This is a genomic window from Streptomyces sp. NPDC045778, from assembly GCF_056431945.1.
Map to the genome: position 1 here is coordinate 1 of NZ_JBWKJZ010000029.1, position 57,671 is coordinate 57,671.

Below are 57,671 nucleotides of genomic sequence, written 5' to 3' on the forward strand. Positions count from 1 at the left end.
CTGCTCTGCCGGCCCTCCGGGCCGGCGCCGGTCAACTCCGTTGCCCGGCAACCGAATCGCTCCGCGATTCGGTTAAGGAATTCGCTCCGCGAATTCCTTTGGCTGGCTAGGAGGGTAAGGGGTGGTCAGTTCCAGCTTTCCCTCGTTGACCTGACAGAGTATCAGGAGCATTCTTGACGCTCCATCAGATTCTTCCGCTCCCCCTCAGGGAATTAACGGCCACCCAAGAATTCTGCTGAGCTAAGCCGCATACCCAAATTGCAAAACCCTCTCATTCCCTGGGCAGCCACATAACAAGACAGCCCGACAGTTCAGACACAACGCCCGCGCATTCCCAGCGCCTGCCACGCCTTCCAGCGCGCCTTACACGAGACCTGGAAGGCGACCGCAGAACGGGGCGTCAACACCTTCGCCCAGACCTTCCTCGCCGTCCTCGGCGCCGGGGCACGTGATGCCGCACTGGAGCTGTCCGAGCGGCACCGGACGATGAAGGTCGGGATCTCCGAACAACGCGGCCAGCTCGCACTCCTGGCACAGCACGGCAACCAGACGGACAAAACACTCAACGACCACGCACGGCGGCTCGACATCCTGGAGCGGAGGAGGTGGGCCGCTGCCGACGGTAGCGGCTCTCGCCGGGGTGATCGGCGCTGGGTCCGGTCTGTTCGCACTCATCGCCCGCTGAAACGCTTCGCCCTTGCTCTCCTTCGGGAGGGCGGGGGCGCTTCGTCACGCCTGGGTCTGGTCCCCCACAACTTCATGAGCAGTGTCGGCCAGCCAAGTCGGTCCGTCCCGGTCGATGGCACGCAACGTGGGCCGCAGACGCCCCCGGATCCGGGAAGACGCAACGTTCCCCAGGAGCGGCTTGAGGCGCAGCAATGGCGCCTCAGCCTCGCGCCATGCGCCGAGCCGAACTAGCGCGTCCAACTCGGCGGTGGCGTAGTAGAGCGCGCCACGGCCTGTGGGGTTGGCCGTCTCCAGTAGCTCTCCGGTCCGCTCGAAACGCGGCACCGCTCGCGCAGGCTCTTCGAGCAGCAGCGCCACTTCGCCCTCGTGTCCCGTGACTTCCAGGTCATCCACCCACCATGTCCAGTGTGGGTCCCGAGAATGGACCGAGTCTTCCAGGCGGCTACGGGCCCTCCCAATCGCCTGGAGGGCGCGGGTGTGGTCACCGGCAGCGGCGAGCGCCCGGCTACGCCGCACTTCAGCGAGAAGCGCTACCCGCGGGGGCACCGAACTGCTCGTGATCTCCTCGCAGAGGGCCAGTGCCTCACCCACGCGCCCACTCTGTGCGGCTTCCATGGCGAGCAGGTTCATGGCGAACCATTGCATGGTCAGATCACCGGCCGCACGGGCAAGGTGCAGAGATTCCAGCCAGGCAGCGCGTGCTTCCTCTGGGCGGGCCGCGTCGAACAGTAACCATCCGGCGATCTCTGCGACTTCGGAGACCACGGCCAGGTGAGCCTTGTCGTCACCTGTGATCTGGGCTCGCTCGGCACGCCAAACCTGTACGCCAGCATCAGCCACATGGTCACCGCCGTGCGCGGAGTCGTGAGCAAGTAGCCACCCTGCCCGCTGCTGCACGACAGCGTGCGGGTGGTCATCTTGCGGCGGTTCCGGTAGTTCGCCCCGGGCATGCGCGGCGGCTCGCTCCAACTCCTCCAGCGGCGTGGCGAGGGCGACGGCCAATGATGGGAGCCAGGCGTCAGGCACACGCTTCCCCCGCTCCCACCGGGAGACATCGTTCCGGGTCACCGTTGCCGTGCCGCTGATCACGCATAGCCGCATGGCGAGTTGAGGCTGCGTCAGCCGTGCTCGCCTACGCAACGCGGCCAGGTGCGCACCGAAAGCGCGTCGCGCCGTCATCGCCTCGTCCATGCAGGGGCCTCCTCACCATCACGCTACCCGTGCAACTGGCCCCTGGCTGGCCCCTTGATGGCTCCTCCGCCCGTACCGGCGAAGGACTTCGATGGATCGGAAGACCACGGCGACCGTGCGACCGGCCCCGGGGCATGGCCGACTGAGAAGGAGTCGACATGGGCGAGAGTACGGCCCCCGTGCCAGCACCGAAAAGCAACCCCGAAGAGCAGGCCCCACTGACCGTGCGAGAACTCCTGGCAGCCGCCTGCTGCCTGGCCAAGGCCGACCCGCGACCGGGCGTGGTGTGGGCGGCGTGGGAGCAGCACGGTGTCGCGCTGCTCCCGCTTGGCCGCCGCTTCGACGCGATCCGCATTCCGGCCGAGCGGGTCCACTACGTGGTGGGCAGCGATGAAGAGCAGGCAGTGGCCAAGGTGCTGCGTGCCTGGCTGGAGGGTCCGGTGATCCGGGACGCCCGCAGCCGCCTCGGCCCGTACTACGTACTCATCGCGCCCAGCGCCGACTGGGACGGCCCGGCCGAGCGGCTCACGACCGGCACTTACCTCGGCGTCCCTCGCCCCGGATACGTGACGGTGCTCTCCCGCTGGGTGGTGCTGCCCCCACACCCCGGCGCCCTCTGCGACACCCGCCACGTGCGCACACTGCTCGCGACGACCGACTCCCTCAGGACGGTGGGGCGATGATGTCCGCCGGCCTGCACCCGCTGGAGGCCGTCGCCGAGCGCGCCTATCTCGCGTATCTGGATCACCTGTGGACCTGTCCCCGCTGCGGCCTGAACTGGAAAGGGAAGCCATGCGGGGCGGGCCTGTACCTGCGCGGGAACCTGCGAGCCTGGCGCACCGCAGTGCGGCGGTTCTGCCCGACAAAGCCCCGATGAGTGCTCCCAACGTCGCGCGGCTGCTGAACGCCCTCGTAGCCCAGGGCCCCGCCCTGGGTGTTGAGCAGGTCCAGGGCAATGCCTGCGTCTGGTGCCCCCGCACACTCCGGCACGGTGACCGCGTCGACCTCGGCGGCTCCCACGGCTGGTGGCCCCAGGCCTGCCGCCCCTGCTACGCCGCCCACAGCCAGGTCGTGTCCACGTACGTCGCCTGGAATGACCACGTTCTGGACTGCGCGGCCTGCGCGGGCGGGCGGTGCGACACCGACACCACGCTGCGCATCGCACACCTGACCGCCCGGGAGTGCATCGGACGGGAAGCGGTCTGGTGCCTGAACTGCGAGACGTTCGCACGCGGCAGCACCTTCCGACCGTACTTCTGGCAAAGCCGCCGGGGCCCGGAACTCGGCTACGTGCACGTCCAGTGCGAGCGCGCCAGAGACCGCCCGGTGTCCGCATAAGCCGCGGGGGCAGTGTGATGTCCGTCCACCGCCCCCGCTTCGCGCTCGGTCCTCACACCGAGCGCGGCCGCCCGGCCCTCTCCTGGGGGAGGACCGGGCGGTTTCCTGTGTGCGCAGACGCCCCCTGCCGTGTGTTGAAGACCCCCCTCGCCGCGGTGCTCGCCCTCCTGGCGCAGCGCAGCGAGTAGACGAACAGGCCCGAACGAGCACGAGCAACGCCTGGACGCGCTGGAGCACGGCCAACGGCCGCTGCCGACCATCGCCGCGCTCGTCGGGGTAGATCGGCGCCGGGTCCGGCCTCTTCGCGCTGCTGGCCCGCTGAAACGCTTAGCCCCCTCTCGCCTTCTGGCGGGAGGAGGCCTTTCACTCTGTGGCCGCTAGCCTCGGCGAGCCGCGCCCTGTGGCCACACAATGTCGACAGCAAGCCCTTCGGCCCGTGCCTGCTCGACTGTGTCCGCCGTAGCACCTCCCCTGCCCGAGGGCGGCGTACCGTCCCACACCGCAACGAGCCGGTCTCCACGGCGCAGCAACTCGCCGTTCGCGGACTCGTACGCCTGCCGGTTCGCGGTCTCGTGCGGCATGACAACGACCTCGGCGGCGGACTTGGCGCGTGCTGGTGCCGCCCGAGGTCAGCACGGTGTGCCCGCGAGGCAGTCGGGCAGCCAGAGCCGGGGGCCGCCGTCGCGCAGGCGGACCAGGAAGGCCAGCACCCCGCTGAGGCCGGTACTGAAACCCGCCGTGACGGCCATGCCCGTGTCGTCGGGCAGGACCACGCGGCCCTGGCACAGGGCGTGGCGGGGCTCGATGCTCTCCGCGAGGTCCGCCGCCCACTCGCGGTAGCGCTTGTCGCCCAGCAGGTCGGCCAGGTCCAGGAGGAAGTCGCCGTCACCGGCCAGGCCGTGGCACTGGCAGATCCCGATGTGCCAGCGGGAGCGGCGCACGGCCACGGCCGCCTGCTCGGCGAGGGCGGCGTACCGCTCCGCGCCCGCGCTGCGTGCCATGCGGACCAGGAAGGTACCGATCCCGGAGGACCCGCTGCACCAGTTGGTCTTCAGGAGCCCGCCGTTGTCGTGGCCGGGCCAGTACGCGGCGCCCCGGTCGAAGCGTACGAGCGATCCCAGGGTGTCCGCAGCGGCGACGGTGAGTTCGGTGTAGCGGGCCTCGCCGGTCGCGTGGTCCGCCGCGAGCAGGAACGTTCCCACTCCGGCCACCCCGTGGGCGAAGCCGTAGTGGGAGACGCCCGCGAGAGCCGAGGCGAAATCCGCGGCGACCGGCCACCTCACCTGGCCGTCGCGGTGCTCGACGGCCGTGCTGAGCGTGTCGGCCGCGGTCCGGGCCCGGTCCAGGAACTCCTCGTCGCCGGTCGCCTCCCAGAACCGCAGCTGGGCCAGGCCCGCTCCGGCCGTGCCGTGGCAGACGTCGGGGTTCGGCCAGCGCACGGGCACCCGTAGGGCGAGGTCCGCGGCCTGTTGGCGCAGTCGCTCGTCATCGAGGAGGCGGCCGGCCTCCAGCAGGGACCAGGCCGTGCCGGAGCGGCCGAAGTACAGGCCGGGCAGCGCGCGCGGTTCGCGGGCGACGCGGCGCGCCGTCCAGTCGGCCGCGACCCGTACGGCGTCCACTAGTCCTCGTTCGGTCCGGCAGCCGCGCACGAGCGCGCCGAGTACACCGGCGCTGCCGTGTTGGACGTTCAGCGGATCGGTGTCCGCGTCGCCGCGCTGCGTCGGCCACAGGCGGTGGTCGTCCGCCGGATCCATGGTGGCGAGCAGGTGCGCGAAGCCGTCCGAGACCAGGCGGTCCAGGTCCGGGTCATGGCCGTTGACGTGAGCGGGCGCGGCCGGTGCCTCAGGTGCGTCCGCCGCGGTGAGCAGGGCGGGTACGGCGTCGAGAGCGGGGCGCCGCTGCGGATCCGCGTCCAGCAGGGCGACGACGACCGGTGCCAGTGCCCGCGCCGCCGCGTTGCGCGGGGTGATCCGCCGCAGCCAGTGCGCGATGCGCTCGGCGGTGGGGCGCTTTTGCCCCTCGTCCGGGGCCAGCGCCGGGTCGGCCCCGCTGACCAGGAAGAACAGGGTGGCTCCGAGGCTGTACAGGCTCGCGGAAGGTGCGGGGGCGGGCCCGAACGGCGGCGCGGCGAGCTGCTCCGGTGCGGCATAGGCGGGGGTGTGGGACCGCTTCACCCGCGTCCCGGCCTCGGCGAGTTGTTCGAGGTCGATCAGGCGTAGCTCGCCGTTGGGCAGGACCATGACGTTGCCGGGGTGGAAGTCCTGGGTGACGAGTCCGTTGTCGTGCACCAGCCGCAGCAGGTCCACGAGTTCGCGGGCGATGTCACGCAGTCGGGGCACCTGCCCGCCCCACGGCCCGCCGTCGTCCGGTACGAGGTGGTCGCGCACCCACTGGCGCAGCGTGACGCCCGGCAGTGCCTCCTGCACGAGGAACAGGTCTCCCTGCTGTTCGAAGACGGCGACCGGGTGCGGTGTGCGCCCCGAAGGGGCCAGCCGGGCCAGCAGTTCGGCTTCGTACCGTCGCCGGTCGCGGGTGTCCTGCCCGTCGAGGCCCGCTCCGGTGTGCGCCCGTGCCTGCTTGATGACGACGTCGTCGCCGGTCTTGCGGTCGGTGCCCAGGAACGTCCCGCCGGTGAAGGCGTGGCGGATCACCTTTCGTACCAGGTAACGGTCGTCGAGCAGCACGGATGTGGGCGCGGCCGGAGCGGCGTCGGCCCCGGTATGGAAGGGGTCGCGCGGCGCCCATGGGGGCGGGGAGAACCATGCCTCGCGCCGGTCGGGTACGAGACGGCCGTCCGGCGTGATCAGCAGGGCCTCGTAGCTGCCGTCGTTGCCCAGCATCGGGATGCCGGTGAACACCCCGAACCGGTAGTGCACCAGGCTGCCCGGCCGGTAGGGCCGGTCCGAGAGGATTCCCGGCCCTGGTAGGCCCGCGGTGGCCTGGTGCAGTTCCTCAGCCAGCTCGCGCACCTCCTCCTGGTCGCACTCGGGGTACGCGGTGAGGAACTTGCCGCCCGCGCCGCGAGGGCACAGCCGGGAGCCGAGTTCCTCGACCCGGGTGAGGGTCCTGGCGAACTTGAACGGGCAGCTTTGGCGCAGCAGCACCTCGGCGGCGCGGGCCAGTACCAGGGGCGCGGACAGCGGGGTCGCGGAGAGGTGCAGCTTCCACCCCTGCCGCACCGTACGTCCGCGCGGGGGTTCGACGTAGCACCAGAAGTCGCTCGGCCTGGTCCGCCAGCCCGGGCCGTCGTGGCGGGCGAGTGCCGCCTCGGCGCAGTCGACGAGCAGCGGATCGCTGGAGGTCATGAGCGTCCTTGGAGCGGGAGGGCCGCGGAGAACTCCGGGCGCAGGTCGATACGGGTTCGGTCCTCGGCGGTGCCGAAGCGGCGGTCGATTCGGCGGGCGGCCTCGGCCCACTGCCGCATGGTGCGGACCGGTCGGAGGGTTTCCACCACGTACGGGTCGTGCCAGCGTGCGACCGCGCGTTTCCACAGCAGGAGCGGGTCGTCGTCGAGGATGTTGCCGACCACGCCCTCGTAGATGCACATCGCGCGGACGGCTCCGTCCGGCTCCACGGCCATGGCGGCGAAGAACGAGCCCGCCGCGATGCGGTCGGGGTGCATGCTCGTGCCCCAGTTGTCGGACACGGCCAGCTCCAGTGAGGCGGGCGCCAGGGCCTTCAGGTGCTCGGTGAGTTCGGGTGCGGCCAGCCGCGCGGCCTGCTCGTCGCTGAGCAGTTCCCGCTCCACGAAGCTTGGCCGGTTGGCGAGCCCGGAGGGCACGACCGCGCTGAGGTAGAGGAAGTCCATCTCCGGGAAGCGGGGGGCCACGTCCGTGCAGAAGAGTTCCATCTGGTCGAAGCTGCTTTGCACGACTGTGCTGTCGATGCCGAACTTCAGGGGCGGTCCGCCGTGCTGCCGTGCGGTCCTCGACGCGTCGTCCAGGAGCCGCAGCCCCTTCATGGCACGGTCGAACGAGCCGGCCCGGCCGCGGATGCGGTCGTGCACCTCCGCCGTGGCCCCGTCGACGCTCATGTGCACCTGGGGCCGCAGGCGCAGGATCTCCTCCATCGCGCGCTCGCGCAGCGGCCATCCTCCGGTGTAGAGGAACACCCCGATCCCGGCGCTCATGAGCCGTTCGACGATCTCGAAGATGCCCGGGACCACCAGTGCTTCACCGCCGCCGAGGCCGACGTTGTCCGGGGCGAGCGAGATGATCGCGTCGGCGACGCGGAGGTTGTCGTCGAGGCTCAGCTGCCGCGACGGTCGTCTGCCCGACTCGGAGTAGCAGTGCGTGCAGCGCAGCGGGCAGTGGTAGGTGATGTCCCACAGGATGTAGCCGGGGCGGTCAGGTATCTGCATCCTTCTCTCCTCTGGTGCCGGAAGGCGTGAGCGGACGGCCGCGCTCGTGGTCCCAGTGGCCGACCAGGTCGGCGTAGAGCGTGGAGGCGGCGGCGAGTTGGTCGTGCGTACCGAGGTGCGCCGTGTCCCCGTCCAGCAGGAGCACCCGGTCGGCGCGGTGGGCGGAGCTGATCCGGTGCGCGATGACGATCAGCGTTCCGGCCCGTCGGGCGAACGCGGCCTCGGCCCGTGCCTCGGCCTCCGGGTCGAGACCGGACGTGGCCTCGTCGAGGATCACGAGCCGGGCGGGCGACAGGTACACCCGGGCCAGCGAGACGAGTTGCCTCTCGCCCTGCGACAGGTCGGCGCCGCCCACGCCGACCGGGGTGTCGATGCCGCCCAGCCGGTCGGCCACCGTCCGCAGGCCGACGGCCGCGAGGGCCCGGGCGATCTCGGACTCGGTGGCCCGGGGCGCGAGGTAGACGAGGTTCTCGCGGAGCGTACCGGCGAACACGTACGCCTCCTGCGGGATCAGGGCCAGGTGACGGCGCAGTTCGCGCGGGTCGATGCCGTCGATGGCGGTGCCGCCGAGCAGCACCCGGCCGTGCCGCGCGGTCAGGAGTCCGGTGAGCAGCCCCGCCAGGGTGGACTTCCCGATGCCGCTGGGGCCGACGATCGCCAGGTGGCTCCCTTCCGGCACGGTGAAGTCGAGGTCCTGGACGACCGGCGTGGCGTGCGGTCCGTAGGCGAAGGTGAGGCCTTCGACCCGGAGGTCGTACGCGTCCGGGGCGCGGCCGGTGCCCGGTGGCTGGGCGGGCTCGGTGAACGTCTCGCCGAGTCGGGCGACGCTCACCGCCATCTCCAGGCCCCACGTGGCCATGACCTCGAGCAACCGGCGCAGCGCGGGCTCCAGGCCGACGGTCAGATAGGCGACGGCGCCCGCGACTTCGCCGAGGCTCAGGTGGCCGTGGCGCAGCAGTGCGGGTGTGGCGGCCAGCAGGACGAGCACCGGCAGCTGGCCGCCGACGAAGACCACCAGTGTCCGTGCGGCGGTCGCCCTGGCCAGTGCGCGGGCGCGGCGCCCCTGCTCGTCCACGGTCCGGTCGACGTCCGCGACGACCCGGTGCTCACCCGCGCAGGCGATCGCGTCGCGGACCCCGCTGAAGGCGGTGCCTGCCCGCTGGGCCACGTCCTCCTCGGCGAGCAGCACCGCCTTGTGGCGCGCGGCCAGGCCCGGCAGCAGCCAGGCGAAGAGCGCGAGCGCCGCCAGGAGGAGCCCGCCGCTGATCAGGGCGATCAGCGGGGCGAGCAGGCTCAGTCCCACCAGCGCGGCCACCGAGGCGAACACGATCTGGCGGACGATGCGCAGTCCGGCGTGCAGGACTTCCCTGACCGTCTGGACCTGCTGGGTGAGCCGGGCGACGGAGGCCAGGTCCGGCGGGTGGGCCGCGTGGACGGCGTCGGTGAGCACGCCCTTGACCAGCGCGGTGACGAAGGCGTCCCGCACCGGCTCGATGACGGCGGCCATCAGGGGGAAGAGGCGGCGGGTGGCCACCGTCCCGACCAGCGCGGCCGCCAGCAGCGCGGCGAGCGCCCCGGTGGCGGGCGGCACGTCGTGCGCCAGGAAGTGGTCGATCGCCGTGGCGATCAGCAGTCCCGAGACCGCTACGGGAGCGGTTTCGACGACGGACCAGAGCGCGATCCACGCCAGGGTGCCGCGCCGTCGGCGGAGCACGCCGAGCAGCAGCGCGTGCCCGCCGCCGGTCACGTCGCGCTCCCGAAGACGGCGCGGTAGCGGGGTTCGGTGGCCCACAGGGTGTGATGGGGCGCGACCGCGAGCACGCGGCCCTCGTCGAGCCAGGCCACCAGGTCGGCCCGGGCGGCCGTGACGGCACGGTGTGCGATCACCAGCCGGGTGCGGCCGGCCAGGCCCTCGGTGAAGGCGGCGGCCAGGCGGGCCTCGGTGACGGTGTCGAGGCTGGACGTGGCGTCGTCGAGCACCAGGACGCGCCGTCGGCCGGCGATGGCCCGCGCGAGGCCGACGCGCTGCCACTCCCCGCCGGAGAGCGGGGCGTGGTCGAGCCTGGTGTCGTACCCGGCGGGGAGCCTGCGGATGAAGTCGTCGGCCTGGGCGATGCGGGCCGCGTGTTCGGCGTCGCTCCTGGATCCGCCGCCGAAGCCGATGGCGTCGCCGATGGTGTCGCCGAGCAGCACCGGGCGGCCGAAGGCGTACCCCACGGCGGCGTGGACGGCGGCCGGGTCGAGGGCGCGCAGGGGGACGCCCTCCAGCAGCACGTCCCCCTCGTCGGGGTCGATGAGCCTGCCCGCGAGCAGCGCGAGCGTGGTCTTGCCGCTGCTGGAGGGGCCGACGACCGCCAGCACGGCACCGGCCGGCACGTCCAGGCTGACGGCGTCCAGTACGGTACGGCTGCCGCGCCGCACCGATACCTCGCGGAACGACAGCTCGCCCTGCCCGGCGGGAAGTTGTGCGGTGCCTTTGGTGGCCGGGGGCTGTTCGGCCAAAAGTTCCCGGACGCGGGCCGCGCCGGCCCGCGCGTCGGCGAGGAAGAGCAGGGTGTCCACCTGCTGGACGAACCCCAGGGCGATGGTGAGGTAGAGGGTCAGCGCGAAGAAGGCGCCGGGAGAGATCCGGCCGTCGGCGACGCCGAGGCCCGCGACCAGCAGGACGAGGACCCTGATGACGGTCTGGGCGAGGGCGACCTGCCAGGAGACCGCGCGCCGGACCTGCCAGGTGGCCATGCCCGCTCGGGCCAGCTCGGGCAGCGGAGCCAGCACGCGTGCGACTTCGCGGGGGCCGGTTCCGCAGGCGCGGATGGTCCTGCGTCCCAAGACCGCGTCGGTCAGCCGGGCCGCGATGTCGGAGAGCCGGGCGAGATACGTGGCGAACGCGCTCGACGAGCGCAGCGCGAGCCGCCTGACCGCGAACGCCAGGGGGGCCGCGGTGACCAGGAAGGTGAGTCCGGCCCGCCAGTCGATCCAGCACAGGGCCACCGCCCCGCAGACGGCGGCCAGGATCTCCACTCCGGCCTCGACGAGGTAGGGCACCGCCTTGGCCGCCGACACGGCGTTTCCGCTCAGGCGGGCGATGAGGTCGCCGAGCGCGTGGCGCCAGGAGCCGGGCACGCCCAGCAGGAACACCTGCCGTACGAGCTGATGGCGCAGGCGTGCGAGGACGGAGGTCTCCGCCGCGACGCCCGCGATCTCACCGCCCGCCTCGGCCGCCGTGCGCACGATCAGCAGAGCGGCGAACACCAGCAGCCACGCGTCGGTGTCGGCGCCCGCCAGCGTCCGGTCGACCACGCGGGCCAGCACCACGGGAAGCAGCAGTCCCGCGCCCACCGCGACGGCTGTCGCGACGGCCTTGGCCACGGCGGGCGCGGGCGCGAGCAGCGCGTGGCGGACGTGAACGTGAGACATCGCTTCTCCGGGGCGGTCACCGGTCGGTGGGAGTCCGGCCCGCCTCCCCCGCGCGAGCGGTGTGGGCGGCGGGCCGGACCGGTGGCACTCAGCAGGTGCCGCAGCACGGGAAGAGGCCCAGCTCGGGCTCGGGCTCCTCCAGGACCTGCAGGGCAGTCACGTCGAATTCCATGCGAATACACCCCCTTTCGGTATCGGAATGGCTGTGCTTCCTCCCGCCGAGCGACGCGTGTTCAGCCGGCGGGAAGGCCTTGGGGAATCACGGGTGGACGGGCGTCGATGCGGGCACGGTCGGCATCCGTGCCGAACCGGTAGTCGATGCGGCGAGTCGCCGCGGCCCAGTCCTCCATGGTGTACACGGAGGAAAGCGTTTCGGTCACGAACGGGTCGCTCCAGCGTGCGACCGAACGCTTCCACAATTCCATCGGCGGGTCGGTGAGAAGGCTGCCGACGGTGCCCTCGTATATCGCCATCGCCCGTACGTGACCGTCCGGTTCCACTTGCATCGCGGGGATGCGGCCTTGAGCGAGGAGGTCGGGGTGGTAGCGGAGCAGCCGATTGTCGTTGACCGTTACCTGGACCGATGGCGGTACGAGGGAACGTAACCGTTCGACGTGCTGGGGATCGACCAGGTGGTCGGCCTGCTCGTCGGTCAGGAGTTCATGCCGGGCGAAACCGGAACGGCTGGCGAGGCCGATCGGCATGGCCGCGCCGAAGGAGACCTGACGCAGTTCCGGAAACCGTGGAACAACGTCGGTGCAGAACAATTCCAGTTGGTCGAAGCCGCTGCGTACGAGGGTGGCGTCGAGGGTCAGGGCGCAGTGCTCGGCCTGCTCGGCCCGCCGCTTTGCGACCCACCGGTCGAGCAGCGCCAGCGTCGCCATGGCACGGTCGAAGGACCCGGCCCTGCCCCGGACGGCGTCGTGGACCTCGGCCGTCGCGCCGTCGACGCTCACGCTGACATCCGCGCACTTCGCCAGCACGTCGTCGATGGCTGACCTGCGCACAGACCATCCACTGGTGTAGAGGTAGAGCTGTACTCCGGCGCCGACGACGCGGTCGACGACCTCCGGCAGGCCCTTCACCACCAGCGGTTCGCCGCCCGCGAGCACGATGGCCGAGGGGCGCAGCGACAGCATCGCCTCCGTGACCCGCACCATGTCCTCGGGCGACAGCTGCCGGGAAGCGCGCCGTCCCGACTCGGAATAGCAGTGCGTACATCGCAGGGGACAGGAGTAGGTGATATCCCAGACGATTTCGTTAGGACCGCCGGACACGGTCGCCACTTGGCTCGTCATCGGTCCACTCCCCGTTGTCCGGGCGCAGCGGTGCTGCGCGCAGTGTCGAAAGGAAATCTTTGGGTCGAGTTCGGCCGGGACGATGGCGTCATGACCGAACGAGCGTGCGGGGTGCGGCGGTTCACCGCGTCGCGGCCGCGCCGCACGGCGCGCTGCTTGCCTGTTGCCTCTTGCGCATTTCGGCTTATGCCTTGTGGCTTATGCCCTACGACTTATGCCTTACGACTTCGCGAAACTCGATGACGAAGTGGCGCTCAGCCTAGCGGCGGCCTATCGGGAGGACGAATGATGTTCCACTGAGTGGACCGCTCGCACCGGGAACTCAAAGCGCGCCAAATGGGGGCGGCGCATCCGGTCCATACCTTTACGGCGGGGGCGAATCGGGGCTTTGTCGGTCGCGGCACTATCCCAGCTCCTCCGCGACCTCCACCGGAGGCGGCCCCGGCCTGTCAGTCCATGGGCAGACACTCGTGCGCGTCGACACCGTCCGGCCCGTCGGATCGAGGACCAGGGTGACGAGGCAGGGGCGGGCGGACAGGCCGGTGAGATACGGGGCCAGGCCCAGCAGACCCCGGGGGTGGCCGGGGAACAGGGTGCGGGCGGTCACGAACAGCGCCAGCTCCAGCGGGCCGTCGGCGGCCCAGGCGATGCTCAGGCCGAGACGGCGGCCCGACAGGCGGCGCACCCCGTCGGGCAGGCCCTCCTCCAGCCCGCGCGGTGCCTTGAGGTGGCCGGTCGCGCGGAGGAAGGGGAGCAGGTCGTCGAGTCCCGAGGCAGGCAGCCGGACATACAGCTCGGTCCGCTGCCGGGCCGGCTCCACGCCGAGCAACCGGGGGATCGTGCCGCACGGCAGCCGTGCCAGCCCGGACACCACGCGCTCCGGCAGGGGCAGGCCGGGCGGCAGCGCCGACGGATGAACGCCGGGGCGGTTGGCGGTCGCGTCCGGTGACCTGCCGGACGGCTCCGGGGAGGCCCGGCCGCCTTGAGGGACGGCAGCATCGGGAACCGCGCGCTCGGCGGTGAGTTCCGCGTACACCTTGAGGCGCTCGCCGCGCCCCGCGATCCAGGCTCCGAACCGCAGGTCCCGCCCGGCCTGGTGGGAGACCAGCGCCTGCCGGGTGGCGGAGGGGAGCGGGGCCCCGGCCCCGTCGAGCAGGCGCAGTGCCCGGTCGAGCCGGGCCGGTTCCGGTAGTTCCGGCCCGGCCACCTCGGCGGCCCACTGCCACGTCCGGTCGGGCAGTACGGTCACCTCGACGGGGAAGCCCGACGGGGTGAGCCGACTCCACGAACCGGCCACCTCCGGCCACGCGCTCGCCTCCAGGCGGGCCACCGCTTCGTCCAGTGCCACGGGCAGCTGGTGCTTTGCCGGCTCTGACGAGCGGGCGGATTCCGGGGAAGGGCCGGCGGCCCCGGCGCCCGCCAGTGGGGCGATCAGCGACTTTACGGCGGAACGGATGCCGGGCGCGCGGACCTGGGCAGGCGTCATGCCAAGCCGACCCCGATGATGGTCTCCTCACCGTCCACAGGCGCGTGCTGGATGAGGCGGCCGTCGGTGGTGACGACGGTGACCCGGTGCCGGAAGGTGCGGCGTGCCGGGTCGAGCAGGGCCAGGCGCAGGGTCACCGGTTCGGTGGCGGTGCCCGGAATGTCGATCCGCTCCGTCCGGGCGTAGGAGTGGGCAGGGTCGTGGTATTCGACGTCGAGGAAGGCCTCCCGGACCTCGCCCGGTCCGAACAGCGGCACGGCGCGGATGTCCAGCGCGTCGGTGAAGGGGTCGTCGACGGGCAGGAACGAGGCCTCGCCAGTGAGCGGGGCGCCGGTGCGGGAGGTGCCGTTCTTGAGGTGGTGGGTGAACGTCGCGGACCAGGCGCGTTCGGCCGGGTCGCTCAGGCGCAGCTTCCACAGCTGGGTGTCCCCGCCGGGGACCACCCGGAGGGTGTCGGTGTGGGCGAAGGACGCCCCGTCGTCGTAGTCGAGCCGGACGTCGATCGCCTCCACGATCCCGGCGTCGATCCGGCCCGGGAACACCCGCAGCGTGAGGAACCCCAGGTCGTCGCCCGGGTCCACGGTCAGTGTCCGGTCGACGCTGGGCCGCGGCGGCAGCTCGTAGGCGAGTTTCTCACCGATCCAGCCGGAACCCGCGTCGAAGTGGTACTGCACTCCGACCCGGAAGCCGAGGTCGTAGGTGGCGTTGAGGAAGGTCTCGAACCGTTTCGGGCCGCGGTCGTTCGCGGTCAGCCGGAACTCCTCGTGCCGGAGGTGAGCCGCGTCGGCGGGATCGCCGTAGTCGATGGACACCTCGGCGGACGAGAGCCCGACGCGCTCGAAGTCGGCCGGCGAGACGATGTCGACGTTCAGCTTGCGGAAGAACGGATCGTCCAGGTCCACGTCGATGAGATGGCTGCTCTTGTCGGGAAGCTGGTCGAGCAGCAGCCCGATGAATCCCTGCGGCGCGTAGGTGCGCTGCACGGCCTTCTTCCGGTCGTAGACGAGCTTGAGTGTCTTGCGCTCTTCCTGGCGGACGAATCTCAGCCGGAAGGAGACCAGGGCGGGGGTGGAACCGCTCTGCGGGTTGGTGGGGTTGGTCGGATCAGTCGGGTTGGTGGGGTTGGTGGGGTTGGTGGGGTCGGTCGGCGGCGTGGTCGGGCGGGGCTCACGCGAGAGCGTGGCCTGGAGGGAGACGGCCTGGCCCGGCGCTGCCACCAGGCCGGTGATCTCGGCGACCCGGTCCTGGACCCGCTCCTCCTCCGGCTTGACCCCGCCGGCGGCCCGTCCCCGGCTGAAGCCCGCGGCCTGCGCCGCCGTGATCGTCGCCCGGTTGGCGATGATCCCCTTGGCGACGGCCAGGCGGCGTTCGGAAAGCCGCTGGTTCAGCGCGACGATGTGCGGCGCGTCGTTCCCGTCGTAGCTGGCGTGCGCGCTGACCGTCACCGCCTTGGCCCCGGACAGCCGGTCCAGCCAGGCGTGCAGGGCGGCCGCTCCGCCCGGCGGAGCGGCCTGGCCGGGCGCGGCGCTCTGACTGAACTTGGGGTCGGGTGGGAGCGGGGAGTTGAGCAGGTAGGAGGAGTAGACGGGGTTCGAAGGGGACGGGGAGAAGCCCTGCTCGTGCGGTTGGTCGAAGGTGAAGAGCAGCTTGAACGTCTCGGTGACCGGGGCCGGGGCGGGCCAGTGGACGGTGACGGGATGCGTGGTGCCCGGCTGGACGTCCACGGTGACGCTGCCGTCGGCGTCGGCGTTGCGGGGCTGGCCGTCCACGGTCACGACCGCGCCTGGCGGGCCCTGCACGCGCAGGGTCTCGGTGGTGCCGGTGGCCGCTGGGGTGTGGCTCAGGCCGTGCCCGGCAGGCAGGGGGGTAGGGCTGGTCGTGGTGGTGACCAGTTTGGCGGCGGGCAGTGGCCCGGGGGTGGCGCCGCCTGCGGGGGTCCCGGCCCCTGTGCCGCCGCCGCTCGTCGTACCGCCTCCGGTCGTACCGCCCCCGCTCGTCCCGCCGCCTCCGGTCGTCCCGCCACCGCTCGTCCCGCCTCCTCCGGTCGTCCCACCGCCGCTCGTCGTACCGCCCCCGCTCGCCCCACCTCCCGCCGGAGCCCCGCCGCCCCGGAGCTTCTTCAGCCGCTCAAGGACCGCGTCCAGACCCTCCGGCGGATCCGCGCCCTTGAGCTTGCCCAGGTCCAGTGACGGCTCGAACCACTTCGACAGCAACTCGCTCTTGAAGAAGTCGAGGGCCCACTTCTCCTTCTCCTGGCGGTCCTGGGCGGTGTCGTAGTCGATCACATTGATCTTGATGGCGCCGTCTTGTACGAGCTTCTCGAATCCGGCGTCGATACCGGCCCGCAGCCAGTAGATCTGCGCCTCAAGACCGGCGGAGAAATGCGTGTAGACCCGCTCGAAGTCGGCGGTGATCTCCACGTGCAGGTCGGGGGTGAGCGCCGAGTACTGCAACTCGTAGATCACTCCGACCGGCGTCGCGCCCTTCTCGAACGCCTGCTTGAGGATGGTGGCGCCCTGCTCGGACAGGGCCAGCGAGAAGACGGCCGTCTCGTCTCCCACCAGGGACGGCTTCGTCGCACCGAGGATCGTCGTGACGGGGACGAAGGCGCCGGGCGGGGGCTCGGCGGTGGTTCCGCCGGGGCCCGAGAGGTTGAGCGCGACGCAGCGCACGGTACCGGTGTCCACCGGTGCCGGGGCCAGCCTCGGCTCGGCGCCACGGATCAGACCGGACGCTCGCGCGAGGATCTTGGCCCGGGTGGCGGCGGCGAGCGTCACCACCGACTGGAACATGAGGAACCCGCCGCCGCTGATCCCGGCGTCGCCCACGGCGGGCCGGTAGCGGATGAACGTGAACGCGGGCGACCCGTCCGGCAGGGTGCCCAGGGAGACCCTGGAGGGCAGGTACCAGAACTGGGTGGGATCGGCGGAGTCCCTGAGGACCTGGACGCCGTCCTCCTCGAAGGTGTCGTTGCCGAGTTGCAGCACGGGGGCCTCCCGGGTCAGGTGGTCGCGGGGACGGTCACCACGTCGTCGTCGAAGCGGGTCCAGTCCTGCTCTTCGGACAGGCCGTTACGGAAGAGCCTGCGGACCCTCAAGTCGTAGGAATCCCGCGCCGGATCGACGAAGTCGAACTCGAACACGCCGGTGGTGCCGGGACCGGTGAAGTCGAAGGCGTCGGCGAACGAGAGGCCGGAGAGCGGGTCCTGTGCCCGTGCCTCGACGTGGATGCGCTCCAGTCCCTTGGCGGCGAAGTCGGCCGGCGAGCGCAGGGTCACCGCGCGGTGGCCGCGCAGGTCCGCCCGGACGAAGACGCGTGGCCGCAGCGTGGTCGACCACGGCCCCTCGAACACGGTGGAGTCGCGCATCAGCAGCGTCATCCGGTAGCGGACCAGAGCGGCCCGCGGATCGACCCGGTCCACGACGAACGGCCGGACGACGGGCGTGTCCTCGGTGATCTCCACGGTGTCCTCGGCGTGGACACCGTGTGCCGCGTCGTCGTAGGAGAAGTCCACCCACGCCCGTTCCACCTGGGTGAAGTCGAGCGCCGACACGACCGTCACCCTCAGCCGCGCCGGGAACGGGTCGGCCACGTCCACCTGGGGCGCGGCCAAAGGAGCCGACGGAAGGACGTGGTCGCGCTGGTCCGCGCCCCGGTAGGTGATCTCGGCGAGCACCGGGCCCGCGGGCTCCCCCACGAGGAACCTGTGCCAGGTCGCGTCCGGTCGCTGCGCGCTGAGGCGGACGACGTCGTCCTGGCGGATGCGGTGGTCGGGGTCCTCGTAGCGCAGCCGTACGTCGATGTGCGGGTACCGGTCGAAGGGGAAACCGGGGCGGGTCAGCAGCGGGATGGGCTCCTGGGAGAACAGGTCGCGCGGCTCCAGGGCCACCGTGTCGCCAAGGACCTGGACGGGCGGGGACGACAGCCTTCCGGGCCGTTCCCCGCCGTCCGCGGGCACCAGGTCCACGGTGAACGTGAGGTCCACCGGCTGGACCATCGCCCCGCCGGAGAGGGTGGAGGGCCAGCTCATCTCGTCCTGGGTGTGCTGGGCGTCAAGGCGCACCGTCTTGACGGTGCCGCCGTACGTCGCGGACGCGGTGAGGGATCGTACGGGGTCGCGGACGAAGTCGGCCTGGGATACGACCTTGAGCCGGCGCCGCTTGAACCAGGGGTCGTCGGCGTCGACGCTGATGATGAGCCGGTCCGGATCGAGGCCCGCGCCGAACTCCCTGAACAGGCCGCTGAGATGGCCCTGCGGATAGATGGTGCGGCGCACGGTCGTCCGCTCCGACAGGTCCACGTCGAGCCGTTTCTTGTCCACCCGGTTGTAGTGCGTGCGCTGGTAGGTGAACGCGCCGGACGGGGTGCTCCGGCTCGGCGCGAACGCGCTGACCACCTCGCGGGCCCGGTCCCAGCCGTCGGGCTCCTCGCGCAGCGGCGCGAGGGAACTCTCGAAGAACGCGTCAGTGATCATGTCGCGGGCGCGGGCCGCGGCCGCGTCACGGCGCTGGGTGAACGTGCCGGTCTCGTCGTCCTCCGGGACGAACGTGTCGACCTCGTAGACGATCGCGCGCTCTTCCTCGAGGCGCTCCATCACGTCCTGGATCTGCACCGAGTCGAACAGGCCCTCGTGACCGAACGACGTGTCGAGGATGTCCTGCACCCGGTCCCAGTCGATGGTGAGCTTGACGTGGTAGGCCGGGCGCAGCGCCAGGTAGTCGAGGCTGTACACGACCCCGATGGGGGACAGCTCGCCGCGCATCGCCCGGTCCAGGATGGTCGTGCCGCGCTCGTCCAGCTCGACGGAGAACGCGGCCCTGTTGTCCCCGTACAGCGAGGGCTTGGCGGCGTGCAGGGCGGTCCGTACGAACACCGGATCGCCGCCCGCTCCCCCACCGCCTTCGTCTCTGTGACCGAAGAGCATCAGCGACACCGACCCGTCGATGACCGGCAGCGGCGACACCAGCGGAGTCTGTGACAGGCCGGACAGGCTCTTCAACGCGGCTGTCACGTCCGCCTGTTCGGCGGCGGTCATGCCCAGGTGCACGTCGAAGTCGGCGAAGCCGCCGCTGAGGGTCTCCGACCGGAACTTGATGAGCTGGAACGACGGCACCTCCATGGCGCCGTCCGCGCGGGTCACGAAGCGCGGTGCCAGCGGCATGCAGTAGAACTGCCGGGGGTCGGCGTGGTCACCGAGGATCAGCTTGTCGTCGATCCGGTAGTACGGGGGCTTCTCCTGGAGCATGTGCGCGGCCCTCTCAGGCGGGGTTCTCGAGGATGAGGACCTCGTCGGTGCCGGTGCCCTGGGTGTGATGCGGAGTACTGCCGTCGAGCGGGAAGTAGTCGGCCTGCCACTCGTAGCGCTTCAGCGTCCGGTCCAGTACGACTCGTTCGTACGTCTTCTCCGTGTCGCCCTTGCGGAAGACGAAGGTCTGCGTGTCGTCGATCTGGTTGCCGGGGTCGGTGTAGTGGAGCGTCACCTTCGCCAGCTTGGTGGCTGTCCAGTCGACGAGGTCGGGCACCACGGTGACCGTCAGGGTGTCCGAGGCGGGGCCCACGAGCAGCAGGGAGCCGGTGAGTGTCTGCTCGCCCGAGTCCTTGTCGCTGCCGTCGCGGAACGTGGTGACGGTGCGCCAGACGACCTTTCCGCCCCGCTCGTCGATCACCGGGAAGCGCCAGTCCAGGAACCGCTTGTCCTTCGACAGCGCGACCGATTCGGTCTGCCGGTAGCCGTTGACCTCGTCGTCGTAGGACAGGTCCAGGAAGATGGTGTCCACCGACCGTTCGAAGTCGCCCCGGGTGCGCACCTGGACCGTCCGGTTGGCGGAGAACGGGTCGTCCACGTAGAACCGCTGGCCGGTCAGGGCGCTGAGGTTCCTGACGAACTCGCGGCCGTCCTGCATGAAGTACTTGACCGATCCGCCGTAGGGCTGGACAGGCTGGAGCAGGACCTCCTTGACGGCCAGCTTCGTCGTCTGCGCGTCGATCTGGAACCGCTGGACCAGCGGCGCGCCGTTCACCGGCGGGTGCTCCAGGGTCAGCACGGCCCGCTTGACCTGGTCGAAGTTCATGTCGCCGAGTTCCACATCGACCAGCCAGAGCCCCAGCTCGTCGATGTTGATGATCAGGTCGGTGGTGGTGTCGGTGACCCACGGCGAGGTGAACGTGCGGCTCTCGCCTTCGTAGTTGACCACGTACTGGTACTTGAACTCGGTCGATCCGCCGTCGATGAACGCCGTGAACTTGCCCACGTCCTCGGGCCCGCGGAACATGAACGTCTGGATGCCGTGCCGCGCGGTGTGCGGAGGGTAGTCGATCTTCACTTCGACGCTGAAGATCGGCAGTTCCGTGAAGTCGGCGTTGACCAGGATGTTCAGGTTGAGCTGGCGGAAGAAGGGATCGTCGGTGTCCACCTCCTGCATGTAGTCGGGCCAGTTGTAGCCCTGGCTGGGCAGGGACTGCATGTTGCCCTGGGGGTACACGTCGATGCCGAACACCTGGTTCCTGCTGACCTCGATCCGCACGTCGGCGATCTTGTTGGTCGTGACCGAGCGGTGGATGTTCTCGAAGTCCTCGTCGCGGATCTTGGAGAAGTCGCGGTTCTCCGGGGGGATCGTCTCCAGCAGGTTCCGCTTGACCGCGTCGTCGAGCTGCTGGCCGACCGAGGCCTCCAGCGCGGTCAGCATCTTGGCGACCTCGGGGTCGTTGGTCTCCAGGGCGCCGGGATCGGTGCGCACGATACGGGACTCGGAGTTGACGAAGAGTTCGGAGACCGTCTCGCTGAAGTCGTCCTCGGACCAGAAGTTCTCCTCGAAGTCCACGTCTTGGACGAAGCTGTAGAACTTCTGGGCGGTCCAGGTGCCGGTCACCGTGACCGGAGGCATCCGGCCCGCGAAGCGCAGGTGGTACACGACCCGGACTCCCCCGGCGCCCTGGCCGCTCATCGCCGCCTCGAAGACGGGCACGCCCAGCTGGCTCAGCTCGGCGGAGATCGCCACGACGTTGTTGCCGTACATCGACGGTGTCCCGGCGTGGTTGACCTTCTGCACCAGCGCGCCGCTGCTCGCCAGGATGTCCACGACCACGTCGGCCTTGGTCACCGTGGGCTTGGAGAGCGTGACCTGCTCGGGTGCGACCGGTGGGGCGCCAGGGCCGCGGCGCGCGGTGACGTGCTGGGCGAACCGTACCCGCACGGCCTGATCTTGTTCCGGGGTCAGTGACAGCTCGACGTCCATGAAGACAAGGCCGGCCCCTACATCGCCGTTGGGCATCGGCCTCGTCGTGCGGTACTTGAGGAACTTGAACACGGCCTTGCCGCCGGTGTCCCTGCGCAGCACCACGTTCTTGGGCAGGACGTAGCCCAGCGTGTCATCGGTGTCGTCCAGGTAGACGGTGGCCTCGGGGAGGTCCAGGGCTCCGAGGAACTGCAGCATGTCGATCTCCTCAGTCGTGGGCGGTGGCGATGAGTGCGGCGATGTCCCGGGTCCGCCGGACGGGCCGCCCGGCGACGGTCAACTCGGCGACGAGTGCCATCCAGCCCGCCGTTCCGTCCAGCGCGGCCCGGGCCGCGGTGCGCCGGTCGCCGTCCAGCGACGCGGACAGGGCGGTGGTCCAGGGCGGGATGCCGGAGCTGGTGCCCTCGGCGACAGCCGTCCAGACGCCGTCCGGTGACTTCGTCTCGACGGCGACCCGGGTGACCCTGACCTCGGCCGGGTGGATGTCGATGCCGCCTCCCAGGCCGCGCCGGACCGCGTCCCGGCGCCCGTCCGGCAGGTCGATGCGGCTGGTGACCTGCAGAAACGCGGCCGGGCCCGCGTCGATGAGACTGATGGCGTTCGGGTGGTCGAGAAATGGCCCTGGTGGGACGTAGGTCCAGCTGCCCGGCTGGTCGGGATCGGGCCGCAGCTCGACGCCGTCCACGAGGATCGGCGGGTCGACGTCGATGACGAGGAAGTCCCGGGGAGCCACCGGGGCCGACCAGTCCGCCGAGCCGACGCGCCAGAGCACGCCCGGCTGGAACGGCGAGGTCGCGGTCCAGCGGATGTCCGCCTGTGGCCGGTCGGCGTCGAGGCGGACCGTCTGCGGCTCCGCCTCGCCGCCCTCCGGGCGCCACTGCACGGTCAGCGGGCCGCTCACCGGTGCGTGCCGCAGCCGGGCCAGGTGGGTGCCGAAGCCCGGCAGCGTGGCCGGGTCCAGGTCGATGCGCCGCCGGTCCACCGGCACCTGGACCGGCCGGCCGGGGCCGAGCGGCCGTACGGTGATCGTCGCAGGGGGGTCGTTCGCCGTGACCGGGACAGCGAGCACCGGGCCCGCGGCGTCCACCCGCCCGAGCGTCGTGCCACCGGCCGTGCGCACCTCGGCGACCGCGAGGGCGGTGAGCGCGCGGGTGGCGCGGAGCACGGTCAAGGGGACGGGGAACGCGTCGGGGGCAAGCGTCAGCAGGGTGGTGTGCGCGGGCCGCCACGGGCCCTCCAGCTCGCCGACGCCGTCCAGGACCGCCCGCAGGCGCACCTCGCCCTTGAGCCGTTCCCCGGGCGCGAGGGTGATCGTCGTGGAGGTCACGCCGCCGGGGGCGGTCAGGGGCACGCTCGCGGTGACCTCCTGGGGCCGCGCGGCGGACGGCGGGACCCGCAGATCGGCGAGGAGCAGGGCGAGGCCCGCCACCGGGGCGGGGAGGTTCACCGCGAACGTCACCGTGGTCCGGCCGGTGGGCAGTGCGGGCGCGTCGACCTCGCGGACGTGGCGCGCCGGATCGCCGGCGGCCAGCGCGCGGGCCGCCGCGTCGAGGTCGAGGGTGCAGACCTGGTCCACGTCGACGGCCGTGGCGTCGGCCAGGTCCAGGGTGAGGGCGGCCGCCGGGACCTGGTCGAGGAGCCGGTGCAGCGGCCTGGCGACCGGCTCGGGCCGTGACACGGCGGGCCGCAGCCGCAGGGCGAGCGCCGCCGCCCGGTCGGGCTGCGAGGGGGCACCGAACACGGCCTCGTCGAGGGCGGTGGCGAGCCGCTCGAAGGGGACCGTGGCACCGGGGCCGAAGCGCTGTGTCAACGTGGCGAGCAGGGCCTGGGGGTCGACGGTCGCCCGCAGCGGCAGCGTCGGCGCGACGGCCTGGAAGGTGAGCCTGAGCGCCGCGTCCACGGGCACCGTCCCGTCGCGCACCAGGCGGGCGGCCAACACCGCCGCGTCGGCGGGGAGTTCGGCGACGACTCGCGTGGTGGTCAGTGTGTCCGGGCCCAGGGTGACGGGCGGGGCCAGCGCCGCGCCGGGGGTGCCGAACCTGGCGGTCACCTCCAGGACTCCGCGGAGCGGCTCGGCCGCCGATAGGAGCAGGGGGGTTCCGCTGGTGGCGGCGGCTTCGCCGGCTTCGGTCAAGGGGGTCTCGACGGTGAACCCCGCCTCGATCCGGCCGCCGGCCTTGAGCCCTTCGCGCAGGAGGGTGACGAGGAGGGCGACGCCGCCCTCCGGCAGTGGTTCCAGGGTGAGCGCGGAGGGCAGCAGCACTCCGAGGCCGAGATGGTCACGTGCCTGGTAGGCGGCGCCCGGCAGGGCGTCGAGCGGGCGGCCGAGGTCCGGGAGGCCGGTGAGTTGCGTCATGGCGCCGGCACCGTCCGCACCGGCACGAGGATGGTCGCGGACGTCTGTCTCCACGCGCTCTCCCCGATGCCGCCGCTCTGCCACCAGGTCTCGGTCCGGTAGCGCAGCGGCGGCACCGGTACACCGGTGAGCAGCGGCTGGATCGGGGTGCGTACGGTGGTCGCCGCCGACAGCTCCGCCTCGGTCAGTCGTACGGTGCCGCCGTTCTCCACCGTCACGACGAACGCGGCCACCCGGTCCGCGGGCCGGTCCGGGGCGGTGAACATCGACGCCACCGCCTCCACCTGGATCTTCCGGGTGAGCTGCGGGTTGGCCGTGCGGTCGAAGACCCTGTCCCACACGGCTTGCCGGTCGGGCTCCGTCACCACATCGCTCTGGTCGAGGAGGAGCTGGTCGGGGCCGCCGGCGGGCAGCGTCTCGCCGGGCACCAGAACGATCTCCGCCCGCTCGCCCGCGGCCAGCCTGCGGCCTGCCGCCAGCCCGTCGACGCGCAGGGGCACCTCTCTCTCGCCGAGTACGGCGCTCACGCCGAGCCGGTCGACGCGGGCCGGGCTCTCGGTGTCGTTCGCGAGGGTGCCGGTGATCCGGTCCGGCCGCACCTCGCCCAAGGTGAGGGTGAGGACGTCGCCCACCATGTTCTCCAGGCGCAGCTCAAGCGGAATGTCCTCGGGCTGGTCGCCGCCCGCGCCGATCCGCACCTCGCCACGCAGCAGGCTGAGTGAGGAGCCGAGCAGCGCTTCGTAGACGAGCCGGAAGTCGTCGTACTTCAGCGTCTCGGCGTGCGTCACCCCCAGCTCCAGGTCGATCAGCGCGCCGGGCCGGTACGTCAGCGCCGAGGGCGCGGCGCCGCCCTCGGGCAGGGCGAGCCGGAGTACCGGCTGTGCCTCCGGCAGCACCTCCAAACGGACCGGGGCGGTCGCTCCGTCGGTCCTGGCCCGCTCCTCCAGGGCCGGACGGGCCTGTCGCAGCCGGCGCGGGTCGGTCACGGCGCGGGCGAAGAACTCGGCCGTGATCCGGATGTCCTCCTCGCTCTCGGCGTCGGCGGCACGCACCCGCAGCGCGGGCCCGGTGGGGGTCCGGGCCAGCAGGAACCGGTCGGGCACGAAGAAGAACTGCTCGGGGCGGACCGGGTCCTGCCAGTAGGAGTGTCCGCGCCCGTTGAAGGAGATCCGCAGCCGCCGCATCGGGGACACCGGGCCCGCGGCGCCGCCGAGCCGTTCCAGCTGGGCGGTGGAAAGGACCAGGGGCGTCGGCGGTGAGACGTAGTCGAACCGCAGGACCTGCTCCACGTAGCCGATCTCGCCGGTCTGTTCGAACCGGTAGTCGGTGGGGACTCCCACGGCGACCCTGCGGATCACCACCAGGTTCACGTTGTACCGCGGCGACGACATCGCGGCCAGGAGCTGCTCGCGCAGCCCCGGAGCGGTGAGGGGCATCTCGGCGACCACACGCGGGCCGTCCCAGGTGACCTTGGTGAACTCCAGCTCGTGCGTCATCTCCCCGCCGCCTCCGGTCACCGGCAGCAGGTAGGTGAGGGCGACGACGACGGAGTGCAACAGCGTGCCGATGCCCCATCCCGCCGCGGGCGGAATGGTCATCAAGGTCACCAGGAGGGTGTCCACGCCCTCGCGGTCGGTGATGGTGATCCGGGGTTCGTCGGTCTCGCCGACCCGGTCGTGGACCAGCACGTAGCCGGGCAGGGCCAGCTTGATCATGCCGTCCGGGGACTCGAAGACGTCGGTGTCGGTGGGGGCCGCGTTCGGCGCGACCGGCACCGACAGCTCGGCCCGGCGCAGGTAGGGGAACGGTTCGAACCGCAGGTCCGGGTCCCACGGCTTGATCTTCGGCCCGGCCCAGGTGGGAAGCAGGTCCCTCGGCACGACCCGTGGGCGCATGGGCACCGGTGGGGGGTCCGGTTGGGGGTCCGGCCGACGAAAGCGGGCCCGGAAGACGTCGCGGAACCGCGGCCCGTCCGGCGGGTCGACGAACTCGTCGCTCACGTCCACCACACCTTCATCCCGCCACGGGATTCGCCGCTCCGATTTCCGCGAGTCGGACTTGCAGAAATTTAAGGCCATTTCTCAACATACAGCGCACTGGCGTGGGGTGCCCGGTGACATGGCGAGGACGACCCCTTTAGGGGAACGCGGTGGTGTCTGGGGAGGCGAACGGGGCTTCAGAGCTTCGGTGTTGCTCCAGGGGCCACACGGATCGTTGCCACGCGAGTGGTTCGATTCCGCGGCCCGCCCGAAGCTCTCATCGTTGATCGCGATACCTGCCAGTAGCGGGATACCCGCCAGTACTTCGAGGGGGTTTCGCCAGGAGGCAGGCGGGACCGCGCCTACTGCCCGGCGGACGCCCGGCAGGTCAGGCCCTTGGCGGGGAGCCTGTGCGTGGTCAGGTGGAGCGTGGCGGGTGGCCTCTCCTGTCCGCACAGGAGTTGGTGCCGCGGACGAGTGGTGGCCGCGAAGTGGCCGTACAGCGGATACCGGACCTTGCCGCGGATGGCGCCGCGGCGGTACCGCTCGGGGTCGCGCGGCCACGCCGCTCGGGTGTCGGCGCACAGGACGGCCCAGGTGCTCGCGGTCCCGTTGTCCGGGGGAACGCCCCGGGCGAACGTCGGCGGGGCGGGGGCCGGGGCCGGGGCCTGGGCAGAGCCGGGGCGTGCCGGACGGGTCCGGCTTCCCGCGCCCGGCCGCCCGCTTCCGCCCGGCGACCCCTGCGGCGGCCTTCCGGACCCGGAAGAACGTGGCCCGCCCGGCGCGGATGCTGTCCCCGGTGAGGAGAGTCCCGTTGTCGTCGATGGCCTGGGGTCGGCGATGGGCCTGGGGTCGGCGATGGGCCTGCGGTCGGCCCGGGCGACCAGGTCCCAGAAGGTCGCGGGGACCTCGGTCGGGGTGCTGCGCAGGTGGTACGTCGCGTGCCGCCGGGCGGTCCACGCGCTCCACCGCGCGAGGGCGGGCTCGGTAGCCCGCGCCATGCTCAGGAATATGCCCCGCCCATAGCGCGCCGGGTCCGTCGCACTGTCCAGGACGAACCGGTCGGCGCGCCGGGGGACGGCTGCGTGTAGCCGGCGCCGAGGTAGGTCCCGTACGAGAAGCCGAGGTAGGAGATCTTCTCCTCGCCCAGCACGGCACGGACGACGTCCATGTCCCGCGCGGTGTTGCGGGTGGTGAGGTGCCGCAGCTTGTCGCCCTGCCGGGCCCGTCACCTGGCGGCCACCGCGCGTGCCCACCGTACGTCCTGCGCGAAGGTCTCGGCCCGGTACGCGGGCTCCGCGTCCTGTTCCTCGCGCGTCAGGCCGCAGCCGACGGGGGAGTTCTGGCCGACCTCCCTCGGGGCGAATCCGATGAGGTCGTACTGCCACGGCCAGGGAGAGGCTCAACTCCGGCCCGCCACCGGCAGATTCAGGCCCGGCCCGCCGGGACCGCCCGGGTTGAGCAGCAGAACACCGCGACGCTCCTGCGCGCTGCCTGCCCTTACTGATCTTTTCGTAAGTTCAGGGGCGTGTGCTGGCTTGGTGAGTGGGAGGCTTCTGGGGTGGCTTAACGGCCCTCGCCTTCGGGTGGCGACTCGTCTCTTCCTCCTTTGCCGCGGCCTCAGTTGGCGGAGGCGCGGCGTGTTCGGGCGGTGGAGTTGTTCGAGGAGGGGGCCTCGAGTGCGGCGATCGCGCGGGCGGTGGGTGTGTGTGCCGAGAGTGTGCGGCGTTGGCGCGGCGGGTGTGGGAGGAGGGCGGCGTTTCGGCCCTGCGGTGCCGTGCGGCCACCGGTCGCCCGCCCAAGCTGGACGACGCCCAGGCCGAGATGGTCCGGGCGGCGTTGACGCGAGGAGCGCAAGGTCATGGGTTCGAGGCCGACCTGTGGACTTTGGGACGGGTCGGCGCCGTAGTGGCGCAGGTAACGGGGGTGTCGTTGTCCAGGGCCTCGGTGTGGCGTCTGCTGACCGGCCGACTCGGGTGGAATCTGCAACGTCCCGAGCGCATGGGTCGCCGAACAGGACTGGCTCACCCTCGGGCGATGACCCGCCTACGCTCCCGAGCTGAACCCGGTGGAACTGCTGTGGTCCGCGCTCAAGAAGCGTGAACTCACCAACCTCGCCGGCGACCACCTCGCCGACGCCACCGACGCCGCCGAGCACAGAATCCACCGCATCAACCGCAACCCCCAACTGCCATGGCCCTTCTTCGCACACACGGCTCTGGCCATCCACCCAGCACACCCACTGAACTTGCGAAAAGATCAGTAGGGCAAAATGGGTGCGCTGCCCGAAATCGCGAGGGCCGGAAAAGTCCTCTACCGGATCTGCTTTGCGCCCGGGCGGTCGGCTCTGGTGTGGCCGACACTCGGCGAACTGGGCCCCCGAGCGCGAGTTGGGGCGGTTATGTCCGGGCTTGCACCCTGCTTACGTCACGGTCAGTACTGAACGGCAGTCCCGGTGTAGTGTGCCTGCGGGATGGTGTCGGGGGTGCAGTCTCTCTTGAGTAGTTTCCTTCCATTGTCCGGGCGTACACGCGCTGCCACGAATGCGCGTGGCGAGTTCTCACCTGATGGTGGGGACCAGCCGTGCCCTGCTGCACCTCCTCAGCAATTTCATTTATGAACCTTCAAGGCGCGATTACTATCGGGCATATATGGCGTTCGTTGAATAACGGTGCCTGTCTAGTTGAATGACGGTGCTTGTTGAACGGAGTCGTGAGAATTAAGTGTTGAGAGGCGAACGGGCAGTGCACCATCCGCTGAAGGTACTCAGGGCGTTGGCTGGGTTTTCCCACTCTCGCTACGCGGAAGCCATAGCCAGGACACATGCAGCTCTGGGCTTCGGCAACATGGCGGCCAGGCGCGAGAAGATATCCCGGTGGGAATCCGGCCGCGTCGAACCAGAACTCACCGCCCAGTTCGCCATCGCGCACCTCCATCGGGTACCGCGCGAGCTCGTTGAACGTCTGGGCTGGCCGCACTGGCTTCACACAGCGCTCGGCGAATCCCCATCCACGGGTCAGCAGTGGACTGCGCAGAGCACGGCATCGGCCCTGAGTGAGACGGTGCGATCAGCGCATGGCCAGCCCCGTCGATACCTCACCTTACGCGGCAGGTCCCTCAGCACCCTCACGACGATGATCAGTACGACACTTCGCCACCCACCCGTGCCGCCAGAGAGAACAGGGGGGCGTACCGTGACGGATAAACGTACAGCGGACCTCCTGGAGGCGCGTGTTGAGGCCCTGGAGTACATGCAGCAGCAGCTCGACGCACCCCTATTGCGACAGGCCGCGCTGACTGAACTGCAGCTCCTGGCCGAACTCCTCAACGACACCGGCTACGACCGAGAGACCGGTGTCCGCCTGCACCACCTGGCAGCCCGGACAGCTGGGCTGTGCGCCGAACACGCCGCGGCCTTCGGCGACAGCGCTGCTGCGGAAAGATTCAACGTCACCAGCATCCAGATGAGTACCACGGTCGGCTGTGCCCAGATGGCGGCCTACTACACCACCTCGCTCGCCGGCATGCACCTCGAGGCAGGCAGTGCCGAGGATTCCCTCCAGTTGGTGGAGTCGGCACGCCACATGGTGTCCGATCCCCCGCCTTGCCTGGTCGCGCTCTGGTCCGCCTGCGAGGCACAGGCCTGGGCCCTGCTCGGCCGTGAAAAGGCGGCTGTCCGCGCTCTGGAGGCCGCCTTCGCCTCCTACCGCGTCACACCTGCGGTGGCGGATCCAGCAATGCGCTTCGCCACCAACCGGTGGCTCACACCGCGATGGCTGGACGGTGTAGCCGGCATGACTTGGTTCCACCTCGGTGAGCCGCGCCGGGCGCTTCCCTATTTCGCCTCACTGCTCGAAGAGCCCCTGACAAGCAGCCCCGCAGGCCCCAGCCACACTGCTCGTGAGCTGCTGTACGCGGCCAAGGCCCATCTGGCCGCAGGCAACCCGGATGAGGCTGTGCGCGGCGCGGAGCGCGCCATGGGGGTGCTCAGTGTGCTGCCGGCTCACCTCCTCCACCAGTTGCGCCGCACGTTTTCCTCTCACCAGGCCGTCCCCTCGGTTCATGAACTCCTCGCCCGGATCGCGGAGGGGGATGAGACCTGTGCGGCACCGCACGCAGAAGCATTCTGATGCTCGCGAGTGACCCGAGGAGCTTCGGGGTGCCTTCCCTGACGGTTCGTCTCCTGCCGATATTAGGGCCGATTAGTGAGCTTCTTCAGCGTTGCCGCTCCAGCGTGAGGATGGCCTTGGCGATTGACGTCATGCGGTTGGGGCTGCATCGGGACCTGCGGAAGATCCGCCAGGACTTCAGCCTCGCGACGCCGCGCTCGACAGGTGCTCGCGCTGCGGCCAGTGCCTGATTGAGAGTCTTCTCGGTGGGGGTGAGTTCCTGCAGGGGCCTGCGTTTGATGCCGGTGGTCAGCCACGGGCCGGCGCCCTGGTAGGCGAGATCGGCCAGGATGGGAACGCCCTGGCGCTCGCAGATCCGGATGATCCGGTGGGTGCGGGCCGCGGTCAGGTCGTGGGTGCGGCCCGGCAGGGCGGGCGAGAGCCACAGCAGCTGGCCGCCGGGGTCCGTGACGATCTGCACGTTCACGCCGTGGCGCCGGTGTTTGTGGGAGTAATCGGCCCGGCCGTCGCCGACCCGGTCGCACTCGGCGAGGGAGCCGTCGAGCAGGACGAAGTCGGGGGCGTGCTCGCGCAGCGTCTTCAGTAGACCCGGTGCACGGGCGGCGAGCAGGCGGATGACCGTGTTGGTGTAGGCGTGGGCGGTGGACTCGCTGATCCCGAACCCGGCGGCGATCTTCGCCAGGGTGATGTGTTCGCGCAGGTACACCAGTGCCACCATCGCGCGCTGAGACGGGCGGAGCTTGCAGCGCCGGTCGCCCTCACGGGTGACGATGAGCATGGTGACCCACTCCACGAGTGCATGCGGCAGGTCGAGTGCGGCAGGATGGATGACCAACGAGGCCCCCGAGCAGTGTGATTGAGACGTCAGACATCTCGATCAACACCCCGGGGGCCTCGCTCGTTGCGCTTCATGAACCATCACCTGATCGGAGGCCAGCTCGAAGAAGCTCAGTGTCTTCACACGCCGTTCGCCCCTGAGCGGTGCGGCTCCGCCGGCGAGAGACGTGGGAGGAAGTCCGCCGTGAGTCGTCAGCAGTACGGACCGGGTCCGACCGGTCCAGGGCCTCATAGAACGTCGCATTGTCTGCTGTTACCTGCACACCGTGCACGGCCCCCCGAGCCCTCTGTCATGCAGGCGATCGAATCGAGAATCACCTCCCTGCCCATGCTGGATGACAGCATGGGCTCAGGACGTCTTCTCCACAGAGCGGCGAGCGAGATCTCCATGATCTCCAATCTGCTGGCCCGGGACAGGGCCTCTGACCCGTCGACCGCCAGGGCTGTGCAGACGCTCGCAGCGTATGCGGCGGCCGCAGGGGCATGGATGTCCTTCGACGCGGGCCGGCACTCCGTCGCGGATTCCAACTACCGCTTCGGCCTGAGGGCCGCTGCCAGCGCCAACTTCGGCTATCTCCAGGCATATCTGCAGACCATGCTCGCCATGCTGCTCTGTGAGCTAGGCCGGACCTCAGAGGTCGCCACCTTGCTGCGGGCCGCCGAGGTTGCTGCACGCCCCGGAGGTGCCGCCCGCGTCACAGCGCTGACGCAGACGGCCCATGCTCTCGTCCAGGCGCACCGGGGTGATCCCTTTGCCTGTCTGCACGCCCTGGACGACGCGCGCACCACCCTGCAATCAGAAGCGGAAGTCGACCCGGTGGTTCTCACCTATTGGGTCACTGATGCCTGGATCGAGATCTGCGCAGGCACCGCATTGCTGCGGCTGGGACAGCCACGCGAGGCGGTCAACCACTTCCGCTACCTGGACTCTGGGGTTTCCCCGTTCACCGGTATCCGCGCGATGCCGCCATCTATTTCAGCCGAGCAGCAACAGCGCAGCTGGGGGCGGGGCATGTCGATGCGGCTGTGTTCTACGCCCATCGAGCGCTGGATCTGCTGGAAGGGATCTGCTCCGCCCGTGCAACCGAAGCGGTCACGCGCGTGGGTCGTGCGTTGTCACGAGGACAACAATCGGTGACCGTCCGGGAGTTCACTGCCCGTCTTCGCGAGCAGAGCAGTCCACTGCGTCTTGCTGACGGCTCACGCAACGAGGGCAGCCCCGAGGACTGAGCCGTGTCCATCGTCGACGGCACCTGGTGCCTGCCCGGGACCGGAGCATCGCAGTCTCGTGCAAGAACTCTCGCTACGCGACGAACCTCCAGGTGGTCATCGACGCCAACAGCCGCCTGGTCGTGGCGATCGGTGACCCGCTGCCCGGTAGCCGTAACGACTGCCGGGCCTTCAGCGAGTTAGGAGTGGGCCGGGCATGCCGCGGTGTTCCGACCATCGCCGACGGCGGCTACCCCGGGACCGGCCACCGCCCTTCCCGGCCCTCCTCTTCGCCGACGGGCAGCCACGGTGACGTCCTTGAGCACCTGTGTACACCCCGCATGACTTGCATGTCCGCACGTCCCGCACCGGCGTGCCGTCGGTGGCCGGCGGACCTGCTCGCACCGCTACAACGGCATCCGCTCGTCGGGACTGGCCCGACCACGCCTACAGTTTCCCGCTGGCCAGGGTCAGCAGTGAGGCGAGTTCCGCGTCCTGCGCGAGGACCGCGAGGACGTCGGCGATGCCGCGCAGAGCATGGCCGCGCCGTCGCAGGGTGCAGATGACGTGCAGGCGGGCGACGTGTTCGTCGCCGTACCACGCGACGCGTCCCTGCCGGCTTGGCGGTGGAACGAGTCCGAGCTGACGGTAGTAGCGCAGCGTCCGCACCGTGATACCCACGGCCGCGGCGGCCTCGGCTGCGCTGTATGTGCGTGCACGGGGCTGCACGGCTTGACCGCCGCCGTCGCACCGTGTCCGGGTGGCCGCGCTGCTGTCTTGTGTCATGGCCTTCCTCGCCGTCGGTGAGGGGCGGAGTTCATTGTCCACGTACCGGGTGCAATTGGACGTGATGGAACGCCGGAATCCCGGGAGGCTATCACCGCCGGGTCGTTCAGCGATGAAAACTGCGGCGGAAGCACTCCGAAGCACGGGAAAGCATTCCCAAGCACGGGGAGATGGCTGGACGGAGATATTGGCGGGCACCTAGATTCCTTCACCGAGAGCGCAACGCTCCCACCCGTCATATCCGGGGACAAACAGAGGAAGCGGCATGACATCGGTTGAAGCCTCACCTCCTTCCACACCGCAGGGCACGGCTGGCGGGGGCACATATAACGAGCTCACCGAGCTGATGAAGACAGCAGGGCTGCTCGACAGGAGCAGGGCCTACTTCAGGGTAAAGATCGCCTCCACTTTCCTTGCCCTTGCTGCCGGCTGGACTGCCTTCGCGTGGGCGGGCAATACCTGGTGGCAGCTGGCAGTGGCGGTCTACCTGGCCTTCTGGTTCGGCCAGACCGGCCTGGTCATGCACGACATCGGGCACCGCCAGGTATGGCGGACCCGGGGCCGGACCCAGGCCATGGGCTATTTTCACGCCAATCTTCTGGTCGGCATCAGTTTCGGCTGGTGGGTGGGACACCACACGCGCCACCATAATCACCCCAACCACCTCACTCTAGATCCCGATGTCGTCCGGCGACGGGTCATCTTTCACCCCAGCCAGAGCAAAAACCGCAGCGGCAAGTTCGCCCGCTTCGTCATCCGGCACCAGTCATGGCTGCTGTACGTTCTTCCCCTCATGGACTGGTTTCGTGTCCACCTCTCGGGGTTCGCGGCCGCCATCGAAGGAAACCTGAAGCAACGCCGCGTGCTCGACCTGACGCTCCTGACTGTCCACTTGGCAGCTTATGGCGCAGCCGTTTTCTATGTGCTTCCGCCGGTCAAAGCGATCGCCTTCATCTTCGTCCACCAGGCATTGTTCAGTCTCTATCTGGGGCTGATCTTCGCTCCGAACCACAAGGGGCTTGCGGTACGTGACGGCGAGCAGGAGCCCGACTGGCTGCCCCGGCAGGTCCTGACCTCCCGGAACATTCGGCCGGGCATGCTGACGGACTTCCTCTATGGCGGCCTCAATTACCAGATCGAGCACCACCTGTTCCCGGGGATGCCGCGCCCCCACCTGCGCCGCGCTCAGCCCCTGGTCAAGCAGTACTGCCTGACACACGGCCTGTCCTACCACGAGGTGTCCCTGGCCACTGCCTATGGGGAGATATCACGCCACCTCGCCGCGGTGACCAGTGAGGTGCGCAGTGCCGAGTCAGGCGGGGGCGAGAGGTGAGTACCCGCTACCACCCCTCTGGTGGCCGGACTGCCGTGCTGTGCGGACTCGGAACGTGGCTGCCGCCCAGGGTGGTCACCAATGACGACCTGGCCCAGCAGCTGAACACCTCCGACGAGTGGATCCGTGTGCGCACCGGGATACGGCAACGGCACATCGCCGACCCGTCCATGGCGACCTCGGATCTCGCGGTCGAAGCAGCGGTACGCGCACTGCGATCGGCCGGCACATCGTCAGTGGACGCTGTCGTCCTGGCCACCACCACACCCGACCGCATCTGCCCCGCCACAGCTCCTCTGGTGGCTTCCCGGCTGGGCCTGGCAGCCGCCGCCGCCTTCGACGTCGCGGCCGTGTGTACGGGATTCCTGTACGCCCTGGCCACGGCGACCGGGCTCATCTCGGCGGGTGTGGCCGACTCAGCCCTGGTCATCGGTGCCGAAACCTATTCGGCCATCCTCGACCCTGAGGACCGCTCCACTCGAGCGATCTTCGGGGACGGAGCCGGCGCCGTGGTCCTGCGGGCGGGCGTCGCCGGTGAGGACGGTGCGCTGGGACCGTTCGACCTCGGAAGCGACGGCAGCGGTGCCGACTTGATCATGGTGCCTTCAGGCGGGTCCCGGCAGCCCTTCTCCCCCCGCGCGCCGCAGACCAGCGACCCCTACTTCCGTATGCAGGGCACTGCGGTCTTCCGCGCCGCAGCCGAAGCGATGGCCAGCTCCGCGCGGACCGTTCTCGACCGGACCGGCTGGCCCGACAGCCAGCCGGACCTGCTGGTGGCTCACCAGGCCAACTTGCGCATCGTGGATGCCGTCGCCGACCGGCTGCGTCTGCCGCGTGAGCGCTGTGCGGTCAACATCGACCGTGTCGGAAACACCGCGGGTGCCTCCATTCCGCTCGCCCTGGCGCACGCCGTCGACGCAGGCCAGCTGCGGCCAGGCACACGCGTGCTGTTGACGGCCTTCGGCGGCGGTCTCACCTGGGGATCGTGCGCACTGCGTTGGCCTCGCATCACTCCCGGCTGACCCCCCGCCCCCTCGTGGCACCGCCCACCACCCGCAGTGAAGGAACCTGAGATGAACCCGGTATGCAACCGGATGGCCGACTTGCTGGCCCAGTGGATCGGCCTCGAGCCCTCCAGCACCACCCCGCACAGGCCTCCCCCTGAGCCCGCGGCGGCACAGCCCCAGCCCTCCGCTTCCTCCCACGCGCCGGCCTCAGGGCACGCCCGGTGACAGCCCCAAACACCCGTGATCCGCGCGCACTTCTGCGTGACTGCGCCGATCACCCCAGCGCCTTTTTGGCCATGAACCACGGCACCCGGCACCACCTAGGTGTCCGCGCCCCCGGGGTCATCGCCTACCGCATGCGCGGCCGTCGAGCCGTCCAACTGGGCGGCCCCTTCGCCGCACCAGAGCACCGCGGCACGCTCCTGGACGAATTCCGCGACGCCCTGCCCCGGCCTCGTCGGCCGCTGACCGTCGCCCAGCTCCGCGCGGACGACGTGAGCCTCTACGAGGCGCGCGGCTTCACGGTCAACCAGTTCGGCAGTACCTACGCGATCGACCTGCGGAGCTTCACCGTACGCGGCAAGGCCCTCGCCAAGATCCGTCAGAACACGTCGCGAGCCCGCCGCGAGGGCGTGACGGTCGAGGAGTCTTCAGCGGACTCCGCCACCACGGTGATGCTGGATGCCATCGACATGGCCTGGCTGCGTGACAAGGGCCGCCACGTCAAGAAACTCGATTTCCTGGTCGGCGAACGCGGCGGGGCGGGCGAGCGCTACCGGCGCACCTTCCTTGCCCGGCACCACGGCAAAATCGTCGCCTACCTCACCTACTCCCCGGCCTACGGACGCCGGCCAGGCTGGCTCTACGACCTCACCCGCCGGGCCCCCGACGCTCCCGTGGGCACCGTGGAGCTGCTCAACCTCACCGCGCTGCTCCGCTTCCAGGACGAGGGTGCCCCTTGGCTGCACCTGGGCCTGACGCCCCTGGCAGGGCTGGACCCCCGGCACGAGCCGTCCAGTTCCAGCCGCGTCCTCAACTCCGCCCTCACCACGCTGGCCAGGCGGGGACAGGCGTTGTACCCGGCACGGACGCAGGAAGCATTCAAGCTGAAGTGGGCCCCTCATGTGATCGAGCCCGAGTACCTCGCCTTTGAGAGCGGCGCCTCGGTGCCCTCCGTATGGAATCTCCTGCGGATCACCCGCGCCGTATGACCGCAGTCGGCGCTCGATCCACCACCGCCCGGCTGTCTGTGCAGTCGGTTCCCATCTAGCGAAGGAGGACGGCGGATGACCACCGCTGCCCCATCCGAAGTTGACCTCGACAGTGCTCCCGGCGTCCTGGAGGGGGCTCGTACCATCGAACTCACCGCGGAACAGTGCGATCTGCCGTACTGGCTCGAGCACGTCGCCGGCGGCATGCTGCGCACGCTGCGTGAGGATGACCGGTACGACCTCGCACCGACACGCACACTCCTGGCTCCCGGTGCGCTGCGCGAAGCGCTGGTGACCGAGTTCTCCTTCCGGCATCTCGCGGAGGAGAAGGCGGCCAGGGCGCTGGGAGAACTCGTCGCGCACGCTCCCGACACCGCGAGCCTGGAGTTCTTCTCCACCCAGCTGGTGGACGAGGCACGCCATGCCCGCGCCTTCCGGGAACACCTGCTGCGCCTGGGTATCGACGGCCCTGACCTGGCGGCCACCATCGAGCGCGTGGCACGCGCCGACAGCGAGGCCATCCTCGATCCGCTCGAGCGGTTCGCCCTGGACGTCGTCCGCGGCGAGGGTGACTTCTACGGCGGTGTCGTCACCCTGACCGTCCTGGTGGAGGGCGTCCTCGCGCCTGCTGCCGAGCTGAGCGAGCGCAAGTGGCGGCCCTGGGACCCCGCGGCGGCACTCGTGGAACGCGCGGCGAATATCGACGAGATCCGGCATCTGGCCGTGGGCAGCTCCATCGTGCGCCGCCACGTCGCGGACAACCCCGCTGAGCGCAAGCGCCTGGCGGAACTCGTCGCCACGGGCCGCGCACTGTGGGAGGGCCTGCCCATGGTCGACATGCTGCTGCGGCGCGAGCTGCTCTTCCAGGAGGGCCTGCGCGAACACGCCGCGCTGATCGGGGATTACGAGGTATGGCCGGGGCGTCGGCTCGTGGACACCGATCCGCAGGAGCGCCTGGAGACAGCGCAGCGCTGGTCGCACGAGACCCAGCAGGCACGGCTGGAGTACATGCTGCTCGCGGACGGCTCCCGGTGAGTGCTCCGAAGCGGCCTTCGCACGGCCCGGCCGAGCCGGTGCGCGTGGCCCTGGACCGCAGCGGAGCACGCCTTGCCGGCTTCGCCTATCAGCCCGCAGGTCCGCCCCTGGCCACGCTGGTCCTCTTCCCGGCCCTGGGTGTGCCGGCTTCGTACTACGACGCGTTCTGCCGTGGGTTGGGTGCGCACGGCATCGCGGTCCTTGCGGTGGACCTGCGCGGCCAAGGCGACAGCAGCCCCCCGGCCGGGCGCACCACCCGCTATGGCTACCACGACCTCGCCTCGCGTGACTGGCCGGCGGCGGTGGCGGCCGCGCGCCGCCATTTCGGTGCCCTGCCGGTGTGCACCCTGGGCCACAGCATCGGCGGTCAGATCTCCCTCCTGCACGCGTCGTTGGCACCCGAGACGGTCAGCGGCGTCGCCCTGGTGGCGGCAGGCTCCGTCGATCACCGGGGATTTCGCGGCTCCCGCCGCCTCGCCGTGCTCGCGGGAACGCAGTGCGTGGCGGCGGCCGCCTCCGTGTGGGGGTACTGGCCGGGTCACCGGCTGGGCTTTGGAGGCCGCCAGTCGGCTCGGCTGATGCGCGACTGGGCCCGTCTGGGCCGCACGGGACGGTTCGCGCCGTCCGGTGCGGACGTGAACTACGAACAGCTTCTGGCCCGGGTGACGTCGCCGGTCCTTGCCCTGTCCGTGGAAGGGGACCGCCTCGCCCCGCCCACAGCGGTGGACCGGTTGTGCCAGAAGGCGCCTGGCGCACGCCTGAGGCGCAGCCATTACGCCCCGCCCGACGGCAGCTCACTGGACCACTTCCGGTGGACGCGTCATGGCGTTGCGATCGCAGCGCGGGTCCGCGCATGGATGGAGACGGATGTGATCCGACCGTGAACCACCCGCACCCGATGACCACGTCCGCGGTGACGGCCCTGCGCGGCCTCATCCGCGACGAGGGCTACGACCTCCACCGTGAACAGCTGCGCCGCATCTTCTCCGCGGACATCTTTCACCGCTCCGCGCAGGTGAGTTCCCCCGAGCGTGCCGCTCTGACCTATCAGCGGATGCGGCACATCAGCGACGGGCTGGCAGCGCGAGGTCCGCTGGTTGAGGACCGGACCCGTCTGCGGGCTGTCCTTGAGTGGTCGGCTCTCGCGGACCCGCCTTTGTTCTACGCGATGTTCCTGCACCACTTCGCGACCGTGGGGGCGGTGCTCGACTTCGGCCGGGAACGTGATGATCTCGACGGCCCCCTGGCGGAGCTGGCGTCGTTGCGCTCCATCGGGGCGTTGTGCATGACCGAGGCGGGACGCGGCAACAGCAACATCGCCGTGCGCACGCAGGCGGTCTACGATCCCGCCAGCCGCCAGTTCGTGCTCAGCACCCCCGATGCGGCGGCGATGAAGTTCCCCTCGAATGTCGGGGTCGACGGCCTCAGCAGGCTCTGCATCGTCACCGCGCAGCTGATCGCCGGCGGGAAGGAGCGCGGTCAGTTCTGCTTCCTTGTGCGTCTGCGCGACGAAGCGGGACCGGCTGCGGGAGTGCGTATCGTCCCCCAATCCCCCACGCAACCCCTGGCGCTGGACTGTGCGAGCGTGTCCTTCGACGCCGTCCGCCTTCCGTTCAGCAGCTGGCTGAGCGACTCCGCGTCGCTGAGCGAAAGCGGCGAGTTCCACGATCCGCTCGAGCAGGATCAGCGTGTGCGCCGCACGGTGAGCATCATGCGGTTTTCCTGGGAGTCCGCGATCACGGCGCTGGCCGGCGTCACCCGAGCGAGCGCGTCGCTGGCCGTGCAGCACGCTCACCGGCGCCGCACCAGCGGGCCGATGGCAGCCGATCTTCCGGTGATCCGGTACCGCAATCAGCAGCGGGCCCTGTTCAGCGCGCTGGCGGGCGGGTATGTGGCGGGTTTCATCGCCAAGAATCTGCCTGCGGTTCCCCTCACCGCACAGCATGACGAAGGGGCTCTGCGCCAGACCTACCTGATGAAGGTGCTGGTCGACCGCCTCGCCGAACGCGTCACGGCGCGCAGCCGCACGGCGTGCGGAGCGCACGGCTTCTACGGTGAGAACCGGTTCCTGGACTACCAGGTGCTCGCGCACTCCTTCAACGCGGCGGCGGCCGACAACCAGATCCTGCTGCTCGACGCCGCTTATGCGCTGCTCGTCGGAGGCGACTACACGCCACCGGTCGACGATGTGGTTCCGGCGGTCGGGCGGAGCCTGACCGAGCCGGCCCTGTGGAGCGCGCTGGCCCGGTCCCGCGAGCGCCGCCTGTTCGAGGCGCTGACGAACTCCCTGGCTGAGGTGCCGGGGCATGAGGGAGATCTCCTCGCGTTCTGGAACAGCCGTCTGGCTCCGGCGGAGGAGCTTGCTGAGGCGCATGCGGCGCGCCTGGCGGCGGAGTCGGTGCAGGCGTCGGTGGAGTCGGTGACCGATCCGGACCTGCGGCGCTGTCTGGCGCAGTTGTGTGCGATCCACTTCCTTGAGGAGGTCGCCGTTCATGACGGCTGGTACCTCAGCGAGGGCCTTTTGAGCGCGCAGGAGGTGCGGCACATCCCCGCTCTCCTGGACGAGTTGTGCCAGCAGGTCGCTCCGTACGCACTCGGCCTCTGCGAGGCGTTGGACGTGCCCTTGGAGGCTGTGGGTGCGCCGATGAGCCGCCCGGACTATGCCTGCGCCGATGCCCTCCAGCCGTCCGGTTCGCCGCTCTAGACCACTCGGTGTCACAGGACAGAACTCTCAACCCCACGCCTATAAATAACAGGAGTGAACAGTCATGTCTGCAAACCCGCAGCGCACACCATGGGCGGGAACGGGCGAAGATCTCCCCTCCCCGGTGGTGTCGTACCCGTCCTACGTCGGCGGGCAGGATGTGCCGGGGGACCGGTGGGTCTATGTGCTGGATTCGGGCGCTCTCATGGACGACGTATTCGCCAGCCTGACGCTCAAGCGGAAGCTGGAACGGGGCGAGGAGATCCCCGATGTGCTGCCTGCGAGCGTGGTGGGGCGGGTGGCTCGGGCTGACCGGGACACGGTGCAAAAGTCCCTGGAGGCCGCCTCTGACGCGGCGGCGCAGTGGGCGCGATTCCCCCTGGAGGTCCGTCTCGACGAGCTGGGCGCGCTGCTGCACCGCAGTATCGCCGACCACGCCGCGGACATCGTCGACGTGCTGGTCCAGGAGGGCCACCCTCTCGCTCTGGCCCGCTGGCAGGTCTCCGGCATGCTCCACGGCGTCTCACCCGAAACCATCAGCTTCTACCGCTCGCAGATGGTCCAGGAATACCCCCACGGCTCCCGGCGCCTGCTCGTGCGGCGCTGCGCGGACGGTGTCGTCTGCCTCAATCCTCCCCACAACGCGCCCCTGTCCAGCGCCATGCTGGGCGCCACCTCCCTGATGGCGGGCAATGCCCTGGTGGTGCGGGCACCGCGCAGCGCCCCGCTGGGCGTGATGTTCGCGATGCGGGAGGTGGTACGGCCGGTCCTGGACAAGCTCGGCGCCCCGCCCGGCACACTGAACGTCGTGTGCGGGGAGCCAGCCCCCATGCTGGCTGCCTGGCTGAAGAGTCCCCTGGTCAACGACGTGCTCTACTTCGGCGACAGCGACCGGGGCCTGGATTTTCAGAACCGGTGCGTCCAGGCCGGCAAGAAGCCGATCCTGGAACTGGCGGGCAATGACGCCGTGGTGGTGTGGAAGGACGCCGACCTCGAACTTGCCGCTGAGGCCCTGACGGAGAGCTTCTTCGGCTCGGGCCAGCTGTGCATGGTGCCCAACCAGGTACTGGTCCATCCCGCCGTCGCCGACGAGCTGCTGCACACCCTGGTCCGCCACATCGGTCACATCCGGCCCGGTCTGGCGCGCGAGGAAGATGTGCTGCTCTCTCCGGTGCTGCGCAACGAGAAGTTCTTCGACTGCCTCGCCGACGCCAAGAGCAAGGGTGCGGAAGTGGTGTGCGGCGGTCACGCCATGCAGGCGGATGAGACGCGGGACGCGGCGGGCATGTTCCTGGAACCGACCGTGGTGCTCGTCCACGGACTTGACCAGGCCCGCGAGGTGCAGGCGGTGCGTCATGAGACCTTCTTCCCGCTCCTGCCGGTCATCGTGCCCGACCCGGCCCCCGACTCCGTGCTGCTGGAGCAGTTCACGGCATTCGTCAACAGCAACGCCTACGGCCTGCGCAACTCGGTATGGGCCCAGGACCCCGACGTGGTCGCCCACTTCGTCGAGGAGATCCGCCAGGGCGGCCTGCTCAAGGTCAACGACTCGCACCTGGGTTTCTTGCCCTTCCTGCCCTCGCACGGAGGCACGGGCTTGACCGGCGGTGTCTTCGGCGAGGCCAACTACCCCATTCTGCGGACCTCCCATCTCCAGGGCGTCAGCATCGCCAAGGGGATCCGGCCGCGCGCCGCGGTCTTCGGCACCTAGCAGGCCGAGCGGCACAGGCATCCCAGCCGACCCACCTGCCCCCCTTCGCCCCGCCTACCCCCCTTCGCCCCGCCCCCCCTGGTCAACGTAAGGAAGTGAGGATCTGACATGCGTCCCCTCGACGATGCCCGGCAGACATGCGAGACGTTTCTGCCCGGCCTGCTCAAGGAACTGGGCACCATGCCCCTGACCTTGCTGGAGTCCAGTGACAGCCCAGCCATCGACGCCTTCCGCCGGCACAACGGGCCGGCCCTCGTCATCCCCAAGCAGTACGGCGGCCTGGGAGCCGACCCGCTACAGGCACTTGCCACCACCCGTGCTCTGGCCTGCGCGGCCCCTTCACTGGCAGTGGGCACCACCATGCACCACTTCTCCGCCGCCACCCTGTTCAACCTCGCCGACAGCGATCCGGGCGGCCTGTCGTCCCTCTTCGTTCAGACGGTGGCCGAGGAACATCTCCTGATCGCCTCCGGCTTCTCCGAGGGCAACCCCGGCCAGGGCATCTTCAGCCCCACCATGAAGGCCACCCCGTGCGAGGGCGGCTACGTCCTGAACGGGACGAAGAAGCCGTGCAGCCTGTCCCGCTCCATGGACATGCTGACCGCGAGCGTGGCCATACCCCGCAACGACGGCGGCCGCGACCTGGCAGTGGCGCTCATCCCCCGCGACAGCGAGGGCCTGAGCGTGCACCCCTTCTGGTCCAGTTGGGCCCTCGCGGGCGCGGAGAGCGACGAAGTCCGCGTCACCGACGTCTTCGTCCAGGACGAACTCCTGGTCCGCACGGAACTGGAGGAAGAGCGCCTCAGCTCACTGCAGGCCGTCGGCCTGATCTGGTTCGAGCTGCTCATCAGCGCCTCCTACCTGGGCATCGCCAGCGCGCTGGCCGAACGCGTCTGGCAGGGCGAGCGCGGCGGGGCGACCGAGCGGGCCCAGCTGTTCACCCACCTGGAGTCGGCCACGCTCCTCCTGGAATCGGTGGCACGCATGATCATCGCCGGTGAAGCCGACGACGCGGCACTCACCAAGAGCCTGATCGCCCGCTACACCGTCCAGGACATCCTCGGCGAAACCACCCGCAAGGCCGCCGAACTGCTGGGCGGCATGGCCTTCATCAAGTCCCCCGACGTGGCGTACCTGACCGCGGCCTGCACGGCGCTGTCCTTCCACCCTCCCTCCCGCACCGCGTTCACCGAGCCCCTGCTCGACTACGTCGCCAAGCGCCCTGTCGGCCTTTCGTGAAAGGAGCCGTCCCCATGTCACCCGACGAGTCCGCCCCCACCAGCAGCCCCGACATGCCGTCGACCCTGCACCCGTACCGTGGCGCCCTCTCCCCCGAACCGCTCACCCATCTGTATCGGACCCGGCTCAGCAGCGGCCGTGCGATGCTCGGCGAACTCTTCGGCGGCCATATCGAGGTGGCTTCCCAGGGCGCCTGGGTCACCACGAGCAGCGGACGGCGCTTCTTGAACTGCGGCGGCTACGGCGTGTTCCTGACCGGAGCACGCCACCCCACCGTCATGCGCTATGTGACCGAACAGCTCCACACCCACCCTGTCGCCACCCGCCTCTTCCTGGAACCGCACGCGGCGCTGGCCGCGGACGCCCTGGTCTCGGTCGCCCCCGCAGGCATGGAACGCGTGCACTTCGCCGGCTCCGGCACCGAAGCCGTCGAAGCCGCCATCAAGATGGCCCGCCTGAACGGCAAGACCCAGCTCATCGCCATGGAGAACGGCTACCACGGCAAAACCATGGGCGCGCTCAGCCTCACCGGCCGACCCGTCTTCCAGGACCCCTTCCGCCCCCTGCTGCCCGCCGTCACCCACGTGCCCTACGCCGACACTCCCGCCCTTGAGCGCGCCCTGGCCGCAGCGGGGGACGGGCAGTCGTGCGTCTTCGTCGAACCCGTGCAGGGTGAGGCAGGCGTCATCATCCCCCCGGCCGGCTATCTCAGCGCGGTCGAGGAACTGTGCCGGCGCTACCACGCCTTCCTGGTCCTCGACGAGATCCAGACAGGTCTGGGCCGGCTGGGCGAGTGGTGGGGAGCGGACACCGAAGTCGTCCGCCCCGACGCGCTGCTGGTCGGCAAAGTCCTCAGTGGCGCCGTCGTCCCCGTCTCCGCCGTGATCGCCACGCCCGAGGCCTTCGCCCCCCTGGACCGCGACCCCTACCTGCACACCTCGACGTTCTCCGGCGCTCCCCTGGCCATGGCCGCCGCACGCGGCACCATCGCAGCCATCAAGGAGGACGACCTCGTCGAACGTGCCTGCACCATCGGCGCCGGACTCCTCGATGAGTTGCGCCGCATCGTCAGCGGCCACTTCGGCAGCGCCGTCGCGGAGGTCCGCGGCCGCGGTCTGCTGCTGGGCATCGAGTTCACCGACCCGGCCCTGGTGGGCGATCTGCTCGTGGAGCTGACAGCACACGGCGTCATCGCCAACCACTCACTGAACTCCCAAACCGTCCTGCGCCTCACCCCGCCGGCCGTCCTCACCCAGGACGACCTCGACTTCCTGTACACCTCGATGGACCGCGCCTGCTGCGCCCTGGCCCACCGCTACAACCCCCGCACCGAAGGGAACCCGTCCTATGCGTAGCGCGCACCTTGCCGTCCGCGTCCCTGCCCTCACTCCTGAAGCGGCCTTCCGCCACCTCCAGGATTTCGAGCGCTACCCAGGCTTGGCCGACGCGGTCCTGAATGTCAGCGTCTACGGCACCTCAGGCGCCACCAGCCGATCCACGTGGGAAGTGGCTTTCCGTAACGGGGTGCTGCGCTGGACCGAAGCCGACGAGACCGACCCCCAGGCGCTGACCATCGCCTTCCGCCAGACAGAGGGGGACTTCGCCGAGTTCAGCGGCAGCTGGAGCGTGGCCGCCGACGCCGACGGCTGTGCCGTCACCTTCGACTGCACCTTCGACTTCGGTATCCCCAGTCTGGCCGGGGTCCTGGAGCCGATCGCCGAACGCGTCCTGAAAGAGACGATCCTGCACATCCTCCACGGCCTGTTCGGCCCCGTCCGCACCGTCAAGGACAAGGCACCCGGTGCGCCGACGCCGGCCAGCCTCGCGGGACAGCACTGATGGACACCCGCAATCTCTTCGAGACACGTACCACCTACAGGCTCCTGCGGCTGGAGTACGGCCTGGGACTCATCGTCACCGCCGCAGCCTTCATCGACCACATCAGCGAAGTCCGCTGGATCCCCGCCCTCATCCTGTTCGCCTACATCGACGTCATCGGCTACCTGCCCGGCCTCATCACCTATCACCGCACACCAGGTCGGCACGTCCCCAAGGTGTACTACGTCCTCTACAACACCATGCACAGCCTGGCCGTCCAAGGGCTGGTCGTGCTGGCCTGGATATGGTGGCTGGGCTTCGAATGGGCCCTCCTCGTGGTGCCCCTGCACTTGTTCGGCGACCGCGCCCTGCTCGGGAACTTCCTCAAACCCTTCGCGGTCAGTTTCGAGCCGAAGGCCCACCCCGCCTACACGGGGCTGCGCAAGGCACTCGAAACCTCCTCCAAAGCCACAGGAAAGCACCCCCAGCCGGAGGCAGCCGCATGAGCGCCCCCCTCGGCCCCGCCTGGCCGGCGGAGGCAAGCGCCACGCCCCGGACACCCCTCACCTCCCACTTCACCTCGGGCGTAGCCGTACTCAGCCACGGTGATCTCGAACGGCCGCGCGGAGTCACGGTCAGCACCGTGACGCTCGCCTCCGTCACCCCGCCCCTGGTCTCCGTCGCGCTGCGCCGTACCAGCAGGGCCTTGGCGGAGCTGCTTGATGCCCGCACCTTCGTCGTCAACCACCTGTCGGCCGACCAGTCCAGCCTGGCCAAACATTTCGCCCGGCGCGACAGAAACGCACCGGACAGCTTCCCCGGCGCCGGCACGGTGTGGGGCGGACGCTCAGCCGGCGGCACCCCGCTGCTGAGCGCCGCAGCAAGCTGGCTGGACTGCCAGGTCGAGCGGAGCCTCCCGGTCGGCGACCACATCCTGGTCCTGGCCCGCGTTCTTGACGCAGCCGTCGGCACAGGCACACCACTCCTGCACTGCGCCGGCCAGCTCCTGGCCCCGCCGTGCGACCCCCCTGCCGGTCCTCCGCTCACCCGCCCGGCCGTCAGCCCCGCCATCAACGACGTACGGCATAACGCCTCTGCGACTTGACGCTTTCCCTCTCCTCGACACTAGGGACCACAGTGCCCAAGGACACCTCCTCGCACCCGCCAGCACCGGACTTCACCCTGCCCGGCGGGCGCCTCATGAACGGCCATTTCGAGCGGCAGACCTACTCACTGTCCGCACACCGCGGCCGACCCCTGGTCTTGGCCTTCTATCCCGGCGACAACACCCCCGTGTGCACACGCCAGATGTGTTCCTACACCCACCACCTCGAGCAGTTCGCGGCTCTGGACGCCGAGGTATGGGGTATCAGCCCGCAGGATGTCGACAGCCACGAGCAGTTCGCGCGCAGCAAAAGGATCACGCTGCCGCTCCTTGCCGACACCGACCGGGCAGTCGCCCGCTCCTTCGGTGTCGCCGCCCCTGTCATCGGCGTGCGCCGCTCCGTATGCGTGATCGATGCCGCCGGACGTCTCAGCTGGCAGCACACCGCGCTCCTTGGGGCCACCTTTCAGCCTGTCGCCGCGCTCGTGACACAGCTTTCCCTGCTCAAGACCCGATCACGCTGACCGGGAGCGCGCCCCGCACCCAGCAGTGTCCTACACCTGTACCTTCGGAGACAGCGACGTCATGCATGCACAGCGGCACACCACCTCGCACCGCAACCGCCACGTCCTTGAACGCGACCGCGAAACCACCGCGCAGCGGCTCCTGGTCGCCTCCGCGCGGCACTCATCCGACCCCGACACCCAACTCGACTGGACAGCCCCGTTCGAGGACGGCAAATGGTACGTCGCACCTGAGCTGATCTCGCTCTACAAAACCCCCCTGTGGGAGCGGATGAGCGAAGAGCAGCGTATGGAGCTCTCCCGCCACGAACGGGCCTCGATCACCTGCTCGGGCATCTGGTTCGAACAGATCCTCATGCACCTGCTGCTACGACACCTCGACGGCTTCCCCTGTACCAGCGATCATGTCCGGTACGCATACACCGAGATCGCCGACGAATGCCGCCATTCCATGATGTTCGGCCGCCTGGTCCGCAAACTCGAAACGCCCGTCTACGGAGCCGGCCAGCGCGACCGCGCACAGGGGTGGTTCCTCAAAACCCTCGCCACCAGTCCCGCCGCACTGGCCGCCGCCCTGCTCGTCGAGGAACTCCTGGACTGGCTGGAGCGCAAGACTGCCGAAGATGAGCGGGTACAGCCTCTCGTGCGGAGCGTGATACGCATCCACATCATCGAAGAAGCCCGCCACGTCCGGTACGCGCGCGAAGAGCTGCGCCGTCAGATGCGACAGGCGACAGCCGCCGAACGCGCCTACGTTCAGCTTCTCACCGGGCAGATGGCACGCGTCGTCGCCCGGACACTGATCAGCCCCTCCGTCTACCACGCCGTCGGCCTGGACCCGGACACCGCTGTCAAGGAGGCCCGTCGCTGCCCCCACCGCCAGGACGTCCTCCACAGCGCCATGAAACGCCTCATCACCTTCTTCGAAGAGGTCGGCGTCATCCACAACCCGGCGGCCCGCAGCCTGTGGTACAGCTCGGGCTTGATGCCACGGCCCGGGGCGCGGCTGAAAGTCGGACAGTCCGCCGCTCTGTAGCAAGTCGGAGACCGGGCCCTGCCCGAAGGCACGACCGGCTCCTCTCCACCGTCGCCGTGCACCGGCTCCGGCAGGCCTGGGTCGACCCGGTCCGCCCCGGCGGCGGGATGGTGACCCCACTCGACAGCCCCTTCCAGCGTCAGCCTTGAGCGCCGCCGGTTCCCCGACCGCGGAAGGAGATTCCTCTGCATACACGCAGCGACAGTGACAAGGGCCGGCGGGCCATCCGATGGCGCAACACCGGCGGGGCTGAAGCCCTCTGCGCTCGGATATTTGTCCGTGGCGTACTTCATCGACAAGCCGCTCCACATGCACTGGCTCATCTCCCCCGCACTGGCCTTTGCCTGCGCCATGTTCGCGGCAGACTGGAAGGGCTTCGGCGACTCTCCCGCTTCGTCCGGCCCATGAGCGGGCTCCTGGTAGGTAGGCACCGCCGTCGACCAGGTTGAGGGGCTTTTTGGCTGCCCTTGCCCGCATTGTCCGGCCAGGGCGATGGGCCGGGCGAAGAGGCCTCCCGCCGCTGCGCCCGGCCTGCTGCCCCTCTTGAGCAGCAGCCGTCCCCGCTCTGCCGTCCGCGAGTGAGGTACTTTGACCTTCGATCAGGTGCGGCGGACACGGGGGACGGCGTGAAGGCACTGGGCAATGGCGATCCAGCACGCATCGGTGCGTATCGGCTCCTGGGCGTGCTCGGCGAGGGCGGCATGGGCCGTGTGTACATGGGCCGGTCAGAGGGCGGGCGCACGGTCGCGCTCAAAGTCGTACGGAGCGAGATCGCCCAAGTTCCCGACTTCCGCAGGCGGTTCGCGCGCGAAGTGGATGCCGCGCGGCGTGTGGCTGGGCCGTGGACCGCGGCTGTCCTCGACGCCGACGTCGAAGCGGTCGTCCCTTGGGTTGCCACTCAGTACATCCCGGGCCCGGATCTGCACACCGTGGTCGCACAGGACTTCGCCCCGCTTCCCGAGCGTTCCGTACGCTTCCTCGCCAACCGCCTCGCCCTCGCACTCCAGGCCGTACACGGCGGTGGGTTGATCCATCGCGACCTCAAACCGTCGAACATCCTGGTCACGGTGGACGGGCCGCGTGTCATCGACTTCGGGATCGCGCGGGCTCTCGACGGCCTGGACACGATGGCCGCGGAATCGGCGATGACTCGCACGGGCATGGTCATCGGCTCACCCGGGTTCATGTCCCCCGAGCAGGCCCGCGGTCGCGAACTCACCCCGGCCAGTGATGTCTTCTGTCTCGGCTCCGTCCTCGCGTACGCGGCCACGGGGCGCCAGCCGTTCGGCGCGGGTGGAAACGGCGGGCTCGCCGCCCAGCTGTTCAGTGTGGCCGAAGACGAGCCGGACCTGACCGGAGTGCCGTCCTCACTGGTGGATCTCGTGCGGGGCTGCCTGGCGAAGGACCCGCAGCAGCGCCCCACACCCGGACAGATAGCCGAGCGCACCGAGGACGGGTCGACCGAGCCCTGGCTACCTGGTGAGGTTCTGGCTCAACTGGCCCGTCGTACTGCTGAATTGCTCGACTACGACCCAGCGCCGGCCACCTCCGCCGCAGCGCAAGGCCACCCCACCACGGTTCACACCGCCGGGCTGCCGACGCCCCCGTTGCCGACCATGCCCGCGCGGCCCCCTGTGACCCCACCGCCGTCGGACCCCGCGCGGCGCCGCAGCCGTAGGGCCATCACGGCAGGGGCAATTGCAGTCGCGGTGATCGCTGCCGTCGGTGGGCTGGTTGCGCTGGAGCCGTGGGACGACGGCAGCAGCGGCAGTGGCGGAACAGCCGGAAAGGGGAAGCCAGCCGGCGGACTCACGCGGGCCTCCGTCCCGGGCAAGTTCAAGGGCACGTGGGAGGGTCAGCTCGCCAAGGAGGGCGCGATGAAGAGCGATCGCGTCGTACGGGTGGAGATCCTGCCCGGTGACGACAGGGTCGATGTGCAGACCGTCGACTCCGAGCGGTTCTGCATCGTGGAATCCGTCCCCGTCAAGGTGAAGAAGGAGTTCTACGACCGGCTGGTCCTCGGCACACCGAAGGTCCGCACCGCCTCACCCGCAACGGAAAAGGACGCGTGCGCGGGGCAGCAGGCGGGGAGCCTCGTCGCGGACAGCAGCGAGCCGACGACTCTCAAGTGGGAGTTCGGCGACTACACGGTCACGCTGTTCAAGAAGCCGAAAATGGCCGTCCAGCAGAAGGTGCCGACAGCGTTCACGGGCCACTGGCAACTCAGGGACAACAACAGCGGCTTCTCACAGGACCGGCGCATCCAGCTCCAGACGGTCACCATCGATCCGGGAAACGTGCTCCTCACCAGCAAGGTCGCAGTCTCCGTCAAGGTCGGAAAGCCCGGTAAGACCACATCGTGCTTCTACCAGGGCGGCGTGTTCTCGGTGTCCGGCGAGAAGAAGGACTTCCTCTTCACCACGCACCTGAAGTCGGGGGTCTCCCGGGACGACACCGACGACACCGCCTGTCCCGCTTCCCTGCCTGCCCAGATGTACCAAAGGCCTGACGGGAAGCATCTGTGGATGAGCACCCTGGGTTCCGAAGGAGTCGCCGCCGTCGGTTCCGGCGGCCTGCGGCGCGCCACCCCCTGACCCCGACCGCGAGTCCCCGCGCCAGGACCAGGCAATCTCCACCGCACGCGGCCCCAACTGCCGTCTGTCCCAAGCAGGAACGGGGCAGAAAACGCCGGATCAGCATCGGGGCGTGGGGGCCAGACGGATCGCCTGCGGTTGCATCGGAAGACGAATGGGGGCGGGCTTGCCGGCCTTCTTGGAAGCCCGCGCAGGTCGGTTCGGCTCCGGCTCCCCGAATGAGCGGCGCGGTTCTGTGCAGAGGCCCTGCCGCGGGCCGAGGCCCGCGCCCTGGGCCGCGCGATCGTCGATATCGGCGTCCATCCCGAGAGATGGGCGCCCCGGTGCCGCGAGGCAAGAGCCCGGAAGCGATTCCCGCTTCCGGGCCCTTGCCTGTCCGACCACCGGCCCCGTTCACCGCATACGGGGGGCTGGTCGTCGGTGGGTCAACGGGTGTAGCAGTAGCGGTTGCTGAGTGGAACGTTGTCGAAGCGCACGGAGCGCCACGCGGTGGCCGGGCTCGCACCCCAGAAGACGTTGACCCTCACCACCAGACATCCGCCACGGTTGTAGGCGGCGCGCGTGTTGTTGAAGGCGCTGTTGTAGTAGTACGCGACGGCGATGTTGCAGGCCCCCTTGGCGACGGCGTGCGGAAGGTTGCCACAGATGACACCACTGGCTTGGGCCACGGTCCACCCGTAGTTGTCGAACTTGGACTTGATCCAGCGCGTGGTGGCCTTGCTGAAGTACCAAGAGCACGTCACGATGCCGCAGTTGCGCTTCACCCAGGGGTCGGCGACCACGGGGAACCGCGGCGAGATCGAGGCTCCGGAGGCATCCGTGACCGGGGTGAGGTCGACGTGCAGCTTGAGGGTGTCACCCTCCACCGAGTAACTGGTCGGCCAGGTACGGCCGTTGGCGTCCTTGGCCCATGGCTTCTGGATCCGGGTGATTTCTTCGACCAGTACGGCGGGCTCGGTGGTGCTGGCATGGTCCTTGACGATGAGTGCGCTGCCGTCCAGTTCGTCGACGGCCAGACGTGTGCCGGCGGGCAGGGTCATCGGGAAGGAGTAGGTGGTCGGCGCGGAGGCGTCGTCGAGGTGCGCGAAGGTGCGAAAGCCGCCGTCGGCGGTGGGCTGTACGCCGATCGCGTGGTTGGCGCTGGTGCCGTCGTACACGACAGTTCCCCCGGCCGTACGGGTGGCGGTCCCGGATGCGGGCAGCTTCAGGGTGGTGGTGCCCGCGTCGTTGCTCACCTTGATGCCCTGCTGCGGATCTCGGGGCACCTTGACGGTCGTCGTGCCCGAGTCGTCGGTCCGCGAGGTGATCGCGATGTTCTCGCTGTCGCTGTCGACGGTGCCGCTCACGTCCGCGGTGCCGGTGATGTTCTCGATCGCCTCGCCGACGCTGGCGGGAGAGGGGAAGGTGCGCTCGACGAGTTCGGCGTAGGACAGGACGTCCACCCACACGCTCACCGGGCTTGTCCCGGTGTTGCGCAGGCTGACCTTTCCGTCGGCGCCCAGCTTGGCCAGGGTGAAGCCGGTGGCCTCGGTGTCGGGGCGGTAGCTGACCGTGGGGCCCGGCGCGGCGGGAGCGTTGGTCGGGTGCGCCTGGACGGCGCCCGACCCCGAGCCGAAGGCGGTGACGGTGATACCGACGGCCGTGGTGTTGAGCACGGGTACGCCCGCCACACCGCGCGGGTCCACGACCTTGCTGCCGCCCGCCGGGAGCACCAGCTTCTCGGCGACTCGGGCAGGCTGTACCGAGCGCAGGCCGGCGCGCTGCGCGATGCTGTCGGAGCGGGTGAAGTAGCCGACCACGTCCACCGCCACCTCGACGCCACCCCAGCCGAGATTGTGGATGTTGACGGCGCTGTTGGTGCCGAGCTTGGCGATGGCGAAGTTCTGCTGGGCCGCGTCCTTCTGGTAGTCGATGGTGGCGTCGGCGGGCCACCCCTCGCCTGCGGGGTAGACCCGCAGGGTGCCCGTGGAGGCGCTCTTGGCGGTGACGGTCACCGCGACGGCGGTGACGTCGGACGTGGGCACACCGGCCTTGCCCAGCGGCTTCAGCTCCAGGTTGCCCCCGCCACCCACGCTGGTCGGGGTCAGGACGCGCTGCGGCGGCAGGGCCACGTAGGACGAGCCCTGACCGTTGTCCTGACGCAGTGTGTAGCCCTGCACATCCAGGTAGACACGGACGCCGGCGGCACCTTGGTTGACGACCTTGACCTGGCCGTCGGTGCCGACCTTGGTCACCAAGGTGGTGGCCGCGTAGTGCGCCTTGTCGTAACTGACGCTTGCCGCGTCCGGCTCCAACTCTCCCGACGGGTAGACGATCACCGTTCCGGAGTCGCTGTCGCCCTTGGCGGCCACGTTGACGGCAATCGATTCGAGCCCCTCGCCCGGCAGCGAGGCGGTACCCGCGACCTTCACGGTCAGCGTCGCCCCGGGCTCCACCGCGACGTTGTCCAGCACACGTGCCCGCGTCGGGACGTACCGGCCCCCGGTGGAGTCGTCCGCGGCGGCTTCGGCTTTCGCCGTTCCACTCCCCCCGCTCGGTACTTGCTGGCCGGCAGAGGGCGACTGAGGAGCGGCGAGGGCCGTCGGCGCGTTGGCCATCGCGCCGGAGGCCAGCAGGAGCAACGACGCGGCAGCGGATAAGACGGCATGGCGAATGCCCATGCAAATCCCCCTTGTTCACAGCTGTTGTCGGATGGTCGGCACACGAGAAGCACCCACGCTCACGGGTCGTGCGCTGCGAGCGGACAGAGCGTGACAGGTGCAGGCCAAGGGGAGAAGTGAGCGTGAAAATTATGAGGAAAAAGTGACTGCCGTGGCCGAAGAGTGAAGGCCCAGATCTGGCCACATGCCACCCAGCCGCACTCCGGCAGGTCCAGCTCTTCTGGCTCGTACGGGCTGCGGGGTGCACGGCGACCGGCAGCGTCCTTGAACAGTCACAGGGAGCCCGTGGCTGTCCGGGCCGTGCGGGGCGCCGCCTGCCTGGCCGGGCGTGAGGAGGGCAGCGAGCGGCCGCAGCGGCTGTCCGTGACGAGGCGGATATCGGCGGTCATCCCCGCCACGGGACCGGCCAAGGACATAATGGTCCGGCTCACCGGCCGGGGCTCCAGACGCCCTCTCAGGTCCTGACGCGCGTGTACTCCCCCGAGCCGGGCGGTGCTCCACCGTGCTCATCGTCACCCGCAGGACCGCCGGGGTACGTCCGATCCTTGATATTCGGCAAGGTCGCGCCCCGACCGAGGGGCGGACCTCAACTCGACGTGGTGGACGGGCAGATAGCCGCGATCGCTTCTGAATTTCCTTACCGGGGGCAGTAGTCGATGTTACGATGAATCGGCAGAATCATCATTCTGTGCGCCTCGAAGAGAAGGGCATTGCCTCAATGGCCCACCAGGTTGATTCCACCGAGAACCTCCTTTCCTACGTCCGTGACGTATCCCTGCGCGACGACGACATCCTCAGAGAGCTGCGGGAGGAGACGGCACTGCTGCCCGGTGGTGCGGCGCTGCAAGTCATGGCTGAGGAAGGGCAGTTACTGGGGCTGCTCATCGGGCTCGTCTGCGCCCGTTCCGTACTGGAGATCGGCACCTTCACCGGCTACAGCACGCTGTGCGCCGCCCGCGCGCTTCCCGCCGACGGCAAGGTCGTGACCTGCGACATCAGCGACCGGTGGCCGGAGGTCGGAGTCCCGTACTGGAAGCGGGCCGGTGTCGAGGACCGGATCGAGCTGCGGGTCGGGGACGCGGTGGACACCCTGGACGGACTGCTCGCCGAGCGCGGGTCCGGGGCCTTCGACCTCGTGTTCATCGACGCCGACAAGAGTAACTACCGCACCTATTACGAGAAGTCGCTCTCCCTCACCCGGAGCGGTGGCCTCATCGTCATCGACAATACGCTCTTCTTCGGGCGGGTCGCCGACCCGGAATTCGATGACGCGGACACCGTGGCCATTCGTGAATTGAACGCGGCCCTCGTCGAGGACGAGCGAGTGGACATGTCGCTGCTTGTGATGGCGGACGGCATCACCCTGGCCCGAAAACGCTGAAGAAAGAGACGGCCCGCAGGAAATGCCCGGCACGAGTGGCGCTCGTACCGGGCTTTCCCGTTTGCGTACCGGCCTGCTACGCCAGATCCACCGCGCTCACCCTGATCGTCGTCGACGCCAGGCGCCGCTCGGGTCGCAGATGCAGGCGCTGGAGGCCCTCGTCCGCCGCCTGCGGAAGCGACGCCACGCAGGAGCAGGGGTCGTCGTCCGCGAAACCCGCGAAGCGGTAGGCGATCTCCATCATGCGATTGCGGTCGGTGGGCCGGAAGTCGGCCACCAGATGGGTGCCCGCCCGGGCTGCCTCGTCGATCAGCCAGTTGAGGAGGGTGGCGCCCGCGCCGAAGGACACCACCCGGCAGGAGGTGGCCAGGAGCTTCAGGTGCCAGGCCTGCGGGCCGCGCTCCAGGAGCAGCACGCCGACCGCGCCGTGCGGGCCGAAGCGGTCGGTGAGGGTGACCACCAGGACCTCGTGACCGGGGTCGGTGAGCAGGTGGCGCAGATCGGCGTCGGAGTAGTGCACCCCTGTGGCGTTCATCTGGCTGGTGCGCAGGGTGAGTTCCTCCACGCGCGACAGCTCCTCGTCGGTGGCGCGGCCGATGCGCATGTCCAGGTCGAGGGAGCGCAGGAAGTCCTCGTCGGGCCCGGTGGCCTCGGCGCGGGCGGCCTCGCGGCGGAACTTCGCCTGGTACATCTCCCGCCGCCGCCGGGAGTCCACCGTCCGCATGGGCGGGGTGAACTCCGGAAGGCCCGGCAGGCCCAGGACCGCGTCGGCCGGGTAGCAGCGCACCTCGGGCAGGTGGTAGGTGACCTCGGCCCGCTCGGCGGGCTGGTCGTCGACGAAGGCGATGGTGGTGAGGGCGAAGTTGAGGGTGTCGGCGATCCGGCGCACGGACTGCGACTTGGGGCCCCAGCCGATCTGCGGAAGCACGAAGTACTCGGCTATGCCAAGCTTCTCCAGGCGGGCCCACGCCGTCTCGTGGTCGTTCTTGCTCGCCACCGACTGGAGGACCCCGCGGGAGTCCAGCTCCACGACGACGTCGCGGATCGCGTCCGGCAGGGTCACCTCGCCGTCCTCCAGGAGTGTGCCCTGCCACAGGGTGTTGTCGAGGTCCCAGACCAGGCACTTCAGTAGGGGAGCGGGCCGCGCGGCGGACCCGTCCCGCTCCCCCGTCGTCACCGCGGACGCGTCCCGCTCCCCCGTCGTCACCGCGGACGCGTCCCGCTTCCCTGTCGTCACCGCGGTCGTGTTCGCTCCGGTGGTTGTCACTGCGGTTCCCTTCACGCGCTGCCGAGGACGTGCCGCGCCAGCATCAGCTGGCACATCTCATTGCTGCCTTCGATGATTTCCATCAGCTTGGCGTCCCGGTGGGCGCGGGCCACGAGGTGGCCGTCCTGGGCCCCGGCCGAGGCCAGGACCTGGACGGCGGTGGCCGCGCCGCGGGCCGCGTTGACCGCGCTGATGTGCTTGGCCAGGACGGTGGCGACGACCTGGTCCGGCGAGCCGTCGTCCCAGCAGTACGAGGCGTGCTCGCAGGCCCGCGTCGCGGACTGCTCGGCGACGTACAGCTCGGCGAGATGGCGGGCCACGAGCTGGTGCTCGCCCAGCGGGGCGCCGAACTGCTCGCGGGTCGCCGCGTGCCCGGCGGCCGCCGAGAGGCAGCCGCGCAGGATGCCCACGCACCCCCACGCCACGGAAATGCGGCCGTAGGCGAGCGCGGTGGTGACCAGCAGCGGCAGGGGCAGCGCCGCTCCGCCGAGCACGTGCGTCGCGGGCACCCGTACCCCGTCGAGCGCGATGTCGGCGTGCCCGGCCGCGCGGCAGCCGAGCGGGTCGGCGACGCGGGTGACGCGGACACCGGGGGCGTCCGCCGGGACGACGACCGCCACGGCGTCGTCGGGGCCGGGCGCACCGGTGGCGTCGGCGGCGTCGCTCTCGTACTTCCCGAACAGGACGAGGAGGTCGGCGTAGTGCGCGGCGGTGACCCAGACCTTGTGCCCGTCGAGGACGACCGTGTCACCGTCCCGGCGGACCCGGGTGGTCATCGCGGACAGATCGCTGCCCGCGCCGCGTTCGCTGAAGCCGGCCGCGGCCAGCTCGCCGCCGGTGAGCCGGGGCAGGAACGCCGCCTGCTGCTCGGGCGTGCCGAAGCGCTCGATCGTCCAGGCGGCCATTCCCTGGGAGGTCATCACGCTCCGTACGGAACTGCACAGGCTGCCCACGTGCGCGGTGAACGCACCCGCCGTCGCGCTGTCCAGGCCCCAGCCGCCGTACGCGGCCGGGACCTGGGCGCACAGCCGCCCCTGCGCGCCGAGCCCGCGCAGCAGGTGGAGGGGCAGCAGGCCCGCGCGGTCCCAGGCCTCGGCCCGATCGCCTATCAGGCCGGTGACGGCGGCGGTGGCCGCCTCCAGGGAGGCCTCCTCGGGGCAGTCGTCCGGGGCGGGTGCGGCGGTCAGTGGCTGGTCACGCACCGGCTCCCCCGTCCGCCGCCGCCCGGAGCCGCCCGACGAGCGCCGTCATCGACGCGACCGTACGGAAGTTGTCCAGGCGCAGATCGGCACCGCGTACGGAGACGCCGAAGGACTTCTCCAGGTGCATGACCAGCTCCATCGCGAACAGCGACGAGAGGCCGCCGGAGGCGAAGAGGTCGACGTCGGTCTCCCAGGAGCGCTTGGTACGCGCCTCCAGGAAGCGCAGGATCTCCTTCTCGGTGGCCTCGGTCGCCTCGGTCGCCTCGGTCGCCTCGGTCTCGAAGGGGTTCATCAGTTCTCCTCCTGGTACGCGTAGAATCCACGGCCGCTCTTGCGGCCGAGTTCGCCCTGGCGGACCTTGTCGAGCAGCAGGTCGCAGGGGCGGCAGCCGTCGTCGCCTGTGCGCTGGTGCAGGACCCGCAGGGAATCCACCAAGTTGTCGATGCCGATGAGGTCGGCGGTGCGCAGGGGGCCCGTGGGGTGGCCGAGGCAGCCCTCCATGAGGGCGTCGACGTCCTCGGCGGTCGCGGTGCCCTCCTGCACCACCCGGGCCGCGTCGTTGATCATCGGGTGCAGGACGCGGCTGGTGACGAAGCCGGGGGCGTCGCGTACGACGACCTGCCGGCGCCCCAGCGCCCTGAGCAGCGAGCCGGCGGCGGCCATGGTCGCCTCGGCGGTCCGCGCGCCCCGGATGACCTCGACGGTCGGGATGAGGTACGGGGGGTTCATGAAGTGGGTGCCGATGACGTCCTGGGGGCGTTCGGCGTGTCCGGCCAGCTCGTCGATGGGGATGGACGAGGTGTTGGAGATGAGCGGGGTGCCGGGGCGCACCCGTGCCGAGACCTCCGCGAGCGCCTTGGCCTTGAGTTCGGTGACCTCGGTGATGGCCTCGATGACGGCGGTGGAGTCGCCGATGCCGTCCGTGGCGGTGGCGCGGTCCAGGCTCCCGGTGGCGGTGCCGGCCGGGAGGTGTCCCATGAGCTGCGCCATGCGCAGCTCGCGGTCGATGTCGTCCCGCGCCCGGTCGAGCCGTTCGGCGTCGACGTCGACGAGCAGGACCGGGACGCCGTGCCCGAGGGCGAGGGCGGCGATGCCCACGCCCATGACCCCGGCGCCGAGGACGGCGACGCGGTGCGGGCCGGATGGGGTGTGCGGCGCTTGCGTCATGCGCCTCTCCTTGGGTGCTGATGGGCGGTCAGGGTGTGGTGGTCGGTGCGGTGCCGAGGACGGTGGCGAGCCAGTCGGAGACCGCGCTCGCCGTGGTGGTGACGTGCTCCTCCATCAGGGAGAAGTGGTCGCCCGGTACGTCGACGACGGTGTGCGCGGTGGGCCAGGTGGCGCGCCAGTCGCCCGCGTCGGGGGCCGGTTCGCCGAGCGGTTCGGAGGCGCGGACGAGCAGGGTGGGCGCCTGGACAGCGGGCGGGGTCCAGGTGTCGAGGAGGCGGAAGTAGCGGCCCATGGCGGTGAGCCGGGCGCCGTCCATGGGGGCCGCGCGGTCCTCGCGGGCGAACATCCCGCCGATCAGGACGTCGTTG

At 70.1% G+C, this 57,671-nt stretch carries 46 protein-coding genes and 2 pseudogenes (1 of these 48 running past the window's edge); 24 read left to right on the forward strand and 24 right to left on the reverse strand.

Annotated features, from left to right (window positions below; all coding sequences use genetic code 11):
- Nucleotides 1–729 precede the first annotated feature (729 nt).
- Nucleotides 730–1,878: a helix-turn-helix domain-containing protein gene (locus AC07GB_RS30075; RefSeq protein WP_478850895.1), complete on the reverse strand. Its 1,149-nt coding sequence runs from the start codon at nucleotides 1,876–1,878 to the stop codon at nucleotides 730–732.
- A gap of 158 nt (nucleotides 1,879–2,036) precedes the next feature.
- Between AC07GB_RS30075 and AC07GB_RS30080 the strand changes: the two genes are divergently transcribed.
- Together AC07GB_RS30080 and AC07GB_RS30085 are read left to right on the forward strand one after the other, a co-directional pair.
- Nucleotides 2,037–2,561, forward strand: coding sequence for a hypothetical protein (locus AC07GB_RS30080; protein ID WP_478850897.1), 525 nt, complete (start codon nucleotides 2,037–2,039; stop codon nucleotides 2,559–2,561).
- A gap of 190 nt (nucleotides 2,562–2,751) precedes the next feature.
- A complete protein-coding gene (locus AC07GB_RS30085; RefSeq protein WP_478850899.1) occupies nucleotides 2,752–3,216 on the forward strand; it encodes a hypothetical protein in 465 nt (154 codons plus the stop codon).
- Between the two features lie 377 nt (nucleotides 3,217–3,593).
- Here the strand turns inward: AC07GB_RS30085 and AC07GB_RS30090 are convergent.
- The 15 genes and pseudogenes from AC07GB_RS30090 to AC07GB_RS30160 form a co-directional block, all read right to left on the reverse strand.
- Nucleotides 3,594–3,821 (reverse strand): annotated as a pseudogene (locus AC07GB_RS30090) (hypothetical protein); the annotation flags it as partial.
- 24 nt (nucleotides 3,822–3,845) lie between these two features.
- Nucleotides 3,846–6,521: a class IV lanthionine synthetase LanL gene (gene lanL, locus AC07GB_RS30095; RefSeq protein WP_478850901.1), complete on the reverse strand. Its 2,676-nt coding sequence runs from the start codon at nucleotides 6,519–6,521 to the stop codon at nucleotides 3,846–3,848.
- The gene (locus tag AC07GB_RS30100) at nucleotides 6,518–7,576 is read right to left on the reverse strand and encodes a radical SAM protein (protein WP_478850903.1); all 1,059 of its coding nucleotides are present in this window, start codon (nucleotides 7,574–7,576) and stop codon (nucleotides 6,518–6,520) included. The genes lanL and AC07GB_RS30100 overlap by 4 nt, the downstream gene beginning before the upstream one ends.
- Nucleotides 7,563–9,323 (reverse strand): ATP-binding cassette domain-containing protein, encoded by a 1,761-nt coding sequence (locus AC07GB_RS30105; protein ID WP_478850905.1) that lies wholly within the window; start codon nucleotides 9,321–9,323, stop codon nucleotides 7,563–7,565. Before AC07GB_RS30105 ends, AC07GB_RS30100 begins: the two co-directional genes overlap by 14 nt.
- Entirely contained in the window at nucleotides 9,320–10,993 is a 1,674-nt protein-coding gene (locus AC07GB_RS30110) for an ABC transporter ATP-binding protein (RefSeq protein ID WP_478850907.1), read from the reverse strand. The genes AC07GB_RS30105 and AC07GB_RS30110 overlap by 4 nt, the downstream gene beginning before the upstream one ends.
- An 88-nt stretch (nucleotides 10,994–11,081) precedes the next feature.
- Complete coding sequence (locus tag AC07GB_RS30115; protein ID WP_223279873.1) at nucleotides 11,082–11,165, reverse strand: ALQxL family class IV lanthipeptide; 84 nt, start codon at nucleotides 11,163–11,165, stop codon at nucleotides 11,082–11,084.
- A gap of 61 nt (nucleotides 11,166–11,226) precedes the next feature.
- The gene (locus AC07GB_RS30120) at nucleotides 11,227–12,291 is read right to left on the reverse strand and encodes a radical SAM protein (RefSeq protein WP_478850909.1); all 1,065 of its coding nucleotides are present in this window, start codon (nucleotides 12,289–12,291) and stop codon (nucleotides 11,227–11,229) included.
- Nucleotides 12,292–12,694: 403 nt separating this feature from the next.
- Nucleotides 12,695–13,639, reverse strand: a complete 945-nt coding sequence (locus tag AC07GB_RS30125; protein WP_478850911.1) for a hypothetical protein — start codon at nucleotides 13,637–13,639, stop codon at nucleotides 12,695–12,697.
- A gap of 134 nt (nucleotides 13,640–13,773) precedes the next feature.
- A complete protein-coding gene (locus AC07GB_RS30130; protein ID WP_478850913.1) occupies nucleotides 13,774–16,764 on the reverse strand; it encodes an OmpA family protein in 2,991 nt (996 codons plus the stop codon).
- Between the two features lie 14 nt (nucleotides 16,765–16,778).
- The gene (locus AC07GB_RS30135) at nucleotides 16,779–19,022 is read right to left on the reverse strand and encodes a hypothetical protein (protein ID WP_478850915.1); all 2,244 of its coding nucleotides are present in this window, start codon (nucleotides 19,020–19,022) and stop codon (nucleotides 16,779–16,781) included.
- Between the two features lie 13 nt (nucleotides 19,023–19,035).
- Nucleotides 19,036–21,210 (reverse strand): hypothetical protein, encoded by a 2,175-nt coding sequence (locus AC07GB_RS30140; RefSeq protein WP_478850917.1) that lies wholly within the window; start codon nucleotides 21,208–21,210, stop codon nucleotides 19,036–19,038.
- A 10-nt stretch (nucleotides 21,211–21,220) separates the two neighbouring features.
- Nucleotides 21,221–23,368 (reverse strand): hypothetical protein, encoded by a 2,148-nt coding sequence (locus AC07GB_RS30145; RefSeq protein WP_478850919.1) that lies wholly within the window; start codon nucleotides 23,366–23,368, stop codon nucleotides 21,221–21,223.
- Nucleotides 23,365–25,368: a hypothetical protein gene (locus tag AC07GB_RS30150; protein ID WP_478850921.1), complete on the reverse strand. Its 2,004-nt coding sequence runs from the start codon at nucleotides 25,366–25,368 to the stop codon at nucleotides 23,365–23,367. Before AC07GB_RS30150 ends, AC07GB_RS30145 begins: the two co-directional genes overlap by 4 nt.
- A gap of 341 nt (nucleotides 25,369–25,709) precedes the next feature.
- Nucleotides 25,710–26,348: a hypothetical protein gene (locus AC07GB_RS30155; RefSeq protein ID WP_478850923.1), complete on the reverse strand. Its 639-nt coding sequence runs from the start codon at nucleotides 26,346–26,348 to the stop codon at nucleotides 25,710–25,712.
- Between the two features lie 2 nt (nucleotides 26,349–26,350).
- On the reverse strand, nucleotides 26,351–26,518 hold the full coding sequence (locus AC07GB_RS30160) for a hypothetical protein (RefSeq protein WP_478850925.1): 168 nt from the start codon (nucleotides 26,516–26,518) through the stop codon (nucleotides 26,351–26,353).
- 480 nt (nucleotides 26,519–26,998) lie between these two features.
- Between AC07GB_RS30160 and AC07GB_RS30165 the strand changes: the two genes are divergently transcribed.
- From AC07GB_RS30165 to AC07GB_RS30180, 4 genes are all read left to right on the forward strand, one after another.
- Nucleotides 26,999–27,190 (forward strand): hypothetical protein, encoded by a 192-nt coding sequence (locus AC07GB_RS30165; RefSeq protein ID WP_478850927.1) that lies wholly within the window; start codon nucleotides 26,999–27,001, stop codon nucleotides 27,188–27,190.
- Nucleotides 27,115–27,450 (forward strand): winged helix-turn-helix domain-containing protein, encoded by a 336-nt coding sequence (locus tag AC07GB_RS30170; RefSeq protein WP_478850992.1) that lies wholly within the window; start codon nucleotides 27,115–27,117, stop codon nucleotides 27,448–27,450. Before AC07GB_RS30165 ends, AC07GB_RS30170 begins: the two co-directional genes overlap by 76 nt.
- A complete protein-coding gene (locus AC07GB_RS30175; RefSeq protein ID WP_478851006.1) occupies nucleotides 27,416–27,613 on the forward strand; it encodes a transposase in 198 nt (65 codons plus the stop codon). The genes AC07GB_RS30170 and AC07GB_RS30175 overlap by 35 nt, the downstream gene beginning before the upstream one ends.
- A gap of 985 nt (nucleotides 27,614–28,598) precedes the next feature.
- Complete coding sequence (locus AC07GB_RS30180) at nucleotides 28,599–29,477, forward strand: hypothetical protein (protein ID WP_478850929.1); 879 nt, start codon at nucleotides 28,599–28,601, stop codon at nucleotides 29,475–29,477.
- 85 nt (nucleotides 29,478–29,562) lie between these two features.
- Here the strand turns inward: AC07GB_RS30180 and AC07GB_RS30185 are convergent, their stop codons facing one another.
- Nucleotides 29,563–30,312: a transposase gene (locus AC07GB_RS30185; protein ID WP_478850931.1), complete on the reverse strand. Its 750-nt coding sequence runs from the start codon at nucleotides 30,310–30,312 to the stop codon at nucleotides 29,563–29,565.
- Nucleotides 30,313–30,606: 294 nt separating this feature from the next.
- Between AC07GB_RS30185 and AC07GB_RS30190 the strand changes: the two genes are divergently transcribed.
- Nucleotides 30,607–31,452 (forward strand): hypothetical protein, encoded by an 846-nt coding sequence (locus tag AC07GB_RS30190; protein WP_478850933.1) that lies wholly within the window; start codon nucleotides 30,607–30,609, stop codon nucleotides 31,450–31,452.
- Between the two features lie 115 nt (nucleotides 31,453–31,567).
- Nucleotides 31,568–31,804: pseudogene (locus AC07GB_RS30195) on the forward strand (transposase); the annotation flags it as partial.
- Nucleotides 31,805–31,970: 166 nt separating this feature from the next.
- On the opposite strand, the gene AC07GB_RS30200 reads toward AC07GB_RS30195, so the two are convergent.
- Nucleotides 31,971–32,309 (reverse strand): MerR family transcriptional regulator, encoded by a 339-nt coding sequence (locus AC07GB_RS30200; RefSeq protein WP_478850935.1) that lies wholly within the window; start codon nucleotides 32,307–32,309, stop codon nucleotides 31,971–31,973.
- 265 nt (nucleotides 32,310–32,574) lie between these two features.
- On the opposite strand from AC07GB_RS30200, the gene AC07GB_RS30205 reads away from it, so the two are divergent.
- The 15 genes from AC07GB_RS30205 to AC07GB_RS30275 all read left to right on the forward strand — a co-directional run bounded on the left by AC07GB_RS30205 (nucleotide 32,575) and on the right by AC07GB_RS30275 (nucleotide 49,626).
- A complete protein-coding gene (locus AC07GB_RS30205; RefSeq protein ID WP_478850937.1) occupies nucleotides 32,575–33,642 on the forward strand; it encodes a fatty acid desaturase family protein in 1,068 nt (355 codons plus the stop codon).
- Complete coding sequence (locus AC07GB_RS30210) at nucleotides 33,639–34,664, forward strand: beta-ketoacyl-ACP synthase III (protein ID WP_478850939.1); 1,026 nt, start codon at nucleotides 33,639–33,641, stop codon at nucleotides 34,662–34,664. Before AC07GB_RS30205 ends, AC07GB_RS30210 begins: the two co-directional genes overlap by 4 nt.
- 281 nt (nucleotides 34,665–34,945) lie before the next feature.
- The gene (locus AC07GB_RS30215) at nucleotides 34,946–35,860 is read left to right on the forward strand and encodes a phosphatidylglycerol lysyltransferase domain-containing protein (protein ID WP_478850941.1); all 915 of its coding nucleotides are present in this window, start codon (nucleotides 34,946–34,948) and stop codon (nucleotides 35,858–35,860) included.
- Nucleotides 35,861–35,935: 75 nt separating this feature from the next.
- Nucleotides 35,936–36,895 carry a ferritin family protein gene (locus tag AC07GB_RS30220; protein WP_478850943.1) on the forward strand — a complete coding sequence of 320 codons (960 nt, stop codon included), beginning with the start codon at nucleotides 35,936–35,938 and terminating at the stop codon, nucleotides 36,893–36,895.
- Nucleotides 36,892–37,779 carry an alpha/beta hydrolase family protein gene (locus AC07GB_RS30225; protein ID WP_478850945.1) on the forward strand — a complete coding sequence of 296 codons (888 nt, stop codon included), beginning with the start codon at nucleotides 36,892–36,894 and terminating at the stop codon, nucleotides 37,777–37,779. The genes AC07GB_RS30220 and AC07GB_RS30225 overlap by 4 nt, the downstream gene beginning before the upstream one ends.
- Nucleotides 37,776–39,599 carry an acyl-CoA dehydrogenase gene (locus tag AC07GB_RS30230; RefSeq protein ID WP_478850947.1) on the forward strand — a complete coding sequence of 608 codons (1,824 nt, stop codon included), beginning with the start codon at nucleotides 37,776–37,778 and terminating at the stop codon, nucleotides 39,597–39,599. Before AC07GB_RS30225 ends, AC07GB_RS30230 begins: the two co-directional genes overlap by 4 nt.
- A gap of 205 nt (nucleotides 39,600–39,804) precedes the next feature.
- A complete protein-coding gene (locus tag AC07GB_RS30235) occupies nucleotides 39,805–41,310 on the forward strand; it encodes an aldehyde dehydrogenase family protein (RefSeq protein WP_478850949.1) in 1,506 nt (501 codons plus the stop codon).
- A 108-nt stretch (nucleotides 41,311–41,418) separates the two neighbouring features.
- Entirely contained in the window at nucleotides 41,419–42,549 is a 1,131-nt protein-coding gene (locus AC07GB_RS30240; protein WP_478850951.1) for an acyl-CoA dehydrogenase, read from the forward strand.
- Nucleotides 42,550–42,602: 53 nt separating this feature from the next.
- Nucleotides 42,603–43,904 (forward strand): aspartate aminotransferase family protein, encoded by a 1,302-nt coding sequence (locus AC07GB_RS30245; protein WP_478850994.1) that lies wholly within the window; start codon nucleotides 42,603–42,605, stop codon nucleotides 43,902–43,904.
- A complete protein-coding gene (locus tag AC07GB_RS30250; protein WP_478850953.1) occupies nucleotides 43,897–44,388 on the forward strand; it encodes a type II toxin-antitoxin system RatA family toxin in 492 nt (163 codons plus the stop codon). Before AC07GB_RS30245 ends, AC07GB_RS30250 begins: the two co-directional genes overlap by 8 nt.
- Nucleotides 44,388–44,873, forward strand: a complete 486-nt coding sequence (locus tag AC07GB_RS30255) for a hypothetical protein (protein WP_478850955.1) — start codon at nucleotides 44,388–44,390, stop codon at nucleotides 44,871–44,873. Before AC07GB_RS30250 ends, AC07GB_RS30255 begins: the two co-directional genes overlap by 1 nt.
- Nucleotides 44,870–45,472: a flavin reductase family protein gene (locus tag AC07GB_RS30260; protein WP_478850957.1), complete on the forward strand. Its 603-nt coding sequence runs from the start codon at nucleotides 44,870–44,872 to the stop codon at nucleotides 45,470–45,472. Before AC07GB_RS30255 ends, AC07GB_RS30260 begins: the two co-directional genes overlap by 4 nt.
- 32 nt (nucleotides 45,473–45,504) lie before the next feature.
- Nucleotides 45,505–45,996, forward strand: coding sequence for a peroxiredoxin (locus AC07GB_RS30265; RefSeq protein WP_478850959.1), 492 nt, complete (start codon nucleotides 45,505–45,507; stop codon nucleotides 45,994–45,996).
- Between the two features lie 61 nt (nucleotides 45,997–46,057).
- Nucleotides 46,058–47,032: an AurF N-oxygenase family protein gene (locus tag AC07GB_RS30270; RefSeq protein WP_478850960.1), complete on the forward strand. Its 975-nt coding sequence runs from the start codon at nucleotides 46,058–46,060 to the stop codon at nucleotides 47,030–47,032.
- A gap of 626 nt (nucleotides 47,033–47,658) precedes the next feature.
- Nucleotides 47,659–49,626, forward strand: coding sequence for a serine/threonine-protein kinase (locus AC07GB_RS30275; protein WP_478850962.1), 1,968 nt, complete (start codon nucleotides 47,659–47,661; stop codon nucleotides 49,624–49,626).
- Nucleotides 49,627–50,051: 425 nt separating this feature from the next.
- Here AC07GB_RS30275 and AC07GB_RS30280 read toward each other — a convergent pair whose 3' ends face one another.
- A complete protein-coding gene (locus AC07GB_RS30280) occupies nucleotides 50,052–52,079 on the reverse strand; it encodes a hypothetical protein (RefSeq protein WP_478850964.1) in 2,028 nt (675 codons plus the stop codon).
- A gap of 925 nt (nucleotides 52,080–53,004) precedes the next feature.
- Here AC07GB_RS30280 and AC07GB_RS30285 point away from each other — a divergent pair.
- Complete coding sequence (locus AC07GB_RS30285) at nucleotides 53,005–53,667, forward strand: O-methyltransferase (protein ID WP_478850996.1); 663 nt, start codon at nucleotides 53,005–53,007, stop codon at nucleotides 53,665–53,667.
- Between the two features lie 76 nt (nucleotides 53,668–53,743).
- Here AC07GB_RS30285 and AC07GB_RS30290 read toward each other — a convergent pair whose 3' ends face one another.
- The 5 genes from AC07GB_RS30290 to AC07GB_RS30310 all read right to left on the reverse strand — a co-directional run.
- Nucleotides 53,744–54,796 carry an HAD-IIIC family phosphatase gene (locus tag AC07GB_RS30290; RefSeq protein ID WP_478850998.1) on the reverse strand — a complete coding sequence of 351 codons (1,053 nt, stop codon included), beginning with the start codon at nucleotides 54,794–54,796 and terminating at the stop codon, nucleotides 53,744–53,746.
- Nucleotides 54,797–54,945: 149 nt separating this feature from the next.
- On the reverse strand, nucleotides 54,946–56,076 hold the full coding sequence (locus AC07GB_RS30295) for an acyl-CoA dehydrogenase family protein (RefSeq protein WP_478851000.1): 1,131 nt from the start codon (nucleotides 56,074–56,076) through the stop codon (nucleotides 54,946–54,948).
- Nucleotides 56,077–56,128: 52 nt separating this feature from the next.
- On the reverse strand, nucleotides 56,129–56,428 hold the full coding sequence (locus AC07GB_RS30300) for an acyl carrier protein (RefSeq protein WP_478850966.1): 300 nt from the start codon (nucleotides 56,426–56,428) through the stop codon (nucleotides 56,129–56,131).
- Nucleotides 56,428–57,303 (reverse strand): 3-hydroxyacyl-CoA dehydrogenase family protein, encoded by an 876-nt coding sequence (locus tag AC07GB_RS30305; RefSeq protein ID WP_478850968.1) that lies wholly within the window; start codon nucleotides 57,301–57,303, stop codon nucleotides 56,428–56,430. Before AC07GB_RS30305 ends, AC07GB_RS30300 begins: the two co-directional genes overlap by 1 nt.
- A 28-nt stretch (nucleotides 57,304–57,331) precedes the next feature.
- Nucleotides 57,332–57,671, reverse strand: partial view of a type I polyketide synthase gene (locus tag AC07GB_RS30310; protein WP_478851002.1) — the 3' portion only. The gene runs 5,819 nt beyond the window's last position; 340 of the gene's 6,159 nt are visible here — the last part of the coding sequence; its start codon lies beyond the right edge, outside the window — the gene reads right to left on this strand; its stop codon occupies nucleotides 57,332–57,334.

Bases quoted from the DNA above. Each gene is read 5' to 3' on its own strand.
- AC07GB_RS30200 (WP_478850935.1), bottom strand. From the start codon at position 32,309: ATGACACAAGACAGCAGCGCGGCCACCCGGACACGGTGCGACGGCGGC.
- AC07GB_RS30190 (WP_478850933.1), top strand. From the start codon at position 30,607: ATGCAGGCGATCGAATCGAGAATCACCTCCCTGCCCATGCTGGATGAC.
- AC07GB_RS30235 (WP_478850949.1), top strand. From the start codon at position 39,805: ATGGACGACGTATTCGCCAGCCTGACGCTCAAGCGGAAGCTGGAACGG.
- AC07GB_RS30255 (WP_478850955.1), top strand. From the start codon at position 44,388: ATGGACACCCGCAATCTCTTCGAGACACGTACCACCTACAGGCTCCTG.
- AC07GB_RS30215 (WP_478850941.1), top strand. From the start codon at position 34,946: ATGAACCACGGCACCCGGCACCACCTAGGTGTCCGCGCCCCCGGGGTC.
- AC07GB_RS30240 (WP_478850951.1), top strand. From the start codon at position 41,419: ATGCGTCCCCTCGACGATGCCCGGCAGACATGCGAGACGTTTCTGCCC.
- AC07GB_RS30145 (WP_478850919.1), bottom strand. From the start codon at position 23,368: ATGACGCAACTCACCGGCCTCCCGGACCTCGGCCGCCCGCTCGACGCC.
- AC07GB_RS30080 (WP_478850897.1), top strand. From the start codon at position 2,037: ATGGGCGAGAGTACGGCCCCCGTGCCAGCACCGAAAAGCAACCCCGAA.
- AC07GB_RS30155 (WP_478850923.1), bottom strand. From the start codon at position 26,348: ATGGCGCGGGCTACCGAGCCCGCCCTCGCGCGGTGGAGCGCGTGGACC.
- AC07GB_RS30115 (WP_223279873.1), bottom strand. From the start codon at position 11,165: ATGGAATTCGACGTGACTGCCCTGCAGGTCCTGGAGGAGCCCGAGCCC.
- AC07GB_RS30140 (WP_478850917.1), bottom strand. From the start codon at position 21,210: ATGCTGCAGTTCCTCGGAGCCCTGGACCTCCCCGAGGCCACCGTCTAC.
- AC07GB_RS30135 (WP_478850915.1), bottom strand. From the start codon at position 19,022: ATGCTCCAGGAGAAGCCCCCGTACTACCGGATCGACGACAAGCTGATC.
- AC07GB_RS30075 (WP_478850895.1), bottom strand. From the start codon at position 1,878: ATGGACGAGGCGATGACGGCGCGACGCGCTTTCGGTGCGCACCTGGCC.
- AC07GB_RS30205 (WP_478850937.1), top strand. From the start codon at position 32,575: ATGACATCGGTTGAAGCCTCACCTCCTTCCACACCGCAGGGCACGGCT.
- AC07GB_RS30245 (WP_478850994.1), top strand. From the start codon at position 42,603: ATGCCGTCGACCCTGCACCCGTACCGTGGCGCCCTCTCCCCCGAACCG.
- AC07GB_RS30100 (WP_478850903.1), bottom strand. From the start codon at position 7,576: ATGCAGATACCTGACCGCCCCGGCTACATCCTGTGGGACATCACCTAC.
- AC07GB_RS30270 (WP_478850960.1), top strand. From the start codon at position 46,058: ATGCATGCACAGCGGCACACCACCTCGCACCGCAACCGCCACGTCCTT.
- AC07GB_RS30180 (WP_478850929.1), top strand. From the start codon at position 28,599: ATGCAGCAGCAGCTCGACGCACCCCTATTGCGACAGGCCGCGCTGACT.
- lanL (WP_478850901.1), bottom strand. From the start codon at position 6,521: ATGACCTCCAGCGATCCGCTGCTCGTCGACTGCGCCGAGGCGGCACTC.
- AC07GB_RS30160 (WP_478850925.1), bottom strand. From the start codon at position 26,518: ATGGACGTCGTCCGTGCCGTGCTGGGCGAGGAGAAGATCTCCTACCTC.
- AC07GB_RS30250 (WP_478850953.1), top strand. From the start codon at position 43,897: ATGCGTAGCGCGCACCTTGCCGTCCGCGTCCCTGCCCTCACTCCTGAA.
- AC07GB_RS30120 (WP_478850909.1), bottom strand. From the start codon at position 12,291: ATGACGAGCCAAGTGGCGACCGTGTCCGGCGGTCCTAACGAAATCGTC.
- AC07GB_RS30300 (WP_478850966.1), bottom strand. From the start codon at position 56,428: ATGAACCCCTTCGAGACCGAGGCGACCGAGGCGACCGAGGCGACCGAG.
- AC07GB_RS30220 (WP_478850943.1), top strand. From the start codon at position 35,936: ATGACCACCGCTGCCCCATCCGAAGTTGACCTCGACAGTGCTCCCGGC.
- AC07GB_RS30305 (WP_478850968.1), bottom strand. From the start codon at position 57,303: ATGACGCAAGCGCCGCACACCCCATCCGGCCCGCACCGCGTCGCCGTC.
- AC07GB_RS30085 (WP_478850899.1), top strand. From the start codon at position 2,752: ATGAGTGCTCCCAACGTCGCGCGGCTGCTGAACGCCCTCGTAGCCCAG.
- AC07GB_RS30260 (WP_478850957.1), top strand. From the start codon at position 44,870: ATGAGCGCCCCCCTCGGCCCCGCCTGGCCGGCGGAGGCAAGCGCCACG.
- AC07GB_RS30110 (WP_478850907.1), bottom strand. From the start codon at position 10,993: ATGTCTCACGTTCACGTCCGCCACGCGCTGCTCGCGCCCGCGCCCGCC.
- AC07GB_RS30285 (WP_478850996.1), top strand. From the start codon at position 53,005: ATGGCCCACCAGGTTGATTCCACCGAGAACCTCCTTTCCTACGTCCGT.